At 59.9% G+C, this 52,813-nt stretch carries 53 protein-coding genes (1 of these 53 running past the window's edge); 11 read left to right on the forward strand and 42 right to left on the reverse strand.

Annotated features, from left to right (window positions below):
* Both flgF and GTW23_RS21725 read right to left on the reverse strand, forming a co-directional pair.
* A protein-coding gene (gene flgF / locus GTW23_RS21720) for a flagellar basal-body rod protein FlgF (RefSeq protein WP_252917448.1) crosses the window boundary here: on the reverse strand, window positions 1–40 show its 5' portion. Its footprint begins 686 nt before the window's first position; 40 of the gene's 726 nt are visible here — the first part of the coding sequence; its start codon is at window positions 38–40; its stop codon lies off the left edge, out of view.
* Window positions 40–822, reverse strand: a complete 783-nt coding sequence (locus GTW23_RS21725) for a DUF1217 domain-containing protein (RefSeq protein WP_252917449.1) — start codon at window positions 820–822, stop codon at window positions 40–42. Before GTW23_RS21725 ends, flgF begins: the two co-directional genes overlap by 1 nt.
* Window positions 823–1,027: 205 nt before the next feature.
* Between GTW23_RS21725 and motA the strand changes: the two genes are divergently transcribed.
* From motA to GTW23_RS21755, 6 genes are read left to right on the forward strand one after another with little or no spacing between them, the layout of a single operon-like run.
* A complete protein-coding gene (motA, locus tag GTW23_RS21730) occupies window positions 1,028–1,906 on the forward strand; it encodes a flagellar motor stator protein MotA (protein ID WP_152010175.1) in 879 nt (292 codons plus the stop codon).
* 4 nt (window positions 1,907–1,910) lie between these two features.
* Complete coding sequence (locus tag GTW23_RS21735) at window positions 1,911–2,864, forward strand: FliM/FliN family flagellar motor switch protein (RefSeq protein WP_252917450.1); 954 nt, start codon at window positions 1,911–1,913, stop codon at window positions 2,862–2,864.
* A 60-nt stretch (window positions 2,865–2,924) separates the two neighbouring features.
* Window positions 2,925–3,632: a flagellar motor switch protein FliN gene (gene fliN / locus GTW23_RS21740; protein ID WP_152010177.1), complete on the forward strand. Its 708-nt coding sequence runs from the start codon at window positions 2,925–2,927 to the stop codon at window positions 3,630–3,632.
* A 1-nt stretch (window position 3,633) separates the two neighbouring features.
* Window positions 3,634–4,680, forward strand: coding sequence for a flagellar motor switch protein FliG (locus GTW23_RS21745; RefSeq protein WP_252917451.1), 1,047 nt, complete (start codon window positions 3,634–3,636; stop codon window positions 4,678–4,680).
* 12 nt (window positions 4,681–4,692) lie between these two features.
* Window positions 4,693–5,784 (forward strand): flagellar biosynthesis protein FlhB, encoded by a 1,092-nt coding sequence (gene flhB, locus GTW23_RS21750; protein WP_152010179.1) that lies wholly within the window; start codon window positions 4,693–4,695, stop codon window positions 5,782–5,784.
* The gene (locus GTW23_RS21755; RefSeq protein WP_152010180.1) at window positions 5,781–6,233 is read left to right on the forward strand and encodes a hypothetical protein; all 453 of its coding nucleotides are present in this window, start codon (window positions 5,781–5,783) and stop codon (window positions 6,231–6,233) included. The genes flhB and GTW23_RS21755 overlap by 4 nt, the downstream gene beginning before the upstream one ends.
* A gap of 109 nt (window positions 6,234–6,342) precedes the next feature.
* Here the strand turns inward: GTW23_RS21755 and GTW23_RS21760 are convergent, their stop codons facing one another.
* From GTW23_RS21760 to GTW23_RS21855, 20 genes are all read right to left on the reverse strand, one after another.
* Window positions 6,343–7,080, reverse strand: a complete 738-nt coding sequence (locus GTW23_RS21760; RefSeq protein ID WP_152010181.1) for a response regulator transcription factor — start codon at window positions 7,078–7,080, stop codon at window positions 6,343–6,345.
* Window positions 7,081–7,097: 17 nt separating this feature from the next.
* Complete coding sequence (gene visN, locus GTW23_RS21765; protein ID WP_152010182.1) at window positions 7,098–7,811, reverse strand: transcriptional regulator VisN; 714 nt, start codon at window positions 7,809–7,811, stop codon at window positions 7,098–7,100.
* 583 nt (window positions 7,812–8,394) lie between these two features.
* On the reverse strand, window positions 8,395–10,074 hold the full coding sequence (gene fliF / locus GTW23_RS21770; RefSeq protein ID WP_152010183.1) for a flagellar basal-body MS-ring/collar protein FliF: 1,680 nt from the start codon (window positions 10,072–10,074) through the stop codon (window positions 8,395–8,397).
* A gap of 106 nt (window positions 10,075–10,180) precedes the next feature.
* Complete coding sequence (locus GTW23_RS21775) at window positions 10,181–10,573, reverse strand: hypothetical protein (protein WP_252917452.1); 393 nt, start codon at window positions 10,571–10,573, stop codon at window positions 10,181–10,183.
* A 14-nt stretch (window positions 10,574–10,587) separates the two neighbouring features.
* Window positions 10,588–11,142 carry a chemoreceptor glutamine deamidase CheD gene (cheD, locus tag GTW23_RS21780; protein ID WP_252917453.1) on the reverse strand — a complete coding sequence of 185 codons (555 nt, stop codon included), beginning with the start codon at window positions 11,140–11,142 and terminating at the stop codon, window positions 10,588–10,590.
* Window positions 11,139–11,528 carry a response regulator gene (locus tag GTW23_RS21785; RefSeq protein WP_097108711.1) on the reverse strand — a complete coding sequence of 130 codons (390 nt, stop codon included), beginning with the start codon at window positions 11,526–11,528 and terminating at the stop codon, window positions 11,139–11,141. Before GTW23_RS21785 ends, cheD begins: the two co-directional genes overlap by 4 nt.
* A complete protein-coding gene (locus tag GTW23_RS21790) occupies window positions 11,528–12,595 on the reverse strand; it encodes a protein-glutamate methylesterase/protein-glutamine glutaminase (RefSeq protein WP_152010186.1) in 1,068 nt (355 codons plus the stop codon). Before GTW23_RS21790 ends, GTW23_RS21785 begins: the two co-directional genes overlap by 1 nt.
* Window positions 12,596–12,600: 5 nt before the next feature.
* Complete coding sequence (locus GTW23_RS21795) at window positions 12,601–13,482, reverse strand: protein-glutamate O-methyltransferase (RefSeq protein ID WP_152010187.1); 882 nt, start codon at window positions 13,480–13,482, stop codon at window positions 12,601–12,603.
* Window positions 13,479–13,913 (reverse strand): chemotaxis protein CheW, encoded by a 435-nt coding sequence (locus GTW23_RS21800; RefSeq protein ID WP_252917454.1) that lies wholly within the window; start codon window positions 13,911–13,913, stop codon window positions 13,479–13,481. Before GTW23_RS21800 ends, GTW23_RS21795 begins: the two co-directional genes overlap by 4 nt.
* A 34-nt stretch (window positions 13,914–13,947) precedes the next feature.
* Complete coding sequence (locus GTW23_RS21805; RefSeq protein ID WP_252917455.1) at window positions 13,948–16,254, reverse strand: chemotaxis protein CheA; 2,307 nt, start codon at window positions 16,252–16,254, stop codon at window positions 13,948–13,950.
* A 13-nt stretch (window positions 16,255–16,267) separates the two neighbouring features.
* Window positions 16,268–16,633, reverse strand: a complete 366-nt coding sequence (locus GTW23_RS21810; protein WP_152010190.1) for a response regulator — start codon at window positions 16,631–16,633, stop codon at window positions 16,268–16,270.
* Window positions 16,630–16,929: an STAS domain-containing protein gene (locus GTW23_RS21815; protein WP_152010191.1), complete on the reverse strand. Its 300-nt coding sequence runs from the start codon at window positions 16,927–16,929 to the stop codon at window positions 16,630–16,632. The genes GTW23_RS21810 and GTW23_RS21815 overlap by 4 nt, the downstream gene beginning before the upstream one ends.
* Before the next feature lie 63 nt (window positions 16,930–16,992).
* A complete protein-coding gene (locus GTW23_RS21820) occupies window positions 16,993–18,549 on the reverse strand; it encodes a methyl-accepting chemotaxis protein (protein ID WP_345780643.1) in 1,557 nt (518 codons plus the stop codon).
* A gap of 780 nt (window positions 18,550–19,329) precedes the next feature.
* Window positions 19,330–20,406 (reverse strand): DUF1513 domain-containing protein, encoded by a 1,077-nt coding sequence (locus GTW23_RS21825; RefSeq protein ID WP_252917457.1) that lies wholly within the window; start codon window positions 20,404–20,406, stop codon window positions 19,330–19,332.
* The gene (locus tag GTW23_RS21830; RefSeq protein ID WP_252917458.1) at window positions 20,403–21,491 is read right to left on the reverse strand and encodes an imelysin family protein; all 1,089 of its coding nucleotides are present in this window, start codon (window positions 21,489–21,491) and stop codon (window positions 20,403–20,405) included. Before GTW23_RS21830 ends, GTW23_RS21825 begins: the two co-directional genes overlap by 4 nt.
* Window positions 21,491–23,071 carry a di-heme oxidoreductase family protein gene (locus GTW23_RS21835; RefSeq protein ID WP_252917459.1) on the reverse strand — a complete coding sequence of 527 codons (1,581 nt, stop codon included), beginning with the start codon at window positions 23,069–23,071 and terminating at the stop codon, window positions 21,491–21,493. The genes GTW23_RS21830 and GTW23_RS21835 overlap by 1 nt, the downstream gene beginning before the upstream one ends.
* A 106-nt stretch (window positions 23,072–23,177) precedes the next feature.
* Window positions 23,178–23,660 (reverse strand): bacterioferritin, encoded by a 483-nt coding sequence (gene bfr / locus GTW23_RS21840; RefSeq protein ID WP_152010196.1) that lies wholly within the window; start codon window positions 23,658–23,660, stop codon window positions 23,178–23,180.
* A 46-nt stretch (window positions 23,661–23,706) separates the two neighbouring features.
* Window positions 23,707–24,024, reverse strand: a complete 318-nt coding sequence (locus GTW23_RS21845; protein ID WP_152010197.1) for a (2Fe-2S)-binding protein — start codon at window positions 24,022–24,024, stop codon at window positions 23,707–23,709.
* 10 nt (window positions 24,025–24,034) lie between these two features.
* On the reverse strand, window positions 24,035–25,315 hold the full coding sequence (locus tag GTW23_RS21850; protein WP_382266605.1) for an imelysin family protein: 1,281 nt from the start codon (window positions 25,313–25,315) through the stop codon (window positions 24,035–24,037).
* Between the two features lie 17 nt (window positions 25,316–25,332).
* Window positions 25,333–25,854 carry a hypothetical protein gene (locus GTW23_RS21855; RefSeq protein WP_152010198.1) on the reverse strand — a complete coding sequence of 174 codons (522 nt, stop codon included), beginning with the start codon at window positions 25,852–25,854 and terminating at the stop codon, window positions 25,333–25,335.
* Between the two features lie 273 nt (window positions 25,855–26,127).
* On the opposite strand from GTW23_RS21855, the gene GTW23_RS21860 reads away from it, so the two are divergent.
* Window positions 26,128–26,877, forward strand: a complete 750-nt coding sequence (locus GTW23_RS21860) for a hypothetical protein (protein ID WP_252917460.1) — start codon at window positions 26,128–26,130, stop codon at window positions 26,875–26,877.
* A 69-nt stretch (window positions 26,878–26,946) separates the two neighbouring features.
* Here GTW23_RS21860 and GTW23_RS21865 read toward each other — a convergent pair whose 3' ends face one another.
* Entirely contained in the window at window positions 26,947–28,455 is a 1,509-nt protein-coding gene (locus tag GTW23_RS21865; RefSeq protein ID WP_252917461.1) for an AMP-binding protein, read from the reverse strand.
* 243 nt (window positions 28,456–28,698) lie between these two features.
* On the opposite strand from GTW23_RS21865, the gene GTW23_RS21870 reads away from it, so the two are divergent.
* Both GTW23_RS21870 and GTW23_RS21875 read left to right on the forward strand, forming a co-directional pair.
* Window positions 28,699–30,519 carry a PHA/PHB synthase family protein gene (locus GTW23_RS21870; RefSeq protein WP_252917462.1) on the forward strand — a complete coding sequence of 607 codons (1,821 nt, stop codon included), beginning with the start codon at window positions 28,699–28,701 and terminating at the stop codon, window positions 30,517–30,519.
* A 279-nt stretch (window positions 30,520–30,798) separates the two neighbouring features.
* The gene (locus GTW23_RS21875) at window positions 30,799–33,030 is read left to right on the forward strand and encodes a sensor domain-containing phosphodiesterase (RefSeq protein WP_193217342.1); all 2,232 of its coding nucleotides are present in this window, start codon (window positions 30,799–30,801) and stop codon (window positions 33,028–33,030) included.
* Window positions 33,031–33,149: 119 nt separating this feature from the next.
* Here the strand turns inward: GTW23_RS21875 and GTW23_RS21880 are convergent, their stop codons facing one another.
* From GTW23_RS21880 to glpD, 7 genes are all read right to left on the reverse strand, one after another.
* Window positions 33,150–34,868, reverse strand: coding sequence for an ABC transporter substrate-binding protein (locus GTW23_RS21880; RefSeq protein WP_152010203.1), 1,719 nt, complete (start codon window positions 34,866–34,868; stop codon window positions 33,150–33,152).
* A 70-nt stretch (window positions 34,869–34,938) separates the two neighbouring features.
* Complete coding sequence (locus GTW23_RS21885; RefSeq protein ID WP_152010204.1) at window positions 34,939–35,220, reverse strand: DUF2160 domain-containing protein; 282 nt, start codon at window positions 35,218–35,220, stop codon at window positions 34,939–34,941.
* Window positions 35,221–35,231: 11 nt separating this feature from the next.
* Window positions 35,232–36,134, reverse strand: a complete 903-nt coding sequence (locus tag GTW23_RS21890; RefSeq protein ID WP_375589590.1) for a carbohydrate ABC transporter permease — start codon at window positions 36,132–36,134, stop codon at window positions 35,232–35,234.
* On the reverse strand, window positions 36,134–37,021 hold the full coding sequence (locus GTW23_RS21895) for a carbohydrate ABC transporter permease (RefSeq protein ID WP_152010205.1): 888 nt from the start codon (window positions 37,019–37,021) through the stop codon (window positions 36,134–36,136). The genes GTW23_RS21890 and GTW23_RS21895 overlap by 1 nt, the downstream gene beginning before the upstream one ends.
* 2 nt (window positions 37,022–37,023) lie before the next feature.
* Window positions 37,024–38,097, reverse strand: a complete 1,074-nt coding sequence (locus GTW23_RS21900; RefSeq protein WP_252917463.1) for an ABC transporter ATP-binding protein — start codon at window positions 38,095–38,097, stop codon at window positions 37,024–37,026.
* A gap of 9 nt (window positions 38,098–38,106) precedes the next feature.
* Window positions 38,107–39,189 carry an ABC transporter ATP-binding protein gene (locus GTW23_RS21905; protein WP_252917464.1) on the reverse strand — a complete coding sequence of 361 codons (1,083 nt, stop codon included), beginning with the start codon at window positions 39,187–39,189 and terminating at the stop codon, window positions 38,107–38,109.
* A gap of 9 nt (window positions 39,190–39,198) precedes the next feature.
* A complete protein-coding gene (glpD, locus tag GTW23_RS21910) occupies window positions 39,199–40,764 on the reverse strand; it encodes a glycerol-3-phosphate dehydrogenase (RefSeq protein ID WP_252917465.1) in 1,566 nt (521 codons plus the stop codon).
* Window positions 40,765–41,057: 293 nt separating this feature from the next.
* Between glpD and GTW23_RS21915 the strand changes: the two genes are divergently transcribed.
* A complete protein-coding gene (locus GTW23_RS21915) occupies window positions 41,058–41,819 on the forward strand; it encodes an SDR family NAD(P)-dependent oxidoreductase (protein WP_252917466.1) in 762 nt (253 codons plus the stop codon).
* A gap of 255 nt (window positions 41,820–42,074) precedes the next feature.
* Here the strand turns inward: GTW23_RS21915 and GTW23_RS21920 are convergent, their stop codons facing one another.
* The 11 genes from GTW23_RS21920 to GTW23_RS21970 form a co-directional block, all read right to left on the reverse strand.
* Window positions 42,075–42,458, reverse strand: a complete 384-nt coding sequence (locus GTW23_RS21920) for a hypothetical protein (protein ID WP_252917467.1) — start codon at window positions 42,456–42,458, stop codon at window positions 42,075–42,077.
* A 67-nt stretch (window positions 42,459–42,525) separates the two neighbouring features.
* Complete coding sequence (locus tag GTW23_RS21925) at window positions 42,526–42,870, reverse strand: NIPSNAP family protein (RefSeq protein ID WP_252917468.1); 345 nt, start codon at window positions 42,868–42,870, stop codon at window positions 42,526–42,528.
* Between the two features lie 109 nt (window positions 42,871–42,979).
* Window positions 42,980–43,354 carry a YciI family protein gene (locus GTW23_RS21930; protein ID WP_252917469.1) on the reverse strand — a complete coding sequence of 125 codons (375 nt, stop codon included), beginning with the start codon at window positions 43,352–43,354 and terminating at the stop codon, window positions 42,980–42,982.
* Window positions 43,355–43,440: 86 nt separating this feature from the next.
* Complete coding sequence (locus GTW23_RS21935) at window positions 43,441–44,403, reverse strand: Bug family tripartite tricarboxylate transporter substrate binding protein (RefSeq protein ID WP_252917470.1); 963 nt, start codon at window positions 44,401–44,403, stop codon at window positions 43,441–43,443.
* Window positions 44,404–44,448: 45 nt separating this feature from the next.
* Window positions 44,449–45,969 (reverse strand): tripartite tricarboxylate transporter permease, encoded by a 1,521-nt coding sequence (locus tag GTW23_RS21940; protein WP_152010212.1) that lies wholly within the window; start codon window positions 45,967–45,969, stop codon window positions 44,449–44,451.
* A gap of 4 nt (window positions 45,970–45,973) precedes the next feature.
* Window positions 45,974–46,453: a tripartite tricarboxylate transporter TctB family protein gene (locus GTW23_RS21945; protein ID WP_252917471.1), complete on the reverse strand. Its 480-nt coding sequence runs from the start codon at window positions 46,451–46,453 to the stop codon at window positions 45,974–45,976.
* 28 nt (window positions 46,454–46,481) lie between these two features.
* Entirely contained in the window at window positions 46,482–47,582 is a 1,101-nt protein-coding gene (locus GTW23_RS21950) for an Ldh family oxidoreductase (protein WP_252917472.1), read from the reverse strand.
* Complete coding sequence (locus tag GTW23_RS21955) at window positions 47,537–48,424, reverse strand: alpha/beta hydrolase (protein ID WP_252917473.1); 888 nt, start codon at window positions 48,422–48,424, stop codon at window positions 47,537–47,539. The genes GTW23_RS21950 and GTW23_RS21955 overlap by 46 nt, the downstream gene beginning before the upstream one ends.
* Window positions 48,425–48,468: 44 nt before the next feature.
* Complete coding sequence (locus GTW23_RS21960) at window positions 48,469–49,029, reverse strand: NADPH-dependent FMN reductase (RefSeq protein WP_252917474.1); 561 nt, start codon at window positions 49,027–49,029, stop codon at window positions 48,469–48,471.
* 41 nt (window positions 49,030–49,070) lie between these two features.
* The gene (locus GTW23_RS21965) at window positions 49,071–49,976 is read right to left on the reverse strand and encodes a VOC family protein (RefSeq protein ID WP_252917475.1); all 906 of its coding nucleotides are present in this window, start codon (window positions 49,974–49,976) and stop codon (window positions 49,071–49,073) included.
* A gap of 159 nt (window positions 49,977–50,135) precedes the next feature.
* Entirely contained in the window at window positions 50,136–50,963 is an 828-nt protein-coding gene (locus GTW23_RS21970) for a fumarylacetoacetate hydrolase family protein (RefSeq protein ID WP_252917476.1), read from the reverse strand.
* Window positions 50,964–51,269: 306 nt separating this feature from the next.
* Here GTW23_RS21970 and GTW23_RS21975 point away from each other — a divergent pair, with 306 nt between their 5' ends.
* On the forward strand, window positions 51,270–51,899 hold the full coding sequence (locus GTW23_RS21975; protein WP_267662096.1) for an FCD domain-containing protein: 630 nt from the start codon (window positions 51,270–51,272) through the stop codon (window positions 51,897–51,899).
* A gap of 96 nt (window positions 51,900–51,995) precedes the next feature.
* Here the strand turns inward: GTW23_RS21975 and GTW23_RS21980 are convergent.
* Window positions 51,996–52,813, reverse strand: an 818-nt coding sequence (locus GTW23_RS21980) for a thiamine pyrophosphate-dependent enzyme (protein WP_252917478.1), incomplete at its 5' end; no start/stop codon positions are given.

Below are 52,813 nucleotides of genomic sequence, written 5' to 3' on the forward strand. Positions count from 1 at the left end.
CAATCTGGGATGACAATGAAACGTAAAGCGAACCCTGCATCAGCGGCCCCCGAGTTTGAGATTGTTGATGGAGAGCATCAGCTCCGGCGTAATGCCGAAACCGGTGGACGAACTCAGCAGCAGGCTCGAACCAGCCGACCCGAAGGACGGATTGTCCAGCTCCCAGAGAGCCGTGAACCGCTGCATGAAGGTGTTGAGTTTCTCAGGATCCTTGAAATCCTCGATGTCGAGGCGCGATCTGAGCATGTCGGCCTGCTTGTCGATATCTGACGCCGCGATTTCAGCCGGAATGCCGAGAGCCGTGCGGACCACTTCGTAAAGCGCCGTGTCGGCAAGAATGCCGTAAACCGAATCCAGTTCCGGCGCGGTCCGTTCGAAGTAAAGCGCCAACCGCACACCAGTGTTATCGACGCCGGCTTCCTCCTCGAGGGTCAGCCGGTGGTATTTGTCGACCGTTCCCTGCTGCGCCTTGGTGAAGATGGTCGCGGTTTCGCCGTTGCGGGCAAAATTGTAGGTTTCGGCGAATTCCTTGTACTTGGAGTCGGCAAGCTGGTTGGCGAAGGCGTCATCCTTGTCGACGCCTTCGGTCAGCACCTTGCGCATGAAAGCCTTGGCATAATTCATGTCTTCGAGACCGTGCGCCTTCATGGCATAGTTGAAGACCCGCGTATCGGCCATGAATTCGTCGATGGATTTAATCTCGGAAATCCGCTTGAGATAATATTCGCTCTCCCGGGCAACCTGGGGCTGGCTGGCGATCCGCTCGATCGAGCGCGGCAGGTCCCGCGCGATCAGATTGTAGCTGGTGTATGTTGACGTCACCGGATTCACCCCCGTTGTGCCTCAGGGCGCGTCGCGCGGATGCAAATCCGGCGCAACCGCTGCAAGCATGTCCCGGATTAGGCCATCTTGCTTGTGCGAAGCTGAAGATTGTCAGGAAGCCATTCATCAAGCAGCCAGATTCAGCTTCACACAAGGCTCAAGCCGTAGTGATTGGTATGCATGTAAATCATTGCGGCGAGGCGTCATGAATATCATTATCGGGTTTGTCATCACCATTGGCTGCGTGCTTGGTGGATTCATGGCGATGGGCGGACACATCGAGGTGCTCAACCAGCCGTTCGAGCTGGTCATCATCGGCGGCGCCGCGATTGGCGGCTTCATCATGACCAACCCGGTCAAGACCATCAAGGACACGATCTCGGCCCTGGGTGAAGCCTTCAAGAACAAGGTTCCCAAGGAACGCGAGTATCTGGACACCCTGAGCATCCTCTACTCGCTGATGCGTGACCTGCGCACCAAGAGCCGCAACGAGATCGAAGCGCACATCGACAATCCGGAAGAATCCGAGCTGTTCCAGTCGGCCCCGACGATCCTGAAGAACAAGGAACTGACCTCGTTCATCTGCGATTACGTTCGCCTGATCATTATCGGCAATGCCCGTCCGCATGAAATCGAAGCGCTGATGGACGAAGAGATCCAGACCATCGCGCAGGATCGGCTGAAATCCTACCATGCGCTGAGCACCATGTCGGATGCCTGCCCGGCCATCGGCATCATCGCCGCCGTTCTGGGCGTGATCAAAGCCATGGGCGCGATCAACGAATCTCCCGCAGTTCTCGGCGGCCTGATCGGCGCGGCGCTGGTGGGTACGATGCTTGGAATTTTCCTTTCCTACTGTGTGTTCAGCCCGATTGCGACCAACGTGAAGATCGTCCGGACCAAGCAGAACCGGCTCTACACCATCGTCAAGCAGACGCTGCTGGCCTACATGAACGGCTCGGTTCCGCAGGTTGCCCTTGAGCACGGCCGCAAGACCATCTCGTCCTATGAGCGCCCATCCATTGACGCAGTCGAGCAGGAAATGATGAATCCTGGCGGCGGTGGCGACGCAAAGGCGGCTTGACCCGATGAGCGCTGCACCACAAAAAGAGCAATCTGCAGAGCAGCTGGCCTTCGACCCCGACCTGCTGGATCGCATGATCGGCGTCAAGGGCAATGGCGCGGACATCGAGTCCCGAAGCCAGACCCTGCTCAATGCGCTTGGTCCGGTGCTCTCCTCTGCCTTTCTGACGGCCACCGGGGTGACGATCGACGCCCGTCCCGGCGATATCCATCTGGGCCGCCGCCGCGAGTTGCTCTCTCAGTTGAGCGGCGACACCGTCTACTGCGAAGCGACCATTGCCAACTGGTCCAACGACATCTGCAGCCTGTGCGGCACGAAACTGATCATCGGCATGGTGGAATGCCTTCTCGGTGGTTCCGACCCAGACCAGCTCGACATTGCTGCCCGGCCCCTGTCGGGCATCGAACTGGACATGTCCCTGGTGGTTTTCGAGCAGCTCAATGACAGCCTGCGCAACCTGGTCGCGGCAAAGCCTGACGCGAAGGCGAGAGCAAAAAACCCTCAGCCGGAACATCCCGAGGCGGAAGACGATTCGATCGCGGATTTCCATGCAGTCGCCTTGACGCTGGATATCGAATTCGGCGCGGTCGCAGCACCCTTGACACTTATCCTGCCGCAATCCGTGCTGCTCAAGACCAAGGTCAACTCGTCCAAGCTCAACAAAAAGGCCGACGGGAACAAGGGCGAATGGGCCGAGCGGCTGAGCGACCGGGTTTCGAAGTCGCAGATCAGCCTTCAGGCGGCAGTGGCACTGGAATCCCTGGAACTTGGCGAGATAAGCCGTTTGCAGCCCGGCGACCTGATTGCGTTTGCCCATAATGGCGACATCGAGGTCACTCTGAGCGCAAACGGACAACCCCTTTACACCTGTGCGCTGGGGCGCGCGGGCACACGTTATATGGTTAAGGTCGAAGGCCAGGCAGGGCCGGACGAAAACTGGAAAACCGATTTCAAGTGAGATGATGGCCAGGAAGCCCCATGGCAGGCTCCGGGCAAGCTTCAGGCGGGATAAAGACATATGGCTGGTGAAAAAGCACTCGATGGCATTGATGATCTGATGGCGCAGGACGACAGCGCGATAGATGAAGCCGTGGGTGATCTTCGCGGCGTATTGAAGAAAGATGCCGGCTCAGAGCCCGGTCTCACTGAAGAAAGCGTGGATGGTATGGGTGGCGCAGCAGCCTTTGGTTCCGATTTTGGCGCAGACTTCGAGGATGACGCCACAGCCGACGACCCGTTCAACATCGGTGATTCGGCAGCAGACACTTCCGATTTCGGCGCGGGCCTCGACACGCCTGGCCTGGATGGCGGCGATTTCGCAGGCGGGGCGGATTTCGGCGGAGACTTCGGCGTCCCGGATCTGGACGGACCTGCAGCCGCAGCAGCCGGCAATGCGCTGGTTCAGGATTTCGGTTCGGCACAGTCTTCCAATCCCGGCGTCAAGATCGGCGCCAGCGGTTCCACCAACCGCGTCGACCTGGTTCTCGGCATTCCCATAGATGTGCAGATCATTCTCGGTTCGAGCCGGATGGCAGTCTCCACACTGATGAACCTGTCTGAAGGCGCGACCATCGCGCTGGACCGGAAGATCGGAGAACCTGTGGATATCATGGTGAACGGCAAGCTTATCGGCCGCGGAGAGATTACAGTTCTCGAAACCGACGACACCAAGTTCGCCGTCAAGATCATCGAAGTGATCGGCGAACCGCAGAAGAAGTCGAACTGATATGACAAGCTATGATGAGTTCAGCCCCGAGAGCACCGAAGTCAGCACAGCGCTGACCCCATCGGAAAAAGCCGCGGCGGTTCTGCTCGCCATGGGAAAGCCGGTTGCCGGCAAGCTGCTCAAGTTCTTCGAACACGAGGAACTGCAGGAAATCATCCAGAAAGCCCAGAACCTGCGCACCATCAAGCCGCAAGAGCTTGTCGAACTGGTCAACGAATTCGAGGACCTGTTCAGCGAAGGCACAGGCCTGATGGACAACGCCAAGGCGATGGAAGGCATCCTGGAAGAAGGCCTGACACCCGACGAAGTCGATGGGCTTCTCGGACGGCGCACCCAGTTCCAGAGCTATGAGACATCTATCTGGGACCGGCTTCAGGATTCCGATCCGGACCGCGTCGGCAAGTTTCTGCAGAGCGAACATCCGCAGACCGCTGCCTATATCGTGTCGATGCTGCCGACAGCCTTTGCCGGCCGGACGCTGATGAAGCTGCCGGAAAAAGTGCGGGTGGACATCGTGCGCCGTGCGGTCGACCTGAAGAACGTCAACCCGCGCGCTGCCGAGATCATCGAGGCCCGGGTCCGGGATCTGGTCGCCACAATCGAGGCGGAACGGTCGAGCACCGGTTCGGTCAAGGTGGCCGAGATCATGAACGAGCTGTCCAAGCCGGACGTCGAATCACTGCTCGGCGCGCTTGAAACCGTTTCAAAGACCGCCGTGGATAAAGTGCGGCCGCGTATCTTCCTGTTCGACGATATCCTCCTGATGCCGCAGAAGAGCCGCGTAACGCTGTTCAACGACATCTCGGGCGATATCATCACCACCGCCTTGCGCGGCGCCGACCAGGCCCTGACCGACTCGATTCTGTCGGCCATCGGTGCACGCCAACGCCGGATGATCGAATCGGATCTGGCCGCCGGAACCGCCGGCGTCAGCACCCGGGAAATCGCGGTTGCCCGGCGCAGCATCGCCCAGGAAGCGATCAGGCTTGCCGGACTTGACCAGCTGACGCTGCGTGAGAATCCATCCGCAGACGCCGAAGCCGCTTGAGCCTGAGCTGAGATGGCTGAAGGCGAAGACAAAGACAGCAAAACAGAAGAACCAACAGAGAAAAAAATCCGCGACGCGGTGGACAAGGGCAATGTGCCCTTCAGTCGCGAGGTCCCGGTCTTTGCCTCGACGCTCGGCATGCTGGTGTTTCTCGTGTTCTTCCTGCCCAGCAGTGCGGCCAGGTTCACCGAAACACTGCGCGACCTGTTCGAGCAATCGGATGGCTGGCGGCTGACCACCGGCGGCGACGCGATGGCGCTGTTCCAGCTGCTGTTCTTCGAGGCCGGCGGCATTCTGCTTCCTGCATTCGCACTGCTGATGGGATTCGGTATCGCCGCATCGGTGCTGCAGAACATGCCCAGCCCCGTTCTCGACCGGGTTCAGCCGAAGCTGGAGCGGATTTCCATCATCAAGGGTATGGGTCGGATCTACGGCCCCAAGGGCCTGGTGGAATTCGCCAAGAACATCTTCAAGATCGTGGTGGTCTCGACTGTCGTGGCAGTGGTGATGCGGACGGAGTTCTATCGCTCGCTCGATTTCATGTTCATGGACCCGATCCTGGTCGCCCCCGACATGGCCCGCATGGCCGGCAAGGTTGTCGTGGTGGTGCTGATCTGCACGGCGACCCTGGCCATCGTAGACATTCTCTGGACCCGCTACAGCTGGCACCAGGACCTGAAGATGAGCAAGCAGGAGATCAAGGACGAATTGAAGCAGTCGGATGGCGATCCGATCATCAAGGCGCGTCAGCGCTCTCTTGCCCGCGACCGGGCACGCCGCCGGATGATCGCAGATGTGCCGCGCGCGACCCTGGTCATCGCAAACCCGACCCATTTCGCGGTCGCCCTGCGCTATGTGCGCGAAGAGGGTGGCGCCCCGATTGTCATAGCCAAGGGCCAGGACCTTATCGCGCTGAAGATCCGTGAAGTTGCCGAAGCGCACGGAATTCCAGTATTCGAAGATCCTCCGCTTGCGCGCTCCATTTTTGCGCAAGTCTCGGTCGATAACTTCATCCCGCCGGTGTTCTACAAGGCTGTGGCCGAGTTGGTGCACCGTATCTATTCGGCCAAACCAAATTCCACTATTCCAGGCGCGCGCTCATGAAACAGCATCCCTTTACCGCCGAGCAGGAAAAAATCATCGCAGACGCGATCTGTACTGTTGCGAGCGAGCTGCGTCTGATCGACGTGGCTGACCTCATCTCCATGCTTCGCTTCGAACGGCATGGCGACCTTGCCGATCTGGTGGCATCGGCGGCAGAGATGTATTTTCTGCCCGGTACGGTGAAGCTCGGCATCGGCGGGGACTATTATCTCGACTGGGGCGGTCAGCCGCGGGTGGTGCTGGATCTCGAGATCCGTCCCAAGAAAGTGACGATCTATGCGCGGCTGGTGCTTGAGCAGGATTGTGGCGGAATCGAAATCAACCATATCGATTTCGAAGAACCGCTGGACGATCCCGACGACAACACGGTCGTTCTTGCCGAAAGCCTGCGCGCCGCGGCCTTCCGTCCCTTCGTCTCGGCGGTGCATGTTTCGCGCCGCTCAGCCTGAGACACTCACCGACCGAGCAAGTTCCACACACACCACGATAGCCTGTTGCCTGCTAAGGGCCATCGGTTGGGGATGAGCAACCGCTTTCGGCTGCACGCACCGACGCCAGTCAGGCGATGACACCGAGCCTGATTGCCTTGGCGATTGCCTGGATTCGATTGACAGCGTTGAGCTTTGTGGTTGCCGAGCCCAGATAGGCGTTGACGGTGTGAACCGACAGATTGAGCTGTTCGCCGATCGCTTCGCTCTTCATGCCATTGCCAACAAGCTGCAGGCACTCGATTTCCCGATCGTTGAGATTTTCGGTACCGACAGACATCCCGAACGCGAGCCGCAACTTTTCGCGCATCACCGTTACGGACTTCCGGTGCATGTCCATCAGCAGATCATTGTTGAGTATGGCACGGGCATCGAAGAACACCACAAACCCGTTGCCCATCGTTCCAAGCTGCACCGGAAATGCAAGGTGCAGAGCCGTCCCGTCATCGGTGCGGACAATGGTTGCCGGGGAGTGTTCGAAGACAACAGCGTCCCGCGGCGCCAGAATCAGCGGACAAGGGGACGAATACAGGTGACCGAGCAGGAACTCGGATCTGTCGCGGATGAAACTGTTCACCTGATCCTGCGAACCCGGACTCTGAACCACGCATTCGATCTGTCCCGGCTTCAGCAGTGTGTGGGCCTGGACAGTCAGCAGTGCGAACGCCGTGCTGCCACACAGACGCTGCATGGACACGAGCTTGGGAAACAGATCCGCAATCGAACCTGCATTTCCCGCCACACCAGCACCCGGGGAGCGTTCCGAGCGCTCCGGGGCTTGCGCATCTTGATAGGCTCCGAATTCCATAAGGGGCGTTCCTCTGGCTATATAATGCGCTGGCGAACAGCAAATGCAACTGCTTCGGAGCGGGTTTTTGCACCAGTCTTGTTCATTATGCTGGTGATGTAGTTGTTGACCGTGTTGCGCGAGATCCCGATTATCAATGCAATTTCATCGCTGGTCTTGCCCTCGCCTATCCAGGACAGACATTCAACTTCCCGAACCGTGAGGTCGGACAATGCGTAATTGTTCGATACGATCTCGGGAAATTGCGCCGTGTGATAGGCGGTTGCCAGTGCCACGTCGCGCAATCGGTCATGGGAAACCGAGGCGTCCTTGTCGAACAGAAGAGCCAGCAACATGCGAGCCTGACCGGCATTGTAGGGTATCAGGCACATCCGCCGCGCATATTCGGGTGACAGGTCCACCGAAGCGTCAATCTCCTGAAACATCGGCTCGAAGGCCTGCAGGCAGCGCCGTACCTCGCTTGTACGGGCCTCTGAATCAACGAGCGTCGCCCCGTACTGACGAACAAGGTTGAACGGCCAGTCCGACGTCACGATGAAATCGTGGTTCCGGTCCGAATAAAGATCGGTACGGGCAAGCAGATAGGATCGCGCACCGGCGTAAGTGCAAATCAGGTCCATCCCGCCGGCCAGTTGCCCACGAGTCCGCTGAGCTTCCAATTCATGGATAAACGCCCCGCGCGCGATCATCGACTGCCCTTTCCCCGTACGCGCCATCACCAAGCGACGCATCTACAACCACGATCGTGGATCGGCCCCGCAGAAGCACAGACGATCTGCGCGAGAGTTCGTGATGTGCCCGCCGGGCCAAGCCGCCACTTGTGATTCCCGGCAAAAGGCGAATCAACGAATCAATCCAGCCACGGCCATAGTGTGCCGAAAATTACCCCGAGAAAACATGACCATTTTCTGGGACTGGACATATTGCTTTATCTCTGAGCGAATTTCAGCCTGATCCCGGTGATTTGCCAGCTACCGGGTCGAATCACTCACAATGTGCGAGCGGGCGCCGTCAAGACCTTCGCGCGAGCGCATGATGAATTGGTCACGAGCCCGGCCATTCGGCCGCAACTGCGCTGACAGTCGCGTTCTCACAACCGGGCCCCGATTGTACGGAGCGCGAAGCATGGTCCCAGTTCCGGTTCGTGGGAAGGAAAGCTCAATCGCGCAAGCGGGTTGGTGATGACCATGGACGATGTGCCGCCGGGTGAGACCATTGGCGCGGGCGTCGAGCCTGCCGCCAGAACTTGATCCGTCAGGGGGCGAGCCGCCTGGGCCGGTGCAGTTCGAACCGGCCCGACTTGTCATGCCGGGCTCAAGCTGCTTCGCTCGAAGCCCAGCTCCGGAGGATTTTCGCAGCGCGTTCCTCGTTGATCTCGACCATGCGGGCAAGGCGCCGCTCCGGACCTTCCTTGACGCGACGGTTGAAGGTGCCACTGTCCTCGAGCTCGAGTTCGGATTCGCTTTCCTCGCCGAAGCCAAAGTCTGCACCGAAGCCTTCCATTGGCATCGAGCCACCGCCCATGGCCGCCGGCGAGAAGTCCGGCAATTCCAGTTCATCATCCATGCCAAGTTCATCCTGGCTGGAAGCGCCGGCAGTCCCGCGAAGCAGCGGACGGAAGCCGAACATGATCAGAAGGACAGCAACCGTGATGAACGCCAGGGCATTGATGATGGTGCCAAGCTGTGTCTTCAGCGTATCCATGAAGCCCGGTTGCGCTGCATCGGCGGTCAGGATCTCGCTGGCAAGGAATTCCATGACGGTGACAGTGGCGCGATCGCCGCGCTCGGCATCAATGCCGGAGGCAGAGGCAACCACCTGCTCAAGTTCGGCAAGATAGGCAGCGGTCTGCTCAGGTGTCGGCTCTCCACCCAGCATGGCATCGATGCGGGCCTTGTTGACCACGACCGCGATCGACAGGCCCTCGATATTGTAGCTGTTGCGGACAGTGGAAACCGTCTTCGAGTTGATCTCGAAATTGGTTTGCTCTTCCTTCCGCTCGGCCAGTTCGCTGGATTTCGGGCCAGCGGCGCCGGTGGCGTCAGGCCCCTGGTCGGGAATGTTCTGCTCGACGGTCGCAGGCGTCGCCGCATTGGATTCGCTGGATGTCTGGTTTTCCCGGGTTATGCGGATGGACCGTTCAACCCGGGATTCGGGATCGTAAACGGTTTCCTGAATCTGCTGACTGTCGGTGTTGACCTTGGCGTTGACGCTGGCCCGGAAGTTCTCGATGCCGAGAAACGGCGACAGGGCTTTTTCGATGTTGGTTTCGACTTCGCCCTGAACAAGCTGCACGATCGAGAGCGAACGGTTGAGGTTCGAGTTCGAGAAGTCGTCGCCGGCGGCAAGCAGCTTGCCGGTCGCGTCGAGCACAGTGACTTCATCAATGGTCAGACCGGGAACCGAAGACGCAACCAGATGCCGGATCGAATCGGCGGTCCGGCCGGCGATGTTGTTGCCGCCGCGGACCATGACCGATGCCGAAGGCTTCTGGTCTCCACGCCGGAAATTGCCGCGATCCGGCATGACGATGTGAACGCGCGAGGCGGAGATGCCGTTGATGGACTGGATGGTCCGGGCGATTTCGCCCTCAAGTGCGCGCACCCGCGTCACTTCCTGCATGAAGCTGGTCAGTCCGAGAGAGCCGACCTGATCGAACAGTTCGTAGCCCGCGGTGTTGGAGGACGGCAGGCCGCGCTCGGCCAGCAGCATCCGTGCACGGCTTGTCATGCCCGCAGGCACTGTGACAGAACTTCCGTCCGTACCGGTTGCGAAATCTATATTGGCTTCTGCAAGAACCAGGCTGATCTGATTGATGTCTTCGCCGGAGAGCCCGATATAAAGGGTCTCACGCGTCGGCTTGTTGAGAAATATCGCGGAACCGATAATCAGAAAAATCGACAGGGCGCCAACCCCGACAAGAGCAAACAACTTCGTCTGACCGAGGCCGGCCAGATTCTTAGTAATTTGTGACAGCTGGTTCAACAGACTCATTCTGTATCCGCGCTCAATAAAAGATGCCGGCCACATTGACCGGTATGTTCACCCTAGATGGCGAAACTTGCGCGAAGATGGTCTGCGGGTCCGCTTTACCCCGCGGTCAGAAAAACTCCAGGTCTCCCGATGCCTTCTGGTAGGTCTCGGCTGATGAGGGTGCATGGATCGAGGCCATGAGGCGCCGCTTCATGTCTTCCAGCGTGATCACATTGAGGGCTGTGGTGATGTCGATGAGGTGCTCAGGCTCCAGCCTTTCACTGATACCGTCCAGGAAATCCGCCAGGCCGTGGGTCTTCTGAACCGCCAGATCGATCCCCTGCATCACCCGCATATGGTCGGGAGAGGCCAGGAACTCGGTCGACCGGCCATTCGACAGCAGCGGCTCGAGCCTTTCGATCAGCTGTGCAACATCAACGAGTTCCGACCGGATACGGGCCATCACTTCACGCAACGGCTCACTTGCGTCGCCGCCGTGGTCATGGGGCAATTGCGTCATGATGGTGGAACTCCTCAGAAAAACTCGATCGATGTGTCCACCGGCTTCGGTGCAATGATTTTTGGCGGCGCTGTTTCGAGTGCCACGGTCTTCTGCATTTCCGCACCCGATAGCGGATACTGGCGCGCACGGCCGCTTACGGGGAAATACTCGAGCTTGCGCCCGACATCGCCGCCGGTGTTGCTGCCAATAATACGGATGCCCTCATCTGTTAGAAACTGCTGGGCAAACTCAGCGTTCTTCTCTCCGACATTGGAGAAGCCCGCGATTGTCTTTGCGCCACCGATAATCTTGGCTTCCAGACGTTCGCGGCGGGCACCCTTCTTGAGCAGGCCGTTGATCAGCAATTCCATCAAGTGCACGCCATAGCGGGTTGCTTCCCCGCCCGAGCCATTGGCCTGGCCGGGCAGAAGAAAATGATTCATGCCACCGACCCCGGCGACGGGGTCACGCATGCATGCGGCCACGCAAGAGCCCAGAATGGTCGACAACACGACGTCCGGATCGTCCGATACTTTATACTCACCCTGGATCACATGGATCCTTCGGAACTGGACGTCTGCTGTCATTTCAGAGATCCAAACACGGCCTCGATCGCCGCTTTCATCTTTTCAATGGTGAACGGCTTGGCCAGAACGTTGTTGGCGCCAAGTGCCGCCGCCTTCTGAACCAAGGCCCGGTCACCCTGGGCCGTCAGCATGATAAAGGCCGCTTTCTTGGTTGCCGGATTGGACCGGACCGCCTGGAGAAAGCCGAGACCATCCATTTTCGGCATGTTGAAATCCGAAATCACCAGATGGTGTGGTTGCTGGGCCATGATCTTGGCACCCTGCTCTCCATCACCGGCCACCGTAATCTGGGTGAAACCGAGCTGCTGGAGCGCGTCGCCGAGCAAGAGCCGGCTGGTCACCTGATCATCAACAATAAGAACCTTGATTTTCTGTGCAATGGACATCACGCGACCCTATCTTTGCGAGAGGTTGTAGTTGTTGACTTGAGGACTTCTTCCCCAATCTGATTGAGAGGCAACTGGAAATCGACGGCACCGATTTCGTGCGCGACGCGCGGCATGCCGTAGACGACACAGGTTTTTTCGTTCTGGCCGATGGTGGTGGCGCCAGCCTTGTGCATTTCGAGCAGTCCGGCCGCACCATCACGGCCCATTCCCGTCAGGATGATCCCGACCGCCTTGCGCCCTGCGAGCCGGGCGACCGACTGGAACATGACATCGACGGAAGGCCGGTGTCCGTTCACGGGTCCACCTTCGACCAGCATGCAGCGCGGCGCTGTCGGGTTGGATATCTCCATGTGACGGTCACCGCCCGGCGCCAGGTAGATGCGGCCGATCTCGAGACGGTCGCCATCTTCGGCCTCCTTGACCTGGGGAGCGCACAGCCGGTTGAGCCTTTCGGCGAAGCTCTTGGTAAAGGTGGCGGGCATGTGCTGAGTAATGACCGTCGGAGGGCAATTGGCCGGAAACTTGGTCAGCACCGCGATCAATGCCTCGACACCACCGGTCGATGCCCCGATGGCAATGATCTTGCGGGCCGGCTGGTAGTCGCTGGGCGCCGAGTAGGCCGGAGCGGCAGCGACCGGCTGCCCACCGACCACCGGCTCAGGCAAGTGGCGCTGCGAACGCGCGGCCGCCTTGACGGTCTCGGCCAGTCCCGCGAATGGCTGCGGGTCGCCGGGCAATGGCTTGCCGATGCAGTCGAAAGCGCCGATCTCGAGCGCGGCCAGGGTGGCCTCGGCGCCGCGCTGCGTCAGCGTGGACACCATGATCACCGGCATCGGCCGGAGCTTCATGATCTTGTCGAGAAACTCTATGCCGTTCATGTTCGGCATCTCGACATCGAGAGTGATCACATCGGGGTTGAGCTGCTTGATCGCCGATCGCGCTTCAAGTGCGTCGGCGGCCTCGCCCACAACCTCGATGCCCGGATCGGAACGCAGAACCGCCCTGATCAAGCTCCGCATCGTCGGAGAGTCGTCTACAACAAGTACACGGGTGCGTGCTGTCATGGTTGTCAGATCCTCCCCTTGTGCCGGTAAGTGGTGATGGCCGTGTTTTCAAAGCGGTCCTTGCCCTCGCCGGACAGACGCTCCGAGTGGCCGATATAGAGATGCCCTCCCACCGGCAGCAGGTCGGCATAGCGAACCCAGATCTTCGCCTGGGTCGGTTCATCGAAATAGATCACCACGTTGCGGCAGAAAATGACATCGAACGGACCGCGGAACGGCCATTGTGCCATCAGGTTGAGTTCCTTGAAGCTGATCAGCTGCTTGACCTGATCGCCAACCTGCCAGCGCTTTTCCGGCGTCTGGGTGAACCATTTGCTGCGCATGGCCGCATCGACGGTCTCAATGGACTGGCCATCATAGATACCCGCCTTGGCCTGGGCGATGATCTTCGGATCAATATCCGTGGCAAGGATCTTGATATCCATCGTCGCAACGTTCGGCGCCATAGCGAGCAGCGTCAGGGCAATCGAGTAGGGTTCCTGGCCATCGGAGCAGCCCGCCGACCAGATCCGGACCCGACCGCCGGCCCTGGCCCGCGTGAGAAGATCGGGAAGAACGACCGTGCGGAGATGATCGAAATGATGGTTTTCCCGGAAAAACCGGGTGAAGTTGGTGGTCAGAAAGCTCAGCATCTCGCGGCGCTCGTCCGCACCGGCGGCAGAGCCCACAAGGTCACAGTAGTCCCTGAAGCTGTTGAGCCCGATCTGGCGCAGCCTCTTGGACAGCCGCGAATAGACCAGCGACGCCTTGGTTTCGTTGAGAGCGATACCTGCATCGGAATAGATCATTCCGGCAATCTCGGCGAGATCCTTGCGGGTGAGCGGATACTCTCCCTTCACCAGGGTGTCGTCAGGCCGTCCGGATTGAAGAATTGCAGCGGCGCTCATGCGGCCTCACTTTCAAGGGTCTCAAAAAGGGCGTGGAGTTCGACAAAGCAGATCATGCGGTCATCCATCGGGATCATCCCGCGGATCAGCTCACGATCCACCGACCGGCTGACGTCCGGCGCCGGTTGTATGGAGTCAGTGGCGACAGTGAAGATGTCAGAAACTGAATCCACCAGCAGACCGATTGTCTGCTCACCGATCCGGGTGACGATAATGACATGTTCCTGCGTCGGTTCGGACGCAGCCATCCCCAGGCGCAGCGACAGGTCCATTATCGGCATCACCACGCCGCGAAGATTGATCACGCCACGCACATGGTCCGGCGAATGCGGCAGGATCGTCGCAGGTGTCCAGCTGCGGATTTCCCGCACGGATATGACTTCGACGCAAAACTCCTGATCACCAAGCGTGAAAGCGATCAACTCCAACATGTCATTATCCGAAATCCGCATATGGCCTGTCCTCCTAACCGGTCGCCGCAAGCATCATGTCAGGGCTCAGCGGCTGGCCGCGTGAAGCCGTAACGACTGCATCGACATCAAGGATGAGTGCCACCCTGCCATCGCCGAGAATGGTCGCCGCGGCGATGCCCGGAACGTTGGTGTAGTTGGCCTCGAGGCTTTTGATGACGACCTGGCGCTGTCCTTGGATGGCGTCGACCATGAGGGCTCGCTGACCGCCGCCTTCGGATTCGACCAGCAAGGCCACACCATCGACAGGGTTTGCGAGATCCGAGCGGAAGTTGAGGATGTTGCCGACGTCGACCAGCGGACAGAAGGTATCGCGGATGGCGATAAGCCGCTGGCTTGGGCCAAAGGAATGGATGTCCGACTTCTCAGGCTGAAGCGTCTCGACGATCGCCGTGAGCGGCACCACCAGGGTCTGGTTGGCAACTGTGACGACCATTCCGTCAAGAACCGCGAGCGTCAACGGAAGGCTCATGGTGAAGACCGAGCCCTTGCCAGGCTTGGAGGTGATCGAAATCCGGCCTCCGAGTGCCTGGATCGAGCGTTTGACCACATCCATGCCGACGCCACGACCGGAGATATCGGAGATTTTGTCGGCGGTCGAGAAACCGGGATGGAAGATCAGGTTGTCGATATCCTCATCGCTGAGGTTTGCATCCGCCGTGATCAAGCCGTTCTCGATGGCCTTGGCCTTAACGCGTTCACGGTTGATGCCTGCACCGTCGTCGGCGATTTCGATGACGATACGGCCGGACCGGTGTTTCGCGCTGAGACGCAGGACGCCTTCGGCATTCTTGCCGGCCTCGGTGCGCTTCTCTGGCGTTTCCAGGCCGTGGTCGACGGCGTTCCGGATCATGTGGGTCAGCGGCTCGGCGATCTTGTCGATAACCGTCTTGTCGACCTCTGTGTTTTCCCCTTCGGTGACCAGGCGGACCTGCTTGGCGGTCATGTCGGCGATTTCGCGGACGATACGTCCCATACGCTGGAACACCGGCTTGACCGGCTGAGCGCGGATGGCCATGACGCTGTCCTGGATTTCCCGGGTCAGCTGCTGCAGCTCTTCAAGGCCGAGATTGACGGCGGACGAACCGCCACTTTCATTCTCGACGACGCTCTGCGCCAGCATGGCCTGATTGATCACCAGCTCGCCAACGAGGTTGATGAGGCGATCAACGCGATCAAGGTCAACGCGGATGGTCTGCGGAGCGGCAGGAACGGCGGGAACCACGGTTTCCTTCTTCTCGGCTTCGGCCGCAATCGCCTTGGCGGCCAAGGGCAGATTCGGTGGCGCCATGGATTCGTCGCCAGCGGCCGCGGGAGCCGCAGCAGCGGGAGCGGGCGCTTCTGGAGCAGCAGCCTCTGCGGAAACCGCGGGGACATCCTCCAGCAGAGAAAGATCAAACGGCACGGCCGCCATCGGCTGGTCTCCACCCTGCGCATCCGGAGCGGCAAAAGCCTCCTCGTCGGCGCCGGCGGTGATTTCGACGGTCGAGTCCCATTCGACGAATTCGAAGACGTGGCGAACGGCTTCCTCGTCCTGATCGGTTTCAACCCGGATTAGCCAGGAGAAGTACGCACCTTCCGGATCAAGCATATCGATCGATGGAAGGTCGTCTGCCTCGCAACGAACCTGAAGATCACCGAGCTTGGCAAGCTCGCGCAGGATCAGAACCGATTCATTGCCCTTCGCATAGAGATCGGACCGCGGCTTGAAGCGGACGGTGAACACCGAGCGGCCGTCCTCGATGGCCAAATCGTCGTCGCCATCGAGAGCGTCAAAGCTGAAAGGCACCGGCTGAAAGCCACTGTCATCTGTGGGTTCGGGCGCTTCGGCAGCCGGAGCCGGCGTTTCGGCCTGCGCGGGCTCGGGGGCCGCAGCAGCGGGGGCCGGAGCCGGTGCAGCGGAGGCGCTCGGCAGAGGCTGGCCCTTGGCATAGGCTTCGAGCTCGGCAACCAGACCCGAGGTACGGGAACTTTCGACAGTGCCGCCATCGCGTGAGGCCGCCGTCAGGTCAGCCAGAACATCGGCGGAGCGAAGCATGACCTTGAGCAGGTCCTGCGAAGCTTCAAGCTTGTTGGATCGAACGCAATCAAGTGTTGTCTCAAACACGTGAGCGAAAGAGACAAGGTCATCGAGACCAAAGGCTCCTGCGCCACCCTTGATCGAATGCACGGCGCGGAAAACCGCGTTGACCGTTTCCGGATCGGTGTCGCCATCATTGAGTCGGAGCAGACCGGATTCCAGTTCAGCGAGCTGTTCCTCGCATTCCTGGAAAAAGATCTCCTTGATTTCATTCATATCCATGGGGAAGATCCTGTCAGGCGGTTACACGCTCAATGGCTGCGATCAGCTTGGATGGGTCAAAAGGCTTGACAATCCAACCGGTTGCTCCTGCTTCACGAGCGCGGTTCTTCTTTTCCGCGTCGCTTTCCGTGGTCAAGACCAAGATCGGAATTGCCCGGTAACGGTCGTTCTGCCGTACGCCTTCGATAAAACCGAAACCATCAAGACGCGGCATGTTGATGTCGGTGACGATGACATCCGGGTTGGATTCCTCGAGTACCTCGAGACCTTCAACACCATCTTCCGCCTGCACAATGTCAAAGCCTGCATTGTTCAGGGTCACCAGCAACATGTTGCGGATGGTTCGCGAGTCGTCGACCGTGAGAACCTTCTTTTTCATTTCAGCATCTCCTTTGGAAGCAGGGCTTCATCCGAAATTCCTAGTAATTGCAGCGTCTTGACGAAGACTTCCGAGGCCGGTTCGACCTTGAAGTGCTGGTCTTCGGCACGCCAGCTCTTTGCCGCTGCAAGCAGCACCTGGATGCACTGGGCGCCGACGCGGTTGACGTCGGACGCGTCGATATCGATGTCCTCACCCTTGTGTGCGAGCACCTGTTCGTGCAGCCGGCTGGCTGCGTTGAGGTCGAGGACCTCAGGCAGTTTCAAAACTTTCGGTGATGTACCGTCAGACGACATGTCGACTATCCTCGCTGGTGAATGGGCGTGCGCTGTTGGACGCGATCTGTTCATGAATCAGGCTCATCGCGCGAGCCTCCGCTGTGACGGCTGGTCATTCTCGGCCGGGCCGGCTGTCCGCTGGGCGGACAGATCGATGCTCTGGAAACCGGCATGACGCTCCTGGCGGTGCCGCCGGATCTGCTCTCCAAGTTCGGAAATGACAAGTTTGAGGTCGGCGCCCTTCTCGGCCGCGCCGACAAAACGCGCATTGCCGGACCCGATCAGACCGGTGATCTCGCCGAGAGAAGCGGCCGAACCGCCAATGTGACCGGCCTCCGCCTGTGCCTGGGTGCCAACGCCTGCAACAGCTTCCGAAATGCCGCCGACCTGCTCAACCAGTCCGGAAATGGCAGAACGGGTCTGGTCAACCAGTTCGACGCCACGGCCGACATGGGATTTTGCGTCGGACACCAGTTCCTTGATTTCATTGGCAGCACCGGCAGATCTCTGCGCGAGTGCACGTACTTCGGAGGCAACCACGGCAAAGCCTCGGCCGGCATCACCGGCCCGTGCCGCCTCGATGCCGGCATTGAGCGCCAGCAAGTTGGTCTGAAAAGCGATTTCCTCGATCACCGAGATGATCTTGCCGATCTGTTCGGCGGAATTCTCGACACCCGCCATGGCGTCGATAGCATCAGCAACCACACGGTCGCCGGCTTCTGCACTCTTGCGGGCCTGGGAAATCAGGATTTCGGCTTTCAGGGCGATCTCGGCGGTTTGTTTAATTCGTCCGGCGATCTCGGAGAGGGTGTCGTGCTCTTCGCTGACCGAGGCACCCTGGCGTTCGATCTCGAGACGAACAGCCTCGATGTCGTCGCTCAACCTTACGGCAAGCTGCTCTGCTTCGGCGAGGCTCGCGGCGGATCCGGTCACAAGATCCTCAAGCCGGCTGACGGCGCGATTGAAATTGTCGGCAGCCTGCTGGTGCTGTTCTATCTCCAGAGGGGCGACGCGCACCGAAAGATCGCCTTCGGCGAGGCGTGCAAGTGCTGCTCCGAGCGTGGATTCGACAAGGCTACGCTCGTTTGCGATGTCCGTCTCGCGCTGCCGGGCAGATGAGCGTGTTTGCTCGCCAAGCCGGTGGGTTACCTGCACATCGATATCGATGAGGGCTGCCTTGACGACATCGACGAGACGATCGGCCAGAAGGTTGCGCTCGGACTGGCGCGAAAAGCTCTTGAACAGGCCGGTACGGCTTTCATCGACAAGCCGGCGGATCACCCGTTCCAGGACCAGGGCGTGGCCGCCGATCGACCAGCCTGCATCCAGGCCGATGCGCTGGCGCACCTCGCCCAGAATAACTGACCTGTCCGCATACAAACCATCGAAACGGCCATCGGCGAGGATCGACCAGTGGGCCACTTCGAGTTCCTCGAGCCGGTCGATCTGGCGGGGGGATGAGAAAAGCGAAGCGATTTCAGGTGTGTTCTGGAGCCGTTCAAAGAATGCGGAAAGGGCGACGCGGGCCTCTGCCTCGATCATCGGCCGGATTTCGCGCAGGCGATCACCGCTCTGCTGATCAAGCCGGGTCAGCGCAATCCGCGCGCGCAGGCCGTCAGCAGCCGCTGCATCCCTCACCCTTGCTTGAACCTGCCCCACGCGTTTAACCCCAAAATCCGGCATGCCGCCGAAAACATCAAATCGGGCTTTTTTGCTGCGTTTCCGGTGTCACAGACGCCGCTGTCCCTGTCACACTCGTGACAGTACACAGCCGGTGTCTTGGATACCGTGCGCCGCTTGGCCCATGAGAAACTGGAAATCCGGATCTGACCGGAACCTTCGAGCGGCTTCATGCCTTTGTGGGAAGCGGTGCCATCGCACCAACCACAATCCGTAGGTTAGATTGTTTTTTACGTATTAATCCTTGCCCGAAGGTTAACGCCGTTTACCAGTGTTAATCATGTTTTGCTCCAATTCCGTTTCGGACTTGACGAACTCGGGTCCGCCGGAGGCCACACTTGTTGACCTGTTGCAAGCTTCGGGCAAGTTGCAGCGGATAGTTACTGTCCTGTCGATGACAATGATGTCAGTTGGGAACGAGCAATGATTGTTCTAGGAATAGGCGCCGCCGCAATCGCGCTGATCACTCTCGCAAGCTTTTCACTTCTTCTTCGCACGACAGAAACACGTCGTCGGGTCGAACGTATTTTCTGACCCGGAAACACCAAAACGGTGGCGCGACTGTGCGTGTGTGAGCCTGTCCGCTGACAACATGCTCAAGAGCTAACTATTTAATCATTGACTGCAAGATCTTGCAGTCAATGCGGACCGCTGTCGCCGTCTGACTGCTGTGTCTGCAACTGTTTCCGACATCGGCAGCCCCACCGGTACCGTCAGAATCAAGTGGTGCCCGGCCTTCTACAGGCCGATGATGTGATTGTCCCAGGCCCGATCATGGGTTGCATTGCCAAAGCTGCCGGCCTCACTGGAGCTGACAAAGCCATCGCGCCGGGCCTGAACTCCGCATGTCCCGGGTTTCATGTCGATCTCGAGCGCCTTGCCGGTGAGGGTATCGAGCGTGACCACGACGCCGCTCTTGGGTGATGTGACAGCGAGCGTCACACCATCATTGCCAATGGCGACGGAGCCTGCATACTTGCCAAGGGCTGCGGCGGCGGCACCATCGAGTTCGACCATCGAAAGCCCCTTGTCCTGATCCAGGCAGGCGAGAACAGGAACATCGTCGAGGAGGTCGCCTTCGTACTGGCCGCCGATCCAGACCTGGCTGCGGGCGTCCACCGCCATATGCCGAAGCGACAGGCGGTGGAGCCGCGATGCCAGGACGTGGAACGAAAGCAGCGAGCCGGTTGCAATGTCGATCAGCACGACCGACGGCGCCATGGTCGGAAGGTTGAGCTTCTGACGCCCCTGGTCCGGGTGGGTGCGGATACCGCCATTGGCAACACACAGGGTCTTCCCGTCAGGCATCAGAACGATCTCGTGCGGACCGATGCCGCCGGTGGCGAATTCACCGAGCCGCTTGAAGCCATCGGTGCCATCGTAGATGCCAATGACACCATCACCTGTTTCATAGGCGTTCTCGGCCGCATAGAGCAGACGGCCGTCAGCGGAAAAAACACCATGGCCATAGAAGTGCCGGTTGTGCGGCGTATGAAACAGCTGAGGTTCGGCGGCCTTCCATCGGTCAAGCGCAAGTGCGAAATTGCCTGGACGCCGGGCGAAAGCCACCAGCCACCTGGCATTCGGGCGGGCTGCAAAACCATGCCCGCGGCCGGGCAATGGATGGCTTGAGACAATCGCATCGTCGCCGTCCAGGATCGAAATTCCGTAGCCGCCCTGGCGATCCTTGTAGGCGGCGGCGAACAGGACCTCGGCTGCGCGCAGTTTTTCCGCGTTGGCGGGCGTGAGACCGCCCAGCCAGGCGAGCCCCGCGCCCGCGAGAAACGCACGCCTTTCCAGAAGAAGAGGTTTCAATCGCCGTCTCCGAAGGAAAAACCGACAGCAAGACCACCCGCCTGGGCGAATTCCTGATCCAGGCGATCGATGATGATCCTGATGGCGTAATCGAGATAAACCAGCTTGTCGCGGGTCTGCGGTTCTCCAAGTAGTGCCGCCACGGGAGCATCAAGGCTGCTCGCTGTGCGAACGGCCTGGTCGAACTCAAAGCGTATCGTGTCCGCAAGCCTTGGCGCGCTCTGCTGTGAGACGATTTCAATGCCGCTTAGATTGAACATCGCCTCGAGACCATCGAGGTTGGCGCGGATTGACGCCATCGTCATTCCGGACCGCCAGAAAAGCGCCGATTTGGGCCTGTCCCGGTTGGCGTCTTCGCGGTCGAGGAAAGCATTGATGCGGGTGTCACGGATGGCTTCAAGCCCGTGAATCATCTGGCCGAGCAGCAGGTTGAGAGCTTCAGCATCGGTTCTGAACAGGGGATTTGACGCCGCAGGTGCAAGAAACGCCGCTGTCAACTCGCCTCCATCCCGCCATCCGTCGATGAGCTCCCGGGACAGATTGACCAGATTGCCGGCGGCAGCACGGGCAAAGGCACAGCGGTGCGATGCTTCCGCACCGGCCAGTTGGTCGCTGCCGCTGCCAAAAAGAATGAATTCGAGAGCGCCCAATCCCTGCATGGCGACGCTCTGAGAGGAGAGTGTCTCTACCTTAATAACGCTTTCGTTCCGGGACGCGATGGCTGCCTGGACCTGTTTGCGCCCGGTGCCCTTGCGGTCCGGGAAAAACAGGATGCGCTCAAGCCGGTTTTCGGACATCACCGGGCCGATTCTGAGCCATTCCATCCGGGACCAGCGATCAACCGTGGCACGAAAGCCCGAACGCGCCGCCTCCAGGTGCTCGCCTGACGGGGTTGCGCACAGTTCCGCGAGGGACGTCTCCAGGTCAGAGGCAGCGATGTTGACTTCGTCGTAACCGGGCCGGATGTAGCTGACCAGCATCCGTTCCAGTACGGGCCCGATCGGCGGAAGCGCCGCTTCCTGCTCCGACCGGGCGCCGGAAGCGGCGACGATCAGCGCCACCAGACAGATCAGGATACGGTTCATCACAGGCTTTCAAGGAACTCGAGGAGATTGTCGCGTTCGGACCGTTCCAGTGCGGCGAAGCCATCGCGGGCGGTCTCGGCCTCACCGCCGTGCCAGAGAATGGCCTCGGTCAGATTGCGTGCGCGGCCATCGTGCAGGAAGAAGGTATGGCCGTTTACAACCCTGGTCAATCCGGTACCCCAGAGTGGCGGTGTGCGCCATTCACGGCCATTGGCCACGCCAACCTGCTGGCCGTCGGCAAGGCCTTCACCCATGTCATGCAGCAGGAAATCGGAATAGGGCCAGATCAGCTGGAACCGATGCGCCTCGGTCTCAGCGGCGCGGGAGGTGACGTATTTGGGGACGTGACAGGAGGTGCAGCCAAGATCGTAGAACAACTGTTTGCCCGCCAATACACCGGCATCGTCAACCAGGCGGCGTGCCGGCACGGCGAGATTTTGCGAATAGAACGTGACCAGATCCAGCACCGGATCAGGAGCTTCGGTGTCACCGAGATCAGCCTGGACACCGATGGGCAATGCAAGGCATTCGGCCTGGCCTGCCGTGCAGTCGCCATGACCCGATGGGACATCGGGAGTGGAAATGCCAATGTCGCCTGAAAACGCGCCGGCGGTCTGCTGGCGCACCGTGGCATTCTGGGCCTTCCAGCCGAAGCGTCCAATGGCGAGCCTTCCGCTGGCGGGGTCGCGGGCCAGCGCGACGCGGCCGGAAATGCCGTCACCATCATCGTCATCCGGGTCGGCGTTGGCGAGAATGTCAGCCGGGTGAATGGCCTCGATCAGGCCCATGCCGGTCATCGGCGGAGTCATCCGCGGCGAAAGCGTCGTTTCCGGATCCAGCGGTCCGAAGCCAAGATCGGCAACGCTGTAGCTTGGCTTGCGAAGCGAGATCAGGGTGCCGTCGCCGAGTTCGAACGGCTGCTCCCGGTACTCGATCACCATCCGGCCCTCGGCCTTGAGGCCAGGCACCGCAAGGTCCTGAAGCTGCCCTCCATAGACCGGATCAGGCAACGACGCGGTCACGTATGTCTCAAGAGCCTGCCGCTCCTCGTCGTTCCGGGCCGGCCGGGCCAGCCGCAGGAACATGGAAGTTGCGTCCGCAGCCGCTTCGGGCGGATGGCCGCGGCCATCCTTGATGTGGCAGCTCTGGCAGGCCCGGGCATTGAAGAGCGGCCCCAAGCCGTCCGAAGCCAGGGTCGAGGAAGGAGACGACACCCAGAGCTTGCGGAACAGCGCATTGCCGAGCTTGAATGTTTGTTCCTGCTTGAAACTCAGGTTGGTGTTGAAATGCGACAGGGCATCGCGATTGACCAGCTTGGTGGACGTACCGGCACCGCCCTGCATACGCTCGAACTTTTCCGCGGCATCGAAGCTGGTGGCAGGCTTGACGACGCGCTCGACCCGTTTGCGATCGGTTTGGGTGAGGTCGTCGCGGTTGTGGGGCAGATCCGTGAGACGGTCGGCATAGGCCGGTAAAAGACCGGCAAGTACAATGGCCGCGACCGCAGTACCCGGCACTGCGAGAGAGAATGCGCGGGCCCCGGACTTGATGATTTTACGTAATGAAAAGTGCTCGGTCATACAGCGCCACGCAGATATGGTCTTGCAGGCACATAAATTCTGAAGTCGGCGATCATAATCAATCCCGCGCAGAGCCCCCAAAAGGGCCCTTGTGTATTGCTAATAGCTACTCCGCATCCGCAGATGCGGCATTCAGCAGACCGTATTTTTCCTCTCCGAGACGCGAAAGAAGCTCGAGCTGGGTCTCGAGGAAATCTATGTGACCCTCTTCATCGGCGATCAGCTCTTCAAACAGGTTCTTGCTGACATAGTCGCCTTCCTGCTCGCAGATATCGCGTGACTTTGTGTAGGCCTTCCAGGCGTCCTGCTCGCCGGCCAGATCACATTCCAGCACTTCCCTGATGGTCTGTCCGATCCTCAGCGGCGCCACGGTCTGCAGGTTGGGGAACCCATCGAGAAAGATGATCCGCTCGACAAGCTTGTCGGCATGCTGCATTTCCTCGATGCTTTCCGCACGTTCCTTGGCGGCAAGCTTGGCGTAGCCCCAGTCTTCCAGCAGCCGGTAGTGCAACCAGTACTGGTTGACCGCACCGAGTTCGAGGAACAGGGCCTCGTTCAGGCACTCAACGACTTTTTTGCTCTTTTTCATCAACAGTCCATGTCCTTGTGGTTAAAACGCCTCGCATTTTGCACCATCAGGTCAATTGTGGCGACGGCCTTTTGGAAGCCACTCTTCTTTTTGCATTCTCCATGCGGACACGCTGGTCGGCGATGCGTGCGAGCAGATCCACCACCTTCGGCGCAGGGCTGTTCATCAACGAATGGTAGCGTTCGGTTGTCTCGACGATAATATCAATCACACCGGGAAAGCAACCACAGCACTTGCCACGTGCGCTGACGGCCTGGAACACCTTTCCGGGGGTGATCAATTGCCACTCATCCTGGTCGAGAAACTCAATGATGACCTGCTCGATGTCCTTCCGGGTAACGATGTTGCAACTGCAAACGATCATGGCGCCTCACTCACTGAAATACGGCATCGGGACTGTCGAGGCTGTCAGACCCCTCCAGTTCGACAGCGCCGAGATCCAGCGCGGCAATAGCGCGCTCGATCGAGCGGGTCTGGGTGATCAGGCCGTCGATAGCGGCCTGGACTGCAGCGTTGCCCTCATCATTTCCAACGGCAATCATCTGGTCATAGGCCTCGACGGCTTCGGCACGCGCCGCCATGGCTTGCATCGCGGCAACGGTGGCATCGAGATCGGCCGAAAGTTCCCGAGCGATGGCAGGATCCTTTTCAACCAGCAGATCGGCGAGCGAAGGGCCGCTGATGACGGAGCCGTCCGGCCTGGTGTAGTTTCCGGTGTAGGCCGAGCGAATGCCGACCGCATCATAGAGATGCGAATTGTGGGTGTTGTCGGAGAAACAATCGTGCTCCTCCTCGGGATCCCCGAGCAGGAGACCGAGCTTCATGCGTTCACCAGCCAACTCGCCGTAGGACAGCGACCCCATGCCGGTGAGGATTGTCGACAGGCCGCCAGCCACGCCCCGCTCCGTGACAGCGATGCGCGCAGGGCCGCCGGCTTTCCAGTTGGCTGCCATCTCTTCAAGATCGGCGACCAGCAGATCGCTTGCAGCACCGAGGTAATCCCGGCGGCGGTCGCAATTGCCATTGGTGCAGTTTTCGAGGCTGTAGTCGCTGGCAGGACGGGTGCCGGCACCCGGACCATTGCCATTGAGGTCCTGCCCCCAGAGCATGAATTCGATCGCATGGTAGCCGGAAGCGACATTGGCCTCGATGCCGCCCGCTTCCTGCAGTGTCTCGGCGATAAGCGCGGGAGTGATCACGCCCGCATCGACAGTCCGGCCATTGATCTCGATGGAAGGATTGGCGACCACATTCGCTGTGAAGAGCGAGTTCTCGTCGCTCTCCGAACCGTAGCTCACATCGACATAGTCGATCAGCCCCTCATCGAGCGGCCAGGCGTTGACCCGCCCTTCCCAGTCATCAACAATCGGGTTGCCGAAACGGTAAACCTCGGTCTGCTGGTAGGGGACGCGGGCCGCACGCCAGGCGGCGCGGGCGGACTCAAGCGTATCTTCCGCCGGTTTTGCCAGAAACGCCTCGATGGCAGCATCAAGCGCCTTCGCGCCGGCCAGAGCATCATCGAACTTGGCTTCGGCGACATCGACATAATGGGCGATGACCGCCTCGGGGCTGACATCGGCAGCCGCAACAGGACTGAGGCTGGTCGAAGCGGCAAGGCCAAGAACAAGGAGGTGGGCTATGCGTATCATGGTCATGTCCGTCTCTGCTTTCGTCAGTGAAGCGATCCGCTCGCCGGAGATCCGGAAAACACGGATCTCATGTCGATATCGGCGATCGCACTCAACGGGATCGGCGCAAGCCTCTGGCTGTGACCGAACAGGATCCCCGCATAGGCACTCGCGCGTTCGATGACCTCGATACATGTATCCGAACAGGTGAGCAGCCTGGCTGACTGGACCAGCAGATCCTCATCACCATGCTGCGCGCCCGACACCATGCCCAGGACAAGGCATTCGTCGCGGCACAGATGCCCGGCGCCCGGCTTGTAGAAACGCAACGGGCAGGTGGCGCAGGCGCCCAGCTGCCTGATCAGTTCAGCCATTGCATCAAGCGCAACCTGGCCATCGATTGGGCCGAGCGCACGCGCATGAGCGGCCCAGGCGGCGTCCCAGTAGCGCTGATCAGAATGGGCAAGCCCGGCCACCCAGTTGCGATAGCCATTGACCACTAGGTTTTCCGGTTGCTGGCGCAGATAGGCTGCGGCTGGGCACTCTGCCAAATCTTCGTGTTCCATCGACGCCATTTCATCCTCACGGATCTAAATATGAGTGTTTCGGTAATGTATAATGAAAGTAGAGTCAAACAGTATAGTTTAGAATGAATCCAAACTGTTAGCAGATGCATGGCTCTCCGATATCGAAGCACCGTCACGGCGCACGCATCCGGCCAAGCCCTTCCCAGCCAGCGTAAAATTCCGGTCGCGCATTGCCGATCGCAGATCCGCGCCTAGGTTCACCTCAACGCCGCATGCGACTGTACGCAGGACGGGGCGCCGAGGACATGAGACATGGCTGAACCCAGACGCCCTTCGATAGCCCTTATCATCGGCAGCGGCCCCAGCGCCCCATCGACCCGGCACTGGCCGAAACCGTCCAACATGAAGATCGTTGCCATCAACAATGCCTGGCAGGCGCGACCGGATTGGGATTGCCTGGTGCATGCCGGTGATTTCCCGGTCGCCCGCAGGCCGGACCGGTTGATGCCCGGACAATCGGTGCACAGCCATGAGAGCTATGTTCCCGCCCAGAACCGGTTTGGCGGCTTCGTCTATGGCGGCGGCACAATGGCGTTTACCGCCGGGTACTGGGCGCTGGACACGCTCCGGCCAGACATTCTTGCCTATTTCGCCTGCGACATGACCTATTCCGGCAAGGTGACGCATTTCTACGGACAAGGCACCGCGGATCCGCTGCGCGCCGACGTCACGTTGCAATCGCTGGAAGCCAAGTCAGCCCGGCTTATGGCCCTTGCCGGACGGCAGGGATGCGCCTGCGTCAACCTCTCCAGTGAGCCGGTTAGCCGGTTGCTGTTCCCGCGGATCCGGTTTGACGAACTGGACAAGCCGGCAGAACCGGTACAGACCGATGCCGCTGCAATGGAGGCCGCGCTGCTTGAGGAAACCCGGCTTGGCTACATGGTCGAAGACGGGGAGTACTGGCACCACGCTGAACGGTTTGACGCATCGGCGCTGTCCAGGATCGACGACATGTGGTTGCGGGTGTGTCAGCCCGCACAAAGGCAAAAGCGCTTCGCCTAGCCCGACAGCGCACGGAGCTTTTGGGCAAGTACCAAAGGCTGACCGGCCCGAAGTCCGTCGCGGCGCGGGTCAGGCAAGCCTGCTTCGCAGCTCTGTCTTGAGCACTTTGCCATAATTGTTCTTCGGCAAGGCCGTTTCGAAGACATAGGCCTTGGGACGTTTGAAACCGGCGATGAGCGAACGGCAATGGGCGTCGAGTTCGGCGGCGGCAGGCGTCTCGTCACCGGATGCCACAATGAAAGCGACGACCTCCTCGCCCCATTCGGAGCTGGGCCGGCCGACCACGGAAACCTCCGCCACGGCGGGGTGGGTCAGCAAGGCCTCCTCGACCTCGCGCGGGTAGATATTGGTGCCGCCCGAAATGATGACATCCTTGGAGCGGTCACGCAGGGTGAGATAGCCATCTTTATCGAGCGAACCCATGTCGCCGGTCCACAGCCAGCCGTTCCTGATGCTCTGGGCGGTGGCCTCGGGGTTTTTCCAGTATCCCTTCATCACCGGCGCACCGGCGGCGACGATCTCGCCGATCTCGCCCACAGGCATGTCCTCGCCATCCTCGCCGACCACCCGGACCGAGACGCAGGATTGCGCGGTGCCGACCGACGCCAGACGTTCGCGCCATCGCGGATGTTCGCGGTCCATGACATCGTCGCGTGACAGCGAGGTCAGGGTCATCGGGCATTCGCCCTGACCGTAGATCTGAACGAAACGGGCGCCGAACTGTGCCGTCGCCGCCTCGATGTCGGCGAGATACATCGGGCCGCCGCCATAGACGATGGTGCGCACCCCCTGCCCCGCATACCCGGATTGCCGAGCCGCCGCGAGCCAGCGGCTGATCATCGTCGGGGCCGCAAACATGGTGACGTTGCCGAGACGTGGCGCAAGGGCCGAGAGTTCGTGTGCGTCAAACCCGCCGGACGCCGGAATGACATGGCGGCTGCCACGCAGCACGTGCATGAAATTGTACAGACCCGCGCCATGCGACAGCGGCGCGGCATAGACCGCCGCGTCTTCCGGCAAAACGCCATCGACATCGACGAAATAGGCATAGGTCATGGCATGCAGATTGGCGTTGGTCAGCATCACGCCCTTGGGCTTTCCGGTCGTCCCGGACGTGTAGAACAACCAGGCCAGGTCATCTGCCGCGCGGGGCTCCGGTTCGGCAAGCGCGGCAATCTCGGCGTCTGAAGCCGGGTCGGACGCCAGATCGTGGATCGCGCATCTGGCAGGCAGCAAGCCGGAGAGCTCATCATTGCCGGAGACAAACAGCACCTTGGCTCCGGAATCCTCAGCAATGAAGGCTGCTTCGCGCGGATGCAGCTTGGCATTGATGGGCACGGCTGCGGCACCGCAGAACCAGATGCCATAGAGCACCTCGAGATAGACCGGGCTGTTCTTCATGAAGACGGCAACGCGGTCGCCGGGCTCGACCTGGTGCCGGGCGCGCAGAAAAGCGCCGATGCGCGCGGCACTGGCTGCAAATCCGGCATAGGTTGCGACCAGATCCTCACCCGAAAACAGTGCCGGTGCATCAGGCTGCCTTCTGGCCGTGCGGACAAGCCATTCTGCTGGATTCATACCTTGCCTCCCCCGAAGCGGTCATCGCTTGCCACTGCGCCAAGCAGCGCATGGCCGCTTGACCGGCCCTCCGCGATTGCACCAGAAAAGCCCGGCTTGTGCCAAGCCCCAAATTCACCTTCCGGCAATCGCTCCACCGGGAAAGCAGCAAAGGAACGTGCCCGCACGCAACACCCTTGATATCGGTCAAGGCATTCCGGTCGATCAGGGCCTAGCCTGCAGTCGAGAGGATGACCTGACCTCATGCGAAAAAACAACGTTCACGCCATTGCAAAGCAGCCGGCTCGCGGAGAGCTCAAAACAGCTGCCCGGGCAAAGCTTTCCAGTGCAGCAAACGCCCACGCCGAACACCCCTATGCCGGCCTCGACCAGGCGTTGCGTGGTGCCGTTGCGCGGATGACGGGCGGCGTATCCCCCTTCGCGCTTGTGGAGACCTGGACCGACTGGGCCCTGCATCTGGCGCGGGCACCGGGACGGCAACTGGAACTGGCCGAGCATGCCAGGAACAATACACTGAAACTGGCAGAGTTTGCCGCAAAGTCGCTCCCGGAGACGGCCCGGAAGGCGCCTTTTTCTCCCAAGGTCTATGATCACCGGTTTGCGGACCCGGGCTGGCAGGGGTTGCCCTTCAGCCTCTGGCAACAGGCCTTCCTTGCGACGCAGGACTGGTGGGATCATGCCACCGACGACATGCGCGGCCTGCGCAAGCAGGATTCGGACCGGACACGGTTTCTGGTTCGGCAATTGCTCGACACGGTGTCGCCATCGAATTTTCCCTGGCTCAATCCAGAGATCCTGGCCGAAACGGCCAGGACAGGCGGCCGCAACCTGGCTGAGGGCATGGTGCACGCCACCGATGACTGGCTGCATACGTTGAGCCAGGCGCATACCCCACCACCCGAAGGCTACAAGATCGGCAAGGACATTGCCTGCACACCGGGTCAGGTGGTTTACCGGAACGACATTTTCGAACTGCTGCAATACACCCCGCAAACCAGCAAGGTGCAGGCTGAGCCGGTGCTGATCGTGCCTGCCTGGATCATGAAATACTACATTCTCGATCTCTCTCCGCACAATTCGCTGATCAATTACCTGGTGGGCCAGGGTTTCACCGTCTTTGCCATCTCGTGGTGCAATCCGACCGCCGATCAGCGCGAGCTGTCGCTCGAAGACTACAGAAAGCGAGGGGTAATGGCTGCGCTCGACGCGATCACGGCAATCGTGCCGGGCCGGAAGATCCACGCCAACGGCTATTGCCTGGGCGGAACGATGCTGGCGATCGCGGCCGCGACCATGGCCCGGGACGGCGATGACCGGCTGGCGAGCGTCACCCTGATGGCGGCGCAGGTGGATTTCTCCGAGGCCGGCGAACTGCTGTTGTTTCTGGACGAGAGCCAGGTTGCCTTTCTCGAGGACATGATGTGGACCCAGGGCTATCTGGACCGGCCGCAGATGGCGCGCGCTTTTGCCTCGATCAGGGCTGAAGACCTGATCTACACCCGCGCGGTGCAGCGCTACTTTCTTGGGAAGGATGACCTGCCAACCGATATCGGGGTCTGGAACACCGACACGACCCGGATGCCTGCAAGAATGCATTCGGAGTACCTCAGGGGCCTGTTTCTGGAAAACCGGCTCTCTGCAGGACGGTTCGCGGTCGAGGGGCGGGTGATCGCTCTCAAGGATATCGCCGCACCGATGTTTGTGGTCGGCACCGAAACGGACCACATCGCGCCATGGAAATCGGTCTACAAGACGCGGCTGTTTACGGACACCGATCTGACCTTCGTGCTGACCAAGTCAGGCCACAATGGCGGTATACTTTCGGAACCGGGACACCCGAACCGTCACTACAGGATCGGTCACAGGGCACAAGGCGCACTTTATGTCGATCCGGACAGCTGGTTTGCCCAAACCGAACCAACCGACGGGTCCTGGTGGCCCGCGTGGACCGAATGGCTGAGCGCGAACTGCAGCGGCAAGGTGGCGCCGCCATCAATTGGCACGCCCGAGCGGGGCTATTCGCCGCTTGACGCGGCGCCGGGACGCTACATTCACCAGACTTGAAGCGCCAGTGTATTGTCGTCAGGCTGCACAACCGTGCCGTGCCGATAGCCGCTTGGGGACCGGTGAACGGGCCTTAGCGCGTGTGCCGACTACCGCCATTCCCCCAAAAATCTCATAGAAAAATTAGCCGTTTGTTATTCCAATAGAAGATATCTCTTAATTACCGATTGTTCATGCAGTAGCCGTCGGCCGGTCTTCGGGAAAGGCCGGATCCGGAGAGGTCAGCGATGCCGATGCTCGATCTCGTCTCCTTCGCGCGGATTAGCAGCAGGCACAATGATGGCATTTCCGATCCCCCCGAACGAGCATCAGAGGTTGGCAGCGCTCCACCGGTTGAAAATACTCAACACGGAATGCACTCCGGAATTCGATGCAGTCGTCAACATGGCCATCGCCATGTTCGACGCTCCGATAGCATTGATCTCTTTCGTCGACCGGAATGCGCAATGGTTCAAGGCAAAACAGGGGATCGAACTTGCCTCGACCAAGCGCAGTGACGCGTTTTGCAGCCACACGATCATGCAAGAGGGCGTGTTGGTGGTGGAAGATGCGACCAAGGACCAAAGGTTCTGCAACAATGACCTGGTGACCGCCGCTCCGCACATCCGCTTCTATGCCGGAATTCCGGTTTCGTCGGATGGTGAAACGCATGTGGCAACCCTGTGCGTCATCGATACCAAACCCAGAACATTCTCGGATGAACAGCAAAGAATGCTGATCGAGTTGCGCAACATCGTGGCGGGCCTGATCCAAGCGCATGCGATCGCCAACGAAGCAAAAAGCTCCGAGCGCAATGCACGCCAGCGGCGCAAGCTGCTCTCCCAGGTCGAGCGTATGTCAAAAATCGGCGCCTGGTCACTTGATACGCAAAGGCTGGTCACCGAATGGTCGCCGCAGGTTTATGTCATTCACGAATATGACGGAACCGAGCCGCCCAGTCTTGAGCAGGCCATCAGTTTTTATCCCGAGCACGAACGGGGACGACTGACGCAGAAGATCAACATGTGCATCGAGTATGGCGTTCCCTATGAAATCGAGTGCGATTTCATCACCGCGAAGGGCAACCAGCGCCGTGTGCGCTCAAGCGGGGAGATCGAACATGGCGAGGACGGCACCAAGTTTCTGATCGGCATCGTCAAGGACATTACCGAGCAATCGCAGCAGGAGGAGAAACTGTGGCGCGCGGCGCATCTCGACAGCCTCACCGGCATTGCCAACCGTCACTCCTTCCATGCCGAAATGCAGGAGCGGATCAGAGCCCGCAAGTGTGACAGCACTGAACTGGCTCTGCTGATGATCGATCTTGATGATTTCAAGGACATCAATGACAGTCTGGGCCATGTTGCCGGGGATGTGGTGCTGCGCACAGTCGCCGAGCGGATCTCCGAAACGATCTCGCACAATGCCTTTTGCGCGCGGTTGGGGGGTGACGAGTTTGCGGTCGTGCTCAGCAGCACACCCGGACGCGGTGCCGCAGACGAAATCGGCGCCAAGCTGCTTGAAGAGATCAACCGGCCAATCAGGTTTGACAGGCACGACATTCGCGTCGGTGCTTCGATCGGGATTGCCGTCTCCACCTCGGGCAGCGAGGACGATCTTTTCGTCAGGTCAGATCTCGCGCTTTATCACGTCAAGCAGAATGGGCGTGGCGCCGCTGTGACATACACACCGGACATCACTGTCGCCTTTGAAGCCAAGAAACGCGCTGTCCTGATGATCAAGAGCGCGATCTCGGACGGGCGGCTCGAACCTCACTACCAGCCGATCATCGACCTGAAGTCACAGAAACTGCGTGGTGTTGAAGCCCTGGTCCGGGTCCGCAACACGGATGGCACCTTGTCGGGACCTGCGGATTTCTGGCCAGCGTTGGGGGAACCTCAGTGCAGCCGCGAAATCGATGAAGTGATGCTCGAGCTTGCATTGCGGGATTTTTCACTGTGGAAGCTGTGCGGACTGGGTATCGAATTTGTCAGTGTCAATGCCTCGACCTCCTGCATTCGCTCCAGCAGCTATGCCGACCGGGTGCTGAGCAAGCTTGATGAATATGGATTAGACCCGAGCGAACTGAAGATCGAGGTCGTCGAAAGCGTATTTCTCGGCAGTGAAAGCAACGATGTCCGCGCCGTACTTGAGCGGCTTTCGGCGGAGGGTGTGCGGATCGCACTCGACGACTTCGGAACCGGCTATGCATCACTGAGCCATCTGCGGGATTACCCGATCAACTGCATCAAGATCGACAAGTCGTTCGTCTCAGGTCTCGGACAGAACGGCAGCAACACGGCCATCGTCCAGGCCCTCATCGGACTTGGGCGTTCGATGAAACTCGAGGTGATTACCGAAGGCATCGAAACCCAGGGCCAGCTTGACTTCGTCTCCGCATTGGGGAGCGATTTCGGACAGGGTTACCTGCTTGCCAGGCCGATGGATGCGCAAGCACTTGCGCAATATGCAACCGCATCGCCTTTGCCGCATCCTGCTCGGGATGAGCGCGCACTCACGGCAAACGCTTAAGCTACCGATGTGCAGGTTCCAGTATTGGCAGCGGGCGGCCGCTGCAGAAAGGGCCGGGGCTGACAGCCCCGGCCCTTTCCTTCCTGTCTGTTCCGGGCGCCTGAAGGCGCCTGGAGAGCTTACTGCCAGCTCTTGATCAGCTCGTCGTAAGAGACGGTCTGGGGTGTCTCATCCTCGTTTTCGAGCTTCGGATAAGGTGCACCCGGCTGTTCCAGCCAGTAGGACGCGTCCTGCGGCTCGTTCATCTTCGGACCGATGTCGCCCTGAACGCCTGCGCGTTCCAGGCGTTCCATGACCTTTTCCTGCGCTTCGCAGAGGCTGTCGAGCGCTTCCTGAGCGGTCTTTGCACCGGACATCGCATCACCGATGTTCTGCCACCACAGCTGAGCCAGCTTCGGATAGTCAGGGACGTTGGTGCCGGTCGGGGACCACTGGACGCGCGCAGGCGAACGGTAGAACTCGATCAGGCCGCCAAGCTTGTCGGCACGCTCGGTGAAGTGATCCGAGTTGATGGTGGACTCACGGATGAAGGTGAGACCGACATCGGACTTCTTCAGGTCGACGGTCTTGGAGGTGACGAACTGTGCGTAGAGCCAGGCGGCCTTGGCACGATCGACCGGGGTCGACTTCATCAGCGTCCACGAACCTGCGTCCTGATAGCCGACCTTCTGGCCTTCCTTCCAGTAAACGCCATGCGGCGAAGGTGCCATGCGCCACTTCGGCGTGCCATCTTCGTTCATGACCGGAAGGCCCGGCTCGACGGTTGCCGCGGTAAAGGCGGTATACCAGAACATCTGCTGGGCAACGTTGCCCTGGGCAGGGATCGGGCCGGCTTCACCGAAGGTCATGCCTGCTGCTTCCGGCGGGGAGTAGTTCTTCAGCCAGTCGATGGCCTTCTCAACAGCGTAAACCGCCGCAGGAGAGTTGGTGGCACCGCCACGGGTCACGCAGGAGCCGACAGGCTGTGAGTTTTCGTTCACGCGAATGCCCCACTCATCGACGGGAAGGCCGTTGGGCTCGCCCACGTCACCCATGCCTGCCATCGACATCCACGCATCGGTGTAACGCCAGCCGAGCGAGGGGTCCTTCTTGCCGTAGTCCATGTTGCCGTAGACAGCGCCGTCGACGCCAAGATGCGACAGATCGCGGCCGGTGAAGAACGCAGCAATGTCTTCGTAAGCCGACCAGTTGACCGGAACGCCGAGATCGTAGCCATATTCGGCCTTGAAGTCGGCCTTGTTCTTCTCGTCGTTGAACCAGTCATAGCGGAACCAGTAGAGGTTCGCGAACTGCTGGGTCGGCAGCTGATAGAGCTTGCCGTCCGGACCGGTGGTGAACGAGGTGCCGATGAAATCGGCGACATCGAGCGTCGGGCTGGTCACGTCAGCGCCTTCGCCTGCCATCCAGTCGGTCAGGTTGCGGACCTGCTGGTAGCGCCAGTGGGTGCCGATCAGGTCGGAGTCGTTGACGTAGCCGTCGTAGATATTCTCGCCCGACTGCATCTGGGTCTGAAGCTTTTCGACCACATCACCTTCGCCGATCAGGTCATGCGTGACCTTGATGCCGGTGATTGCAGTGAACGCAGGTGCGAGAACCTTCGACTCATATTCATGGGTTGCGATGGTTTCAGAAACCACCTTGATATCCATGCCGGCGAACGGCTTGGCGGCATTGATGAAGAACTCCATCTCGGCCTTCTGCTCAGCTTCAGAGAGCACCGAGAGACCACCGATTTCTTCTGCCAGGAACTTTTCAGCGGCAGCCATGTCAGCATGGGCAGAGCCCGTTGCCAACATGATTGCGGCACATGCCGTCGTGTTCAGTAGTAGATTTCGCATATTATCCTCCCTTTAAAGATCATGCGAGTTCAAGAGATGCGGAAGACCCGAATCTCCATTTGATTTGGTCTCACACCGTTCGGAAAACGCCGATGGCGTAGATCAGTGAGAGTCCAAGTGCCCACCACAGGTTGGGTCCGACCAGACCCAGCCATGCGAGATGGATGAAGGCGCTGCCAAGCAGCGATATGAAAAGACGGTCGCCCCGGGTCGTCTCGAAGCGGAGGATTCCGACCCGCGGGTTGCCCCCCGGCGAAAAGTATTCCCAGATGCCCATTCCGATCAGCAGGCCGGCGAGACACACCCAGAAAAGGCTGGTGGGCAGGGTCCAGGCCATCCATGACAGGTCCATGATCTTCCTCCCTATACCCGGCCGAGGGCAAAGCCCTTGGCGATGTAGTTGCGAACAAAATAGATCACCAGCGCGCCGGGAATGATGGTCAGCACCCCGGCTGCGGCGAGCACACCCCAGTCAACGCCGGACGCTCCAACCGTTCGGGTCATGATCGCCGAGATCGGCTTGGCGTCGGTGGTGGTCAGCGTCCGTGCGATCAGCAGTTCCACCCATGAGAACATGAAGCAGAAGAAGGCGGCGACACCGATGCCCGATGCGATCAGCGGCATGAAGATCTTGACGAAGAACTTCGGGAACGAATAACCGTCGATATAGGCGGTCTCGTCGATCTCCTTGGGAACGCCGGACATGAAGCCCTCAAGAATCCAGACCGCCAGCGGCACGTTGAACAGGCAGTGGGCGAGCGCGACGGCAATGTGCGTGTCGATCAGGCCGAAGGCGGAGTAGAGCTGAAAGAAGGGCAGCACGAACACCGCGGCGGGTGCCATCCGGTTGGACAGCAGCCAGAAAAACATGTGCTTGTCGCCGAGAAAGCGGTAACGCGAGAAGGCATAGGCCGCCGGCAACGCGGCACAGATCGAGATCACCGTGTTGAGGCCGACATAGATCAGCGAGTTGATGTAGCCCGTATACCAGGACGGATCGGTGAAGATCACGGTGTAATTGTGCAGTGTCGGCTCGGCAGGAAAGAGCGTGAAGCTCGACAGGATTTCCTGGTTGGTCTTGAAGCTCATATTGATGAGCCAGTAGATCGGCAGCATCAGGAACAGGATGTAGAGACCGGGCACCAACCAGCGCGTGATGCTCTTCTTGGCGAAGCGGTTGCTGGCTCGCACATTGCTGGTATCAATCAGATTGGCCGGCTTGTTCATGGAACCCGCATTTGGCTGAGTGTGAGATGTCTGGTTCATCAGTCTTCCACCCTTGCGTCCGGTTTATCGACGCCGACATTGCTCATCACCGTGAAGAAAACGTAGCAGATGGTCAGCACGATCAGCTGATAGACAAGCGACATGGCTGCAGCCGGCCCCAGGTCGAACTGGCCGATGGCCTGCTTGACGAGGTCGATCGACATGAAAGTTGTCGAGTTGCCCGGCCCGCCGCCGGTCAGCACGAAGGGCTCGGTGTAGATCATGAAGGAATCCATGAAACGCAGCAGGAAGGCGATGATCAGCACGCCGCGGATCTTCGGAAGCTGGATGTAGCGGAACACGGACCAGCGGGACGCCCCGTCGATCTTGGCCGCCTGGTAGTAGGCCTCCGGGATCGACACCAGTCCGGCGTAGCACAACAGCACAACCAGGCTGGTCCAGTGCCAGACATCCATCAGGATGATGGTTACCCAGGCATCAAACACGTTGCTGGCATAGTTGTACTCAAATCCCAGTTGCTCGATCGTGTGCCCAAGCAGTCCGATGTCGGCGCGGCCGAAGATCTGCCAGATGGTGCCAACCACATTCCATGGAATGAGCAGCGGCAGCGCCATCAAGACCAGGCAGACCGGGACCCAGATCCCTTTCTTGGGCATGGTCAGTGCAATCGCGATCCCGAGCGGGATCTCGATCGAAAGGATGATCATGGAAAAGACCAGGTTGCGGCCCAGCGCATTCCAGAACCGATCCGAATGCAGCACATCCTGGAACCACTCGGTCCCGGCCCAGAAGAACTGGTTGTTCCCGAAAGTGTCCTGGAACGAATAGTTGATCACCGTCATGATCGGAATGATGGCGCTCAGAGCAACCAGCAAAAACACCGGAATGACGAGGAACCAGGCCTTGTTGTTGTAGGGCTTATCCATACTCAGGCTCCCGGTCTGACCAAGTGGGAATTTTCATACACATTGATCCTGCCGGCTTCGAAACTCAGCGTCGGATCGGCTGGCACTTCCTCGTTCTCCTTGAGCAGCGCATTGATCGCATGTCCCTGGAGACTGGCCCGGACGATCTTGAAGCGTCCTATGTTTTCAACGGCTTCGATCTGCACCGGATGGCCACTGCTGTCAGAGGAGAGGGAGACGAATTCCGGGCGAATGCCGAGCTCGGTCTTTGCCCCGGTGACGGCGTAGCCGCCCGAAAGCCCGATCTGGATGTCCCCGACCCTTGCGGTCTTGCCGCTGATCTCGCAGGGGATCACATTCATGCCGGGCGAGCCGATGAAGTAGCCGACAAAGGTATGGGCCGGTTCGTTGAACAGCTCTTCGGGCGTTCCGATCTGGACCACTTCACCTTCATACATCACCACCACCCTGTCGGCGAAAGTCAGCGCCTCGGTCTGGTCGTGGGTCACGTAGATCATGGTGTGGCCAAGCTGGCGGTGAAGGTCCTTCAGCTTGGTCCGCAGCTGCCATTTCATGTGCGGATCGATCACCGTCAGCGGTTCGTCGAACAGGATCGCGTTGACGTCGTAGCGCACCAGCCCGCGGCCGAGCGAGATCTTCTGCTTCTCGTCGGCGGTCAGTCCGCGGGCCCTGCGATCGGCCTTGTCGGCCAAATCCAGCACTTCGATCATGTCGTTGACGCGCCGGGTGATCTCGTCCTGGGGGACGTGCCGGTTGAGCAGCGGAAAAGCCAGGTTCTGGCGCACGGTCATGGTGTCGTAGATGACCGGAAACTGGAAGACCTGGGCGATATTGCGCTCTTCAGGCTGGAGATGGGTGACGTCCTGACCGTCGAACCGGATATGACCCTTGGAAGGAACGAGCAGACCGGAAATGATGTTGAGCAGGGTAGTCTTGCCGCAACCGGACGGGCCGAGCAGCGCATAGGCGCCACCGTCCTCCCATTTGTAGTCGAGTTCCTTCAATGCAAAATCCGCGTCGGTCTGCGGGTTAGGCAGGTAGGAATGCGCCAGCTTGTCGAGTGTGATGCTTGCCATGACCGATCCTCACCCCTGACCGTTCAAACCCGGTGCGAAGACCAGGTTTTCGTTGCGATCGAAGACAAACAGGTTTTCCTGGTCGAGATAGGCGGAGATCGCATCTCCGATTTCGACGCGATGCACGCCATGCATCAGTGCAACCATATGGACGCCCCTGCTTTGAAGATGGATGAAGCTTTCCGAGCCGGTGATTTCTGTCGTCGAAATGGTGCAATCGAGCTTCATCGATTTGCCCTGCGGCTGATGCAGCGACATGTGGTGCGGCCGGACGCCGATCTTGTAGTCGCCGTCGCCAAGCCCGGCGATCGCGGCCGGTACCTCGATGCGGCTGGCATCGAAGACGAAATCCGCGCCCGTTTTGGTCACCGGCAGGATGTTCATCGGCGGATCGGAAAAGGTCTGCGCCGTGAGAAGGTCCGACGGGCTGTTGTAAACGTCGATGGTCCGGTCGAATTGCGTCACCCGCCCCTGGCTCAACGTAGCCGTACGGCCACCCAGGAGCAGGGCCTCCTGAGGTTCGGTGGTGGCATAGACGAAGATAGCGCCGGTCTCGGCGAAGATCTTGGGCAGTTCCACCCGCAGTTCCTCGCGCAGCTTGTAGTCGAGGTTGGCCAGCGGCTCGTCGAGCAGCACCAGTTCGGCGTCCTTGACGAGCGCCCGGGCCAGGGCGGTGCGCTGCTGCTGGCCGCCGGAAAGATTGAGAGGCGTGCGGTCGAGATAGGGCGACAGCTTCATCAGGTCCGCGGCTTCGCGCACCCGACGGTCGATGGTGGCGCCGTCAACGCCGGCAACGCGCATCGGCGAAGCAATGTTCTCGTAGACGGTCATGGCCGGGTAATTGATGAACTGCTGGTAGACCATGGCGACATTGCGCTTCTGCACCGGCATGCCCACGACGTTGGTGCCGTTCATCACGATCTCTCCGGAGGTCGGACGGTCAAGCCCGGCCATCAGTCGCATCAGCGAGGTCTTGCCGGACAGGGTCGGCCCGAGCAGAATGTTCACCGAGCCTTTCTCGAGCGTCATCGTCACATCATCGATGTGCAGATCCCGACCGACTTTCTTGCTGACGTTTTTCAGTTCCAGCATCTGAAATCCCTATTCCGCTGCAAGGTTCTGCAGTTGTCTGTTCTCGTCCATGAAGGCTTTAAGGCGATCGAGCTGCTCGCGCGAGAAGCGAATCCCGAGCTTGCTCCTGCGCCACACCACATCTTCGGCGGCCCGGGCAAACTCGTATTTCATCTGGTAGCGGACTTCCGCTTCGGTCAGTCCGTGGCCGAAGTCCTCGCCGAGATCCTCGACTGAGCGCGCGCTGCCGAGGATCTCGCGGCATTTGAGCCCGTAGCCCCGGACAAGCCGCTCACTTTGGCCGGGCTGCAAAAACGGATACCGCGAGCGGATTTCGGCAAGCAGGGGAGCAAAGCCCTCGACGCCGAATTCGCCGCCAGGCAGCACGCTTTCCCGTGTCCAGGCCCTGCCCTTGGCACCGATCGCGTCTTCCACCTTCCTGAGAACCGATTCCGCCAGGCGCCGGTAGGTGGTGATCTTGCCGCCAAAGACATTGATAACCTTGGCCTCTGCGCCGCCGTCGGCGCGAAGGACATAGTCACGTGTGGCTTCCTGGGCCTTGGACGCACCATCATCATAGAGCGGGCGCACACCCGAGAAGGTCCAGACGATGTCGTCCCTGGTCACCGGCTCGCTGAAATACTGGCTGGCGCCGTCGCACAGATAGGCGATCTCCGCATCGGAGATGTTCACGTCGGACGGATCGCCTTCGAAATCCTGGTCGGTGGTGCCGATCAGGGTGTAATCCTGCTCGTAGGGGATGGCGAAGAAAATCCGCTCGTCCGAGTTCTGGAAGAAATAAGCCTTCGGATGCTCGAATTTCCGGCGGACGACGATATGGCTTCCCTGGACGAGACGCACATTGCCGGCCTTGTTCTGGCCGATCGATTCCCTGAGGATGTCATCGACCCAGGGGCCGCCGGCATTGACAATGAGCTTTGCCCGCACCTGCCGTGCCGCCTTGCTTCCATCGGCCTGAAGCTCGATATCCCAGCCGTCGCCCGAGCGTCTCGCCGAGACCAACTTGGTGCGGGTGAAGATGTCGGCGCCCCTTGCCTTCGCGTCCATGGCATTGAGCACAACCAGACGCGCATCATTGACCCAGCAATCGGAATACTCAAAGGCCTTGGCGAACTCATTCTTGAGCGGGCGTCCGGCCGGGTCGGTCTTCAGATCCAGAACCCTGGTGCCCGGCAGGATCTTGCGCCCGCCGAGGTGGTCATAGAGAAACAGGCCAAGGCGCAACAGCCATGCAGGCCGCATGCCCTTGTGGTGCGGCAGCACAAACCTCATCGGCCAAATGATGTGCGGCGCCATCTTCAGAAGCACTTCGCGCTCTATCAGCGCTTCCCGCACAAGGCGGAACTCATAGTGCTCGAGATAGCGCAATCCGCCGTGGATCAGCTTCGTTGACCAGGAGGAGGTCCCGGAGCCGAGGTCGTTCATCTCCGCCAGTCCGACAGCGTAGCCACGGCCGGCAGCATCGCGTGCGATGCCACACCCGTTTATACCTCCGCCAACAACGAAGATGTCATAAACCCTGGACAATTCGACCCTCCCGGAACACGTCTCGCCGCCTCCAAAGCGAAACACCATCACAGAAAAAACGAAAATAATACGAATGTCAAACGAAATTCGCCGAAGACACTCATGTTCGGCGGGGTCCGAGAGCATGGCTGCGTCGGCAACCATACGCGGCCCGAACTCCTTGGATCCGGCTTATTGGGCCCTGCATTGACGTCCAATGTCCAAAGACGGATGCCGGTGACGCATTCGAAGGTCGGTTCAATCTTCGTTTACGTCTTGCCTTGGTGCCAATGATCACTGAAAGTGCCTCGGATTCGGGCAGCCCGCCCGCCGCCGCTACCGATTTCAGGCGAGGAGCCGACATGACGCAGTCAGGGTATTCAACGGACCTTTTCAAGGACAAGACGGTGGTTGTGACCGGCGCTGGCCGCGGCATCGGCCTTTCCGTGGCGCAGGCCTTTGCCGAGCATGGCGCCCGGGTGATTGCCCATAGCGGGCGGTCCGGCAGCGCCAAGGTATTTGCCGAAAGCCCGATAGAGCCCGTCGAGGCCGATTTCCTGGATCGTGACGGCGTCAATGGCTTCGTCGATGCCGTCCTTGCGAGGACGGAAACAATCGACGTTCTCATCAACAATGCCGGGACGATGCACGGCAGATTCCCGGCGGGCGAGCTGACCGACGAACAGTACGACAGCCTGGTGATGCTCAACCAGACCAGCGTGGTGATGATCTGCCGCGGACTTCTGCCGCGATTGCGGACGGCTGAGAACCCGTCGATCGTGAACACGGTTTCGATATCGGCGCGGACCGGCGGAAGTCCCGGATCCTCGATCTACAGCGCGACCAAGGCTTTCGTGGCGACCTACACCAAGGCGATCGCCCGGGAACTCGCTCCGGAGGGAGTTCGCGCCAACGCGGTGTCGCCCGGCACGATCGAAACGGGGTTCCACGAGCGCTACTCCTCGCCCGAGAAACTGGAGAACACCCGAAAATCCATCCCGCTTCAGCGGCTTGGCACGCCTGATGATTGCGTGCCGTCCTTCCTGTTCCTGGCCAGCCATCAGCTCTCAGGCTATATCACCGGCCAGGTCATCGAGATCAACGGCGGACAGCTGATCGCGTAGAGGTTTTGCGGTGAAGCCGGTTGCCGCTGCTGGATTTTCTCTCGTCTCCCGGCAAACACCGCATCACGTCAACATTGCTCGAGAAATAGCGGCAACCCGGTGGCGGAGTGAAGACGTTTGTACAAGACAATGCCTCATGTAAATTTTGGACACGGCCTTCACCACAGGCAGGTTGACGCCAGGCACTGACGAGGAAGGTGATCCGATCGCAGTCGCCTATGGCCGTGATTTCCCCGCTGGCAGCGGGCCGAAAGACTACATGACCGTCCAACGCGCGTTGCGGTCCTTCTGCGCAAGCCACGCGGGATTGTCCTTCCAGCCTTCCCGGATCTCGCCAGCATTGATCGCTGGCTTCTCCTCCTCGCCACTGTGCTGCCTGGGAGCCTGGATGATTGTTGCTTCAACGATCCGGCCACCCTTTGCCAAGCGGCCTGTTCGTGAGAGATGTTTGTCGAAACCGGCAAACAGGTTGTCGATGGCCCGGCACGAACAAAGCTCTTTGCGGAACAGCCAGGTTGTCTTGGCACCATTGCCCGACAGACAATCGAAGCGCCGCCAAGAGCGGAAAGGTTGTCTTTCACATAGCCGTCCAAGCCGGGGGAGCGCTCGATCTTCGAACCATGCAGCCTGCTTACCCAAGCTCTGCAATCCGCGGTGTTCGCCGCGTTCACAAGAGCACTGCAGAAGGGTTTTGTCCCAAAGCCGGTCAGGCCGGGTGCGGCACACCCCTCGAAGAAAACGCCGTGGGCGCCAGGAAGCTGTTGGAGATATTGGCGACAACCTCGCCATGCGCATCCTGGTGAGCTGCCCTAGCGGCAACCCATTCAGGGTCGGTTGCGAAAGCACCCCATTTGCGCTCGCGTTCCTCGAGTGACTCCCAGGCCAGGAAATAGGTCAGGTCATGGTTCGATTCCCCGACCACGGTGGTAAAGAAACCCGCCGTACGAATGCCAAGCCGATCCCAGATGTTGAGCGTGGTATCCTCGAAGCGCCTGAGCAGGACCGGCAATTTGCCGGGAATACAACGGTAGACACGCATCTCGTAGATCATCGGATTTCCTTCACTGGGGGGACTGAAACAGCTTTTGCTTTGAGGTCGCCGGCTATCAGGGGAACGGCAGGCCGGTGGTCATGCACCAACCGACCAGGGGGCCAGCGGATCAGTCCGCGATGACAACGCTCTGATCGGAATAGCGGATGGTCAGGGTTATCGCCCCCTCGTTCATCATCCATTTGCGCAAGGTATAGGTACGCAGGCCGGCCTTGTGAAACGGGTCGGCGTCGGCGATTTCGCGCGCTTCGGCGGCGGATTGGGCCCGCAGGATGATCATGCCACCCGAAGGGACATCATCGCCTTCCTCGTAGAAGGGCCCTGCCCCGAACAACTTGCCTTCACGCTCCAGCCTGACCTGATAGTCGAGATGTTCGGGCAGTAGCTTTGCGATCTCTGGAGATCTCGCCGGCGTGGTGGTCACCACGTAGAATTCCTTGCGCAGCATATTGGCGGTGAGCTGATCAGGCGTCTTGTCGGTCATGGGCGTCAGTCCCTGTGCATGCGGCGGCGGCAGTGGTCCAGTCGGCGAGGTCCGCCGGTCGAGCCGGCGAACCTCTTCAAGTGTGCTCAGCGCTTTTCAATACCGGCTGACTCGACAACCTTCTTCCAGGTTTCGATCTGCTGCTCGACCATGGTGCGCATTTCCTCGCCGGACATCGGTGACGGCTTTGCGCCCAGCTTTTCAATACGTGCAGCGACGTCCGGATCGGCGATTGCAGCGTGCACAGATGCGCGCACCTTGTCGGCAATGGCGCTGTCGACACCGGCCGGCATGCCCACGCCGGTCCAAGAAACAACGTCGAACCCGGGAGCAACGGTTTCAGCCAGTGTCGGAACGTCGGGCTTGTCGGGCCAGCGTTCCTTGGAGGAGACAGCCAGGATGTCGAACTTCCCGGCGTCCTGCTGCGGCGTCATGATGGTGCCGGTGTCGATGACAACGTCAACTTCACCACCAAGCAATGCCGTGGCTGCGGCTGCACCGCCCTTGTAAGGAACGTGGATGAAGTCAGCCCCGGTTTCGAGGTCCAGCAGTTCGCCTGTCAGGTTCTGGGTCGACCCAACGCCCGAGTGGCCGATCTTGATGGTTCCGGGCGCGGCTTTCGCCTTGGCGATCAGATCCTCGATGTTCTCGTAGGCACCAGCCTGGGCTGCGACAAAGAACGGGAACTGGCCGATGGTCGAGAGAAAGGTGAAATCGGCCAGGGGATCAAACGGCTGCGAGTTGTAGAGTGCTGCCGAGACGGCGTGACCGCCGACCATCAGCTGAATGGTGTAGCCGTCGGGATCGGATTTCGAGACGAAATCGGAGGCGACATTGCCACCGGCGCCCGGCTTGGATTCGACCACGACGGGCTGGCCCAGGTCCTTGCTCATGGGTTCTGCCAGCAACCGGGCCACGGTGTCGGCGTTGCCGCCGGCGCCAAAGCCGATGATAAACCGGATGGATCTTTCAGGATAAGTGTCCGCGGCAAACGCGGTGCCTGACATCATGGCTACAACTGGCAGTGCCAGCATGAGTTTCTTCAACATAATTTACCTCCCGATAGTTGACGGTCTAGCTTGAGTTTGAAGGCCTCAGACCGAGTAAGGCCCGCCTTGCGTGTTCTTGTCCTTCAAGGCTTTGCGATGTGAAACGATTGCGGAACCGATGGTGAAAGCCAACAATGCGGCCCCGCAGAAAACCAGCGTTGCGCTGATGGGACGGGTGACGAACACCGAGAAATCACCGCCATAGAGCAGCATGGTGCGGCGGAAGTTTTCCTCGAGCATCGGCCCCAGCACGAAACCCAGCAAGAGTGGCGCGGGTTCGAAGCGATAGCGCCTCATGACATACCCGACGATCCCGAAGACCAGTGTGAGCACGACGTCGGTGATGCTGCTGCGATGCGAATAGACACCGACGCAGATCAGCAGCACGATGGCGGGATAAAGCCGGTAATAAGGAATGCTGAGCAGTCGAACCCAAACCCCGATGAGCGGGATATTGATGACCAGCAGGATGATGTTGCCGACAAAGAAGCTGGCGATGACACCCCAGAACAGTTCCGGCTCGTCGATAATCAGCCGTGGTCCGGGAACGATGCCGTTGAGGATCAGCGCACCGATGATCAGCGCCATCACCGCGTCACCCGGCACTCCGAGGGTGAGCGTGGGAATGAAGCTCGTCTGCGCGGCCGAATTGTTCGACGCTTCAGGGGCGCAGAGCCCGGGCAGATGGCCCTTGCCGAATTTTTCGGGCGTGCGGGAAATCCTGCGCTCGAAGGCATAGGCCATGAATGACGCAATCGCCGCACCGGTTCCGGGCAAAGCGCCGAAGAAAGCACCAATTGTTGCACCGCGCCCGACCGGCTTGACCATCGAGCGCAGTTCGGCGCGGTTGGGGAAGATATCTCTCAGGGTCAGCTTGATCTGGGTCTTGCGGGGCTCGTGACTGGCGGCGTTGCGGATGATTTCGCTGAGACCGAACAGTCCCATGGCCAGCGAGACCAGGCTGATACCGTCCGCGAGCGCGTCAGTTGCCACGAAGCGGTACTGACCGGTGCTGGCGTCGGAGCCGACCATACCAAGCGCAATGCCAACCAGCGCCATCGAGAACGCACGCAGGTGCGAGCCGGAACTGATCAGCGATGCCGCGACAAGGCCGATCGCTACCAGCATCGTGTATTCCGGCGCGCCGAATTTCAGTGCAAAGGTCGCCATCGGAATGGCTGCCATAACCACCACCGCAACCCCGATCATGCTGCCGACGAACGAGGAGAGCGCAGTTACCAGCAAGGCAAAACCCGCGCGTCCGTCACGGGCCAGCGGATAGCCTTCAAGACAGGTCACCACCGAGGAGGGTGTTCCGGGGAGGTTGAGCAGGATCGAGGCGATTGCCCCGCCATACTGCGAGCCATAATAGATCCCGGCCAGCAGGATGACCGAGCTGGTCGGATCCAGGTAGAAAGTCACCGGCAATAGCAACGAAATCGCCGTGATGGCGCCAACGCCGGGAAGCACACCGATCACCTGGCCGAGAAACACCCCGAAAAAGGCGTACATCAGGACTTCGGGCTGCAGGACCACTGAAAGGCCGAGGATGAACTGATCGATCATCGCCTCATCTCCCGAACACGGTCAGTGGCAAACCCAGGGCCACGATGAACAGGAAGTATCCGGCCAGCGTAACAGCGGCGGAGTAAATCACGATGCTGAGCAGTCCGGCGCGACTGTTGGCGAGCTTGGAGGCCGCAACAGCACAGAACATTGCCGGGACCAGGCCTGCAGGCTCGACGAGCGTGACGAAGATAAGGACAGCGGCGCTGACGAAGATCAGGGCACGCCAGTGGATGGGCTCGTCATAGCTCTGGGCTGTGCCGCGCAGGTCGGACACAAGAATACCCAGCCCCATGGCCACGAGCGCCACGGCGATCACTCGCGGCATGAAGCCCGGCCCCATCTGGGTGAGGCTGCCGGCAGAATAGTTCCAGGAAATCATCAGAATGGCGAGGCCAAAGCCAACCAGCACCGTGCCGCTGATCGCCTGTCGCCAGACATTCCTGTCGCCTCCCGGTTTTTCGCCCTCCAGCGTATTCACCACTTAAGTCTCCTCCCTCGCCAGCGCCCGGTTACGGTGCTGCCGGTCTTGTTTCGTAGGCAGCCTGCAGCGGCGTTGGCTCGGAAACGCCGAGCCTTTGCGCCAGTTCTGACAATCGTTTCAATGTACCCTTGGCGATAGGAATGCCGTCACGGGTGCGCTGATCCGCCATGGCAAACCCACGTTCTCCGGGCATCAGGACCGCCTCTGTGCCGCTTGCTGCGGGCAAGCCCTTGATCGAGGCCACAAGCTCGGCAATCTGCCGGGCGAAGACATCGGCATTGGTAAATGCCTGAATGTTGAGCGCCAGCGCCAGCCCGTTCATGGTGGCGCTGCGCCCGGAGAGAGCCTCGGAGATCACCGGATTGGAGACAAGCACGCTTGCCAGGATCTCGATCATCAGAGACAGGCCGGAGCCCTTGGGGCCGCCAAGCGGCGTAAGGGTGACGATCTTCTGCGGATCGGTCGAAGCAGCCCCATCCTTGTCGATACCCCAGCCTTCCGGCACCATGGTCCCCGCGTCCTTGGCGGCCATGATCTTGCCGAGGGCCACGTTGGATGTGGACATGTCAAGCAGCAGCGGATTGCCTGCCGCCGGCACAGCGATGGAAACCGGGTTGGTCGAAACCCCCGAGACGCGCGCGCCATGATAGGCCATCAAGGGGCCGGAGGCGGTCATGACGATGCCAACATACCCGCGCCTTGCGGCCTGCATGGTGTAATAGCCTATGGCACCCGCGTGGGTGATGTTGCGTGCCGAACACCAACCGATGCCTAGCCGGCCGGCGATATCCACCGCTTCATCCATGGCCCCCAGCATGGACGAAGCGCCCGGCGCGCCGTCCGCCTCGAGAATGGAGACGGCGCCGTTGCTGCTTTTGACTTCGGGGGTCGCGACAGGATTGATCTTGCCCTGCTCGACCATCTCGACATAGCGCGGAATGCGCAGTACGCCGTGCGAATCTGCCCCGCGCGCATTGGCCCAGACCAGCACGCGGGCGGTCTGCTCGGCGTGCACCGGCGCAAAGCCGCCACCGGTCAGAAGCGCTGCCGCATAAGTCTGGAGATCCTCTGCGCGATAGAGCGTCATGACGTCTGTCGCAGCGGAGTTGGAAAGAACTTGTCGAGCCATGCCTGAACAAGGGTCCTGGTGTGAGGCTCGTCTTCGTCGGACAACGGGAAGTGCGACATGCCGGTGGGGATCATCAACTCGGCGTTGGCGCCGGCCTTCTCGAACAGGCGGATCGACTGCTCCATCGGGGTGATGACGTCACCGGCGGTGTGAAACAGCAGCAGCGGACGCGGCGCGATGTCGGCAACCACGTCGTCAGCTCGGAAATTGTACATGCTGATAGCGGTTTCGACAGGAACCTCGAACTGCGCCTTGGGCGAGAGGTTGTAGCGAAGCTCCTCGGGGATCGGCACGACATCGAAGCGCGATACCCACATGCTTTCGCCGGTTTCGGCCTTGTGCTTGCGACCGGCTTCGAGAATGCCGGTGAATTTTTCCCAGGCTTCAGGCGTCGGATGCTGGCCACGGAACTTGCGTTCGCCGTCGCCCCAGCCGCAGAACGACATCACGGCCGCGATGCGCTCGTCGATGCCGCCGGCGAAGATCGCAACGGCCGCGCCAAAGCTGTGGCCGGTCACGCCGATACGGGCCGGATCAACCTCCTCACGCCCGGAGATGAAAGTGACGGCGTTCTTGGTATCAGCAACCTGGTCGAAGCAGCGAACCTCGCCGCGGGCGCCTTCGCTCTCACCGCAGCCGCGGAAATCGATGCGGAAGACGCAGTATCCCATGCCCTCGATCATACGCGCCAGCAGCTCTACATGAGACTTGTCCTTGGTGCCAACAAAGCCGTGCAGCACGATGAAGGTCGGCAGTTTCTGTCCAGGCGCACGGCTTTCGGGCACGTGCAGCACGCCTGACAGTTTCAGGCCGTCGGACATGAATGAAAGTGGATGCTCCATAGTCTCTTATCTCCGCATGGATAGTGCTGAACCGATGCCCGGCATCAGGAACGGCCTGTCCAAGATTTACAAAAGGCATCGAACGCCACGAGATGCTTGCCAAGGAATGTTGCCATATCCTCGTGGGTGACGATTCCCGCCTCGACATCGACCTTGCCCTTGGCACCGCCAATCTGGATCTCCGGCTTCGCCATGATCCGCATGTCCTGGGAATGCAGGGTCTGACGCAGGCTCTCGTGCACCCGGGCGCCGCCCAGAAGCCCGGGCGAAACCGTCCAGATAGCAACCGGCTTGGCTGACAGCGGGAGCGGATCAAGCCGCGAAAGCCAGTCGATGGCATTTTTCAGCGCACCAGGGATCGACCAGTTATACTCCGGCGTTACGATCAAAAGCGCATCGACAGCGGAGATTGCCGCCGCCAGTTCGGTCACCGACGCAGGAATACCCTCGTCCAGAATGTCCTGATTGAAATGCGGCAGGCTCTCGGTGCTCGGCAGAATGGTTACATCCATCCCACTTGGCGCCAGGGCGGATGCACTGCGTGCGACCGCACGCGACAGGGACGCCTTGCGCAAAGAGCCTTCGAGAATTCCGATCTTGGTCATGTGGGACTCACTGGTTTTCTTGTTGTTTCAGGATCGCGGCTTCAGGCCGGGAGCGCACCCCAGGGGAACTTGTGCTGCAGCCAGGGCTGCGGCGCAGGTGTGCCCCACACATTCATGACGCGGACATTTTCCGGGCGCTTGAGCGCGGTAATCACATTTGGCTCGTAGCGCGCATCATCGTGGATCATCGCCATGCCGCCGGCCAGCTCCACCATCGCGCCGCAGGCATCTATGTAATAGGCGTAGGTATTGTCGCCGGGCCGGTGACGACCGGGACCCCAGACAATCTCCTTGCCGATGGTGTCGAGGCGATCACCGAGCTGGCAGTAGTCGCCGAATTCGGCAATCTCAAAGGAGTAGTGATGCAAGCCCGTCGGGCTGCGCACGATGCCGACACAATGGTGCAGCAGATTGGCGCCCCGCATCCAGCTCAGGCCGTCATCGACCATCCGCTCGGACAGTTTCAGCCCCATGATCTGTTCGAACTGGGCCCGGGTTTCCGTCGGTTCCGGAGACGTCAGGTTGACATGGTCAAGGCGCAACGCGCCTACACCGAGTGTGAAATTCCGGCGTCCGTATGTGTCATCCTCGATCGGCGTGTGAACCTCGATGACATGGCCCTGCGGCGTGAGGAAGCTGACCCCCGCCTCGCAACAGCCCAATGATGGTTTTTCGGACACCAGCTTGCATCCGGCAGCTTCGACCCGGCTAGCGGCTTCGCGCACCGCATCGGCCGACAAGGCGTCGAAACCGATCGAGCGAACGGAATTCTCGTCAGCCTTGTGCAGAACCAGCTCCGCCTTCCGGCCACTGCAGGACAACCAGACGGTGTTCGCATCCCGGTTTGTAACATGCAGCCCCAGGATATCCGTGGATTCCCTGACCAGAGCTTCAACGTCGACCACATTCAACTGCACGTGTCCGATCGCGTTGACCAGATAGCTCATTCACCCCTCCTGCCGAGTCTGTCGTTCTCCAAATTCGACCTAGCACACATATTCGGACACCTCAATTATTTTCGAATATTCTCGCATAGTCGAATAATACGGTTTCTTTCGGATCCATTGGTTGCTGACCGTGAAACCCTTTCGCCACACTCCTGGCACTCATTCCTCATCGGCAACAGGATTGGACAAGGTGCCAATTCCCTCGATCTCGATCTCGACCACATCACCGGAATTGAGAAACTCCGGAGGTTTGCGGATTGAGCCGAAACCGCTGCAGGTGCCGGTGACGATGACATCTCCCGGCTCAAGCGGCGTGAAGGTGGAGATGTAATTGATCAGATAGGGAATATCGAAAATCATCCGCGAGGTGTCGGTGCGCTGCTTTTCAATCCCGTTGACGCGGGTAACCAGCGATAGCGGCCATTGCGGCATATCATCCGCCGTCACCATCCAGGGACCGAAGGCCCCTGTCCCGACAAAATTCTTCCCCGGCGTGAATTGATGGCTGTGTTTTTGCCAATCCCGAACACTTCCATCATTGTAGATCGAGTAGCCGGCAACATGGTCGAACGCCCGGTCGCGGGAAATATGACGGCCACCCTGTCCGATGATGACGGCCAATTCGCCCTCGAAATCGAGCTTTGCAGACGAACGGGGCCGCATCAATGAGGCGCCGTGACCGATCTGGGAAGCCGGCAGACGCAGGAACAGGACCGGATACTCCGGCGCCTTCAAAGGATCGCTTCCAGGTTCGAAATAGTTGATCGCCGCCATCACGATCTTGGACGGATTTGGGATGACCGGATCCAGAACGACATCGGCCAGCACATGATCGACGGGTCGCCCTGCCAATGTATCCGCATCCGGACACCCCGCAGCGATGAAAGCACGCAGATCCGCAGCCTCGCCTCCCAGATCCACAATACCATCGTCACGCAGCAGGCCCCATGATGGGGCGCCTGACTTCCGGAAAGACAGGAACTTCATTCAACTCTCCAGCTATTTTCGAAAATCATAGTATCGTTGAAAACAAATTCGTAAAGGCGCTTGTGCGCTTACCCACCGTTCCTGGCATCGGAGGATGGATTGCCGGTCGCCGGGAATGGGCGCGGTCAAAGCCCCTGTACCCGTCGAATATTTTCGAATATGTGCCGCCGATTGAACATTGCCAAAAATCGGCTATCAATGAATGGCGGATTTTTCAAAGGCTGAAGGGAGCCCACCCTGACCATCGATCTCACCAAGCCCGGACGGCACGACCCCTCCAAGCCCGAGCCGTCCGGCGGACGCGATATTCTCGAGCGCCTGCGTTCGGACATCGTCAGCAGCGTCTATGAACCTGAGACACGGTTGAAATTTGCTGACATGACCAAACGCTACGATGTCGGAATCGGCACCCTGCGCGAGGGATTGTCACAGCTGGTTTCGGAAGGGTTCGTCACGCTTGAAGCCGGCAAGGGCTTCCGTGTCGCCCCGGTTTCACGCGAGGAACTGATCGAGATTACCGAGCATTTCATCGAGCTTGAGAAACGGGCCCTTACCGATGCCATTGCGCACGGTGATGACGATTGGGAAAGCCAAATCGTTGCTGCTCATCATCGTCTCAGCAAGATTGAAAAACTGCCCTGGGCTGAGAGGATGGGGTTCCATTCGACTTGGGTGGAACGTCATCGTGATTTTCACCGGTCTCTCATCGCTGCCTGCCAAGGCGCATGGCTGCTCAGGTTGAGAACCTTGATGTTTGATCAGCTTGACCGGTATCGTTTCCTCACGAAGATGAATCCCGATGGACTGGGAAAAAGGAAATTTGAAGAGCACCGCCTGATAATGGAGGCCACTCTGGCCCGCGACACCGACAAAGCAGTTCAACTCATCGAAGACCACATCCGAGACACATCGGAACGGGTCGTCAAGTTACTTTGAATAGCAAATATTCCATGTTTCCTGTCGAGGCTCGCTGACGCCGAGTCAGAGGCAACAACATGACTGGACGTCACTATGAGGCTTTAAAGGCGGTAATTAGCTCAACGGCGCCGGATGGATGAAGGGCCAGGGCGAACTGTCCGAACCGCGCGGTATGCTCACCTCGATCACCACCGGTTCATTGGCGTCGAGAGCTTCGGCGAGCTTGCCGCGAAGCTCTTCCGGGCTGTCGGCCCTCATCGCCATCACGCCGAAGGACTTGGCCAGGGCCACGAAGTCGGGGTTCTCGAGGTCGGCGCCGAGCAGCCGGTTGCCATAGACCGTCTGCTGATCGCGGCGCACATTGCCGTAAGCCTGATTGTTGAAGACAATGGCGACGACAGCGATGCCGAACTGTTTGGCTGTCGCAAGTTCCTGAACCCCGAACATGAAGCCGCCGTCGCCCGACACCGAGACAACCGCCTTGTCGGGATTGGCAATCTTCACACCCAGCGCGGTGTTGAAGCCGAAGCCGAGATTGTCCTGGTAGCCGCAGGTGACATAGTGCCGGGCCGCATAGACCGGAAAGCACATCCGCGCGGTGAAGCCGACCTGGGAGACCTCTTCGACAAAGAAGCCGTCGCGCGGCAGCACGTCGCGGATCACCCGCAGATAGCCCTCCTGCGGCTGAACACTGGTCAGCGCCTCGGTGGCATCGGCTTTCAGCTTTGCAAGTTCGGCTTGGCGCGATGATCGCACCGGCAGGCCCTTCAACTCGTCAATCAGCGCGCGAACACCGGCAGCAGACTCCGTCACCAGTCCGACATCGGGTTTCAGCCGCACCATCTCGGTCGGATCGATATCGACGCGGACCACCTTCAGCCCCTTGGGCATCCAGCGCCAGCGGAAATACTGCAGCTCGAGCCGCGAACCGA

The organism is Parahoeflea alexandrii (assembly GCF_024105735.1).
Classification (GTDB): Bacteria; Pseudomonadota; Alphaproteobacteria; order Rhizobiales; family Rhizobiaceae; genus Hoeflea; species Hoeflea alexandrii.

What these genes read in the sequence shown, in the direction of transcription:
- motA (WP_152010175.1), top strand. Translation starts at nt 1,028, where the DNA reads ATGAATATCATTATCGGGTTTGTCATCACCATTGGCTGCGTGCTTGGT.
- GTW23_RS21735 (WP_252917450.1), top strand. Translation starts at nt 1,911, where the DNA reads ATGAGCGCTGCACCACAAAAAGAGCAATCTGCAGAGCAGCTGGCCTTC.
- fliN (WP_152010177.1), top strand. Translation starts at nt 2,925, where the DNA reads ATGGCTGGTGAAAAAGCACTCGATGGCATTGATGATCTGATGGCGCAG.
- GTW23_RS21745 (WP_252917451.1), top strand. Translation starts at nt 3,634, where the DNA reads ATGACAAGCTATGATGAGTTCAGCCCCGAGAGCACCGAAGTCAGCACA.
- flhB (WP_152010179.1), top strand. Translation starts at nt 4,693, where the DNA reads ATGGCTGAAGGCGAAGACAAAGACAGCAAAACAGAAGAACCAACAGAG.
- GTW23_RS21755 (WP_152010180.1), top strand. Translation starts at nt 5,781, where the DNA reads ATGAAACAGCATCCCTTTACCGCCGAGCAGGAAAAAATCATCGCAGAC.
- GTW23_RS21760 (WP_152010181.1), bottom strand. Translation starts at nt 7,080, where the DNA reads ATGGAATTCGGAGCCTATCAAGATGCGCAAGCCCCGGAGCGCTCGGAA.
- visN (WP_152010182.1), bottom strand. Translation starts at nt 7,811, where the DNA reads ATGCGTCGCTTGGTGATGGCGCGTACGGGGAAAGGGCAGTCGATGATC.
- fliF (WP_152010183.1), bottom strand. Translation starts at nt 10,074, where the DNA reads ATGAGTCTGTTGAACCAGCTGTCACAAATTACTAAGAATCTGGCCGGC.
- GTW23_RS21775 (WP_252917452.1), bottom strand. Translation starts at nt 10,573, where the DNA reads ATGACGCAATTGCCCCATGACCACGGCGGCGACGCAAGTGAGCCGTTG.
- cheD (WP_252917453.1), bottom strand. Translation starts at nt 11,142, where the DNA reads ATGACAGCAGACGTCCAGTTCCGAAGGATCCATGTGATCCAGGGTGAG.
- GTW23_RS21785 (WP_097108711.1), bottom strand. Translation starts at nt 11,528, where the DNA reads ATGTCCATTGCACAGAAAATCAAGGTTCTTATTGTTGATGATCAGGTG.
- GTW23_RS21790 (WP_152010186.1), bottom strand. Translation starts at nt 12,595, where the DNA reads ATGACAGCACGCACCCGTGTACTTGTTGTAGACGACTCTCCGACGATG.
- GTW23_RS21795 (WP_152010187.1), bottom strand. Translation starts at nt 13,482, where the DNA reads ATGAGCGCCGCTGCAATTCTTCAATCCGGACGGCCTGACGACACCCTG.
- GTW23_RS21800 (WP_252917454.1), bottom strand. Translation starts at nt 13,913, where the DNA reads ATGTTGGAGTTGATCGCTTTCACGCTTGGTGATCAGGAGTTTTGCGTC.
- GTW23_RS21805 (WP_252917455.1), bottom strand. Translation starts at nt 16,254, where the DNA reads ATGGATATGAATGAAATCAAGGAGATCTTTTTCCAGGAATGCGAGGAA.
- GTW23_RS21810 (WP_152010190.1), bottom strand. Translation starts at nt 16,633, where the DNA reads ATGAAAAAGAAGGTTCTCACGGTCGACGACTCGCGAACCATCCGCAAC.
- GTW23_RS21815 (WP_152010191.1), bottom strand. Translation starts at nt 16,929, where the DNA reads ATGTCGTCTGACGGTACATCACCGAAAGTTTTGAAACTGCCTGAGGTC.
- GTW23_RS21830 (WP_252917458.1), bottom strand. Translation starts at nt 21,491, where the DNA reads ATGAACCGTATCCTGATCTGTCTGGTGGCGCTGATCGTCGCCGCTTCC.
- GTW23_RS21835 (WP_252917459.1), bottom strand. Translation starts at nt 23,071, where the DNA reads ATGACCGAGCACTTTTCATTACGTAAAATCATCAAGTCCGGGGCCCGC.
- bfr (WP_152010196.1), bottom strand. Translation starts at nt 23,660, where the DNA reads ATGAAAAAGAGCAAAAAAGTCGTTGAGTGCCTGAACGAGGCCCTGTTC.
- GTW23_RS21845 (WP_152010197.1), bottom strand. Translation starts at nt 24,024, where the DNA reads ATGATCGTTTGCAGTTGCAACATCGTTACCCGGAAGGACATCGAGCAG.
- GTW23_RS21850 (WP_382266605.1), bottom strand. Translation starts at nt 25,315, where the DNA reads ATGACCATGATACGCATAGCCCACCTCCTTGTTCTTGGCCTTGCCGCT.
- GTW23_RS21855 (WP_152010198.1), bottom strand. Translation starts at nt 25,854, where the DNA reads ATGGAACACGAAGATTTGGCAGAGTGCCCAGCCGCAGCCTATCTGCGC.
- GTW23_RS21860 (WP_252917460.1), top strand. Translation starts at nt 26,128, where the DNA reads ATGGCTGAACCCAGACGCCCTTCGATAGCCCTTATCATCGGCAGCGGC.
- GTW23_RS21865 (WP_252917461.1), bottom strand. Translation starts at nt 28,455, where the DNA reads ATGAATCCAGCAGAATGGCTTGTCCGCACGGCCAGAAGGCAGCCTGAT.
- GTW23_RS21870 (WP_252917462.1), top strand. Translation starts at nt 28,699, where the DNA reads ATGCGAAAAAACAACGTTCACGCCATTGCAAAGCAGCCGGCTCGCGGA.
- GTW23_RS21875 (WP_193217342.1), top strand. Translation starts at nt 30,799, where the DNA reads ATGGCATTTCCGATCCCCCCGAACGAGCATCAGAGGTTGGCAGCGCTC.
- GTW23_RS21880 (WP_152010203.1), bottom strand. Translation starts at nt 34,868, where the DNA reads ATGCGAAATCTACTACTGAACACGACGGCATGTGCCGCAATCATGTTG.
- GTW23_RS21885 (WP_152010204.1), bottom strand. Translation starts at nt 35,220, where the DNA reads ATGGACCTGTCATGGATGGCCTGGACCCTGCCCACCAGCCTTTTCTGG.
- GTW23_RS21890 (WP_375589590.1), bottom strand. Translation starts at nt 36,134, where the DNA reads ATGAACCAGACATCTCACACTCAGCCAAATGCGGGTTCCATGAACAAG.
- GTW23_RS21895 (WP_152010205.1), bottom strand. Translation starts at nt 37,021, where the DNA reads ATGGATAAGCCCTACAACAACAAGGCCTGGTTCCTCGTCATTCCGGTG.
- GTW23_RS21900 (WP_252917463.1), bottom strand. Translation starts at nt 38,097, where the DNA reads ATGGCAAGCATCACACTCGACAAGCTGGCGCATTCCTACCTGCCTAAC.
- GTW23_RS21905 (WP_252917464.1), bottom strand. Translation starts at nt 39,189, where the DNA reads ATGCTGGAACTGAAAAACGTCAGCAAGAAAGTCGGTCGGGATCTGCAC.
- glpD (WP_252917465.1), bottom strand. Translation starts at nt 40,764, where the DNA reads ATGGTGTTTCGCTTTGGAGGCGGCGAGACGTGTTCCGGGAGGGTCGAA.
- GTW23_RS21915 (WP_252917466.1), top strand. Translation starts at nt 41,058, where the DNA reads ATGACGCAGTCAGGGTATTCAACGGACCTTTTCAAGGACAAGACGGTG.
- GTW23_RS21925 (WP_252917468.1), bottom strand. Translation starts at nt 42,870, where the DNA reads ATGATCTACGAGATGCGTGTCTACCGTTGTATTCCCGGCAAATTGCCG.
- GTW23_RS21930 (WP_252917469.1), bottom strand. Translation starts at nt 43,354, where the DNA reads ATGACCGACAAGACGCCTGATCAGCTCACCGCCAATATGCTGCGCAAG.
- GTW23_RS21935 (WP_252917470.1), bottom strand. Translation starts at nt 44,403, where the DNA reads ATGTTGAAGAAACTCATGCTGGCACTGCCAGTTGTAGCCATGATGTCA.
- GTW23_RS21940 (WP_152010212.1), bottom strand. Translation starts at nt 45,969, where the DNA reads ATGATCGATCAGTTCATCCTCGGCCTTTCAGTGGTCCTGCAGCCCGAA.
- GTW23_RS21950 (WP_252917472.1), bottom strand. Translation starts at nt 47,582, where the DNA reads ATGGCTCGACAAGTTCTTTCCAACTCCGCTGCGACAGACGTCATGACG.
- GTW23_RS21955 (WP_252917473.1), bottom strand. Translation starts at nt 48,424, where the DNA reads ATGGAGCATCCACTTTCATTCATGTCCGACGGCCTGAAACTGTCAGGC.
- GTW23_RS21960 (WP_252917474.1), bottom strand. Translation starts at nt 49,029, where the DNA reads ATGACCAAGATCGGAATTCTCGAAGGCTCTTTGCGCAAGGCGTCCCTG.
- GTW23_RS21965 (WP_252917475.1), bottom strand. Translation starts at nt 49,976, where the DNA reads ATGAGCTATCTGGTCAACGCGATCGGACACGTGCAGTTGAATGTGGTC.
- GTW23_RS21970 (WP_252917476.1), bottom strand. Translation starts at nt 50,963, where the DNA reads ATGAAGTTCCTGTCTTTCCGGAAGTCAGGCGCCCCATCATGGGGCCTG.